Below are 50,703 nucleotides of genomic sequence, written 5' to 3'. Positions count from 1 at the left end.
TGAGCCAGGATCAAACTCTCCGTGAATGTTTTCCCGTAATCGGGACGACACCACGAGAGCGGAACCACCGAAGGAATAATCCAGTGGTTCACAGCATCCTCGCTGTGTTTTTCTTCAAAGGAACCTCGCCCCAGCCATGATGGCCGGAGACGGGGTATCAACATATCTGGCGTTGACTTTTGGCACGCTGTTGAGTTCTCAAGGAACGGTCGCTTCCTTTGTACTCACCCTCTCGGGCTTTCCTCCGGGCTTCCCTTCGGTGTTCCAAACTCTATCAGTGTTTTTCCGGCCCTCTGACCACCCTCCCGCAGACATGCGGAAGATGATCCCGAGTTAGGATCTGACAAATTTGGGTGCTGCTGAGCGAGGACGCCTTTTAGCGCCGCTCCGCCTCAAGCAGGAGTACGACTGTACACGGACCCTCGGAGCCCGTGCAAATCCATTAGGCTGGTGGTCTAGACCACTACCTGGTAGCTTCCATGCGGAACCGCCACTTCATATGACATACGCTGCTGCTCAGTGCCGTCCGGAACAGGTAGTGACGGCCCGTAAGCAGCTCCATCTCCGGGAGGCTTCCCATGACCACCGTGACGTCCCCTCTGGCAGGACGCGCTATTGGACTGGCCGCCGTGCCGGATCCGGTCTTCTCCGGGGCCATGGTCGGCCCGGGCACAGCGATCGACCCCGCGCGAGAGCCTTCCGAGGTCGTGGCGCCCGTGGACGGCGTCATCGTCTCCCTGCACCCGCACGCGTTCGTCGTCGTCGACGAGAGCGGCCACGGCGTGCTCACCCACCTCGGTATCGACACGGTGCAACTCAACGGCCAGGGCTTCGAGCTTCTCGTCAACAAGGGCGACACCGTGACCCGCGGCCAGGGCGTCATCCGCTGGAACCCGGCCGCGGTCGAGGCCGCCGGTAAGTCCCCGGTGTGCCCTGTCGTGGCCCTGGAGGCCACGGCCGACTCCCTCTCCGACGTCCGTGACGACGGTGACGTGAAGGCCGGCGACAGCCTCTTCGTCTGGAACTGACGACCCCGACGCCGTCCCGTCGTATGACGGAGAGGACGGCGACCACGACAACCACCGCGGCGGCGGGGCCCGCCGCACTATCGGAGACGGGTGAGATGGAGACAACGCTGCGAGGCGTCGGCGTGAGCCACGGGGTGGCGATCGGCGAGGTTCGGCACATGGGAACGGCGGTGCTGGAGCCGCCTGCCAAGCAGATCCCGGCGGAAGAGGCGGAGCGGGAGCCGGGGCGTGCCCGGCAGGCCGTGGAGGCCGTCGCCGCCGACCTGATGGCGCGGGGCAACCTGGCCGGCGGTGAGGCCCAGGCGGTGCTCGAGGCGCAGGCCATGATGGCCCAGGACCCGGAGCTGATGGCCGACGTGGAGCGCCGGATCGCCGTCGGCAGCACCGCCGAACGTGCCGTGTACGACGCGTTCGCCGCGTACCGCGAACTGCTGGCCGGAGCCGGTGAGTACCTGGCCGGCCGCGTGGCCGACCTGGACGATGTGCGGAATCGTATCGTCGCCCGGCTGCTGGGGGTTCCGATGCCGGGTGTCCCGGACAGCGACGAGCCGTACGTGTTGGTCGCGCGGGATCTGGCGCCCGCGGACACCGCTCTTCTTGACCCGACTCTGGTGCTCGGTTTCGTGACCGAGGAAGGTGGGCCGACGAGCCACAGCGCGATCCTGGCGCGGGCGCTCGGGGTGCCGGCCGTTGTTGCGCTGCCGGGCGCCGGTGAGCTTGTCGAGGGCACGGTCATCGCCGTCGACGGCAGTACCGGCGACATCTTCGTGAACCCGAGTGCGGAGAAGAAGGCCGAGCTGGAGGCCGCGGCCGCCGAACGCAAGGCCGCGCTGACCGCCTCGACCGGTCCGGGTGTCACCGCGGACGGGCACAAGGTGCCGCTGCTGGCCAACGTGGGCGGACCGGCGGATGTGCCGGCGGCCCTGGCGGCCGGTGCCGAGGGTGTGGGCCTGTTCCGTACCGAGTTCCTGTTCCTCGACGACAGCAAGAACGCGCCGTCCGAGGAGAAGCAGGTCGAGGCCTACCGTCAGGTGCTGGAGGCGTTCCCGGAGGGCCGGGTCGTCGTGCGGGTGCTGGACGCGGGTGCGGACAAGCCTCTGGACTTCCTGACCCCGGCGGACGAGCCGAACCCGGCGCTGGGCGTGCGCGGCCTGCGGACGCTCCTGGACCACCCCGACGTGCTGCGCACTCAGCTGACCGCGTTGGCGAAGGCGGCCGAGGGACTGCCCGTCTACCTTGAGGTCATGGCGCCCATGGTGGCCGACCGTACCGACGCCAAGGCGTTCGCGGACGCCTGCCGTGCGGCGGGGCTGCGGGCCAAGTTCGGCGCCATGGTGGAGATTCCGTCGGCCGCGCTGCGGGCGCGTTCGATCCTCCAGGAGGTCGAGTTCCTGTCCCTGGGCACGAACGACCTGGCGCAGTACACGTTCGCCGCGGACCGTCAGGTCGGTGCGGTGTCCCGGCTGCAGGACCCGTGGCAGCCCGCGCTGCTCGACCTGGTCGCGCTGTCCGCCGAGGCGGCGAAGGCCGAGGGCAAGAGCTGTGGTGTGTGTGGCGAGGCCGCGTCCGATCCGCTGCTGGCGTGTGTGCTGACGGGTCTGGGTGTCACCTCCCTCTCCATGGGTGCGGCGTCGATTCCCTACGTCCGGGCGACGCTGGCCAAGTACACGCTGGCCCAGTGCGAGCGAGCCGCCTTGGCCGCGCGTGCCGCCGACAGCGCGGACGAGGCCCGCGCGGCGGCTCAGGCGGTGCTGTCCGGCGAGTAGCCGGGCGCGAACCTGATCGGCTGTCCTTCCGGGGGGCGCTCCACCTGCGGGTGGGGCGCCCCCGCTGCGTCTCAGTGGTGGTGGCCCGGCGGCGTCTCCTGGTCGCCGAGGTCAGGTGGTGCGCAGTAGTCGACGTCGGATTCCGGGGAGATGAGGTCGCCGGATTCGACGTCGGTGCAGTAGGCGTCGAAGACCTCGGCCGCGGTGAGGGGTGCGAGGCGGCCTCCGCGCAGGCGCCAGCCGTAGACGCGGTCGGAGGTGCCGGGGGCGCTGGTGCGCATGACGAGTCCGCCGGCGCTGCGGGTGGCGAGGCCGAGGGCCAGGACGCTGGTGAATTCGAGGACTTCGGCTTCGTCGAGGCGGGTGGTGCCCTCGCTGTCCCGGTCGGCGTGGAGGACGGTGACCAGCGTTTCGGGTGGTCCGGAGACGCTGCACACGAGGTGCCGGTCGCCCGGTGGGGCCGCGTCGAGGATGCGGGTGAGGAGGTGGGAGGCGCGGGCGAAGGCGGCGCGCCCGATGTCCTCGCCGCAGGTGGGGCAGGGGCCCAGGCGGGCCAGGAGGGTGCTGGCGTACTCCCAGGTGGCCTGGCGTACCGCTTCGTCGACGAGGTCGGCGACGAGGTCGGTCAGGGGGCGGCCGTCGTAGGGGATGGTGGCGCCGGTGGCCGCGAGTTCCGCGGTGAAGCGGGTGCGGGTCGCGGGGTTGTCCGGGTCGAGTCCGGTGGCCGTGCAGAACTCGGCGTAGTCCTCGGGGTCGAAGAGGGCGAGTGTGGTGTGGGTGCCTTCCGCGGCGCGGGTCCTGAGGAGGGCTTCGATCTGTCCCAGGTAGGTGGGGTGGTCGTGGAAGGTGAAGGTGCGGTAGCGCCGCATGGCGCGGAAGTCGTGTTCGTCGGTCAGCAGGCCGATGGTGCCGGCGATTTCGCGACGCAGGACGCGTCGCATGGCCCGGTGGTCGGTGTGCGCCATGTTTCCCCCTGTGAGCAGTCGATCAATGCTCACTCACCGTAACCGGCGCCTCTGACAATGCTGGTTGCGGAAGCCGATCGCGGACAAGGCGATTCTGAATTCCGCAGGTCAAAGCGATGGTGGCGCCGAATGCTGTCCAGCCGAGCGGGCCGGTGGCGATGGCGGCGGTGACGGCGAGTGGGCCGATGCTGCGCTGGGCGGCCTGGGCGAGTCCGTGGAATCCGAGGTAGGTGTCGGGGGCCAGGGCGACCGAGAGTTCCCGGGAGAAGGCGGCGTGGAGCATCTCGGCGGCGGTGAACCCGACGTCCTGGTGATCGAGAACGATCACGCGTCCTCGGTGACCGACGCCCGCTGCACTCGCTGGCCGCCGCGGGACCCGAGCGGTGGGTGCATGTGCGGACGGTGAGCAAGTTCCTGGGCGCCGACCTGAGGTGGGCGGCGGCCGCCTGTGATCCGGTCTCGCTCGCCCGGCACGACGGGCTGCTGCTCCTGACGTTGTCGCAGGAGACGGTGCTCGGGTTGATGACGGACGCCGGCACGCACGCGTTGGTGGCACGCACGCGTTGGTGGCACGCGCGCGTGAGACGTACGCGCTGCGTCGCGAGACGCCGGCCGGGGAGCCGGCCGAGCGCGGGATCGCCTCGCACGGGGTGAGCGCTCCTGCCGGGAGGATCAGGCGCGCTTGCGGGCCAGGTCCTCGTAGAAGCTCAGCAGGTCGAGGTTGTCGATGGAGCCGGGGTTGACGGCCTTCTCCAGGGGCGCGCCCTGGAGGAGGCGCTTGACCGGGACCTCGATGCGCTTGCCGGTGAGGGTGTGCGGGACGCCGGGGACCTCGATGATCTCGTCGGGGACATGGCGCGGCGAGAGCTGTTCGCGGATGGCCTGCTTGACGCGGTTCAGCAGGGCTTCGTCGAGGACGGCGCCCGGGGCCAGGTGGACGAACAGGGGCATCCAGTAGCCGCCGTCGGGCTGTTCGACGCCGATGACGAGGGATTCCCTGATCTCGGGCAGGCGCTCGACGACCTCGTAGATGTCGGCCGAGCCCATCCGTACGCCCTGGCGGTTGAGCGTGGAGTCGGAGCGGCCGTGGATGATCACCGAGCCGCGGGAGGTGACGGTGATCCAGTCGCCGTGCCGCCAGACGCCGGGATACGTGTCGAAGTAACTGTCGTGGTATCGGCTGCCGTCGGGGTCGTTCCAGAAGTGGATCGGCATCGAGGGCATCGGGTTGGTGACGACGAGCTCGCCGACCTCGTCGATGACGGGGCTGCCGCTGGGGTCCCAGGCCTGGAGATCGGTTCCGAGGCCGGGTGCCTGGAGTTCGCCGGTGTAGACCGGGAGGGTGGGGACGGCGCCGGCGAAGCAGGAGCACACGTCGGTGCCGCCGCTGACGGAGGCGATCCAGAGGTCGTCGCGGACCTCGTCGTGCAGCCAGCGGAAGCCGTCGGGGGGCAGTGGCGAGCCGGTGGTGGCGACACATCCCACCTTGGAGAGGTCGAAGTCGCGGGAGGGGTGCACACCGGCCTTGCGGCAGGCCATCACATAAGCGGCGGAGGTGCCGTAGAGGGTGGCTCCGGTGCGTTCGGCGACCCGCCACTGGGCGCCGGTGTCGGGGTAGCCGGGGCTTCCGTCGTACAGGACGATCGTGGTGCCCGTGAGGAGGCCGGAGACGAGGAAGTTCCACATCATCCAGCCGGTCGAGGTGTACCAGAAGAAGCGGTCCTCGGGGCCCAGGTCGCAGTGCAGGCCGAGCTGTTTGAGGTGTTCGACCAGGATGCCGCCCTGGGACTGGACGATGGCCTTGGGCAGGCCTGTGGTGCCGGAGGAGTAGAGCACCCAGAGGGGGTGGTCGAACGGGACCTGTTCGAATGCGGGCTCGGTGTCGGCGGCGGTCAGGGCCGACCACTCCAGGGCGCCTTCGGGGGCGGCCGTGCCGAGCAGTGGGATATGGACGACGGCGCGCAGGCTGGGCAGTTCGCGGCGGAGTTCGGCGACGGTCTCCCGGCGGTCGTGTTCCTTGCCGCCGTAGCGGTAGCCGTCGACGGTGAACAGGACGACGGGTTCGACCTGCTGGAAGCGGTCCAGGACGCTGCGGGCGCCGAAGTCCGGGGCGCAGGAGGTCCAGACGGCGCCCACGGCGGCGGTGGCGAGAAGGGCGACCACGGCCTGTGGGATGTTCGGGAGGTAGCCGCTGACGCGGTCTCCGGGACGGACGCCGAGGGTGCGGAGTTCGGCGGCCAGGGAGCCCACCTGGCGGCGCAGCTCGGACCAGGTGACCGGAAGCGGTTCGTGGGTCTCGTCGACATACAGGAGCGCGGGTTCGTCCGCGCGGGTGGCGGCGGCGCGCAGGGCGTGCTCGGCGTAGTTCAGCGTCGCGCCGGGGAACCATTCGGCGCCGGGCATCGCGCGGTCGCCGAGCACGCGCGCGTAGGGCGTCGCGAACCGGACGTCGAACCACTCCGTGACGGCCTTCCAGAACGTGTCCAGATGGTCGACGGACCAGCGGTGCAGGGCCGGGTACCCGCCCTCGGCCGGGGCTCCGTGGTGTTCCGCGGCCCAGGACTGGAACCTGGTGATGTGTGCCTGGGCGATCCGTTGCGGATCGGGTTGCCAGAGCGGCTGGGGGTTCGCGGTCGACATGGGGCGGCTCCCGGGCTTCTGCGCTGGTGTGCGTCGGACGCGCACGGGCTGGGGTGTGCGCGTACGCGGCTGACAGGGACGATGCCATGTGATCGACTTCTACACCAGGGTGCGCTCCACATAGTCCGTGTCGTGAAGATGTGGTCCCGGCACGGGTGAACGGCAGTTGAACGGCACGCATGTGGGGAGCGCTGAGTGGCAGGGTGAGCAGTATGGACGGTCGTGACCTGGTGCGTTCGGTGAGAGTGGTCGGTTCGAGGAAGGCGGCTCAGGGGTTGCGTACCGTACGGGCGGCATGGCGCAGGAGGCGGATCGACGCCGCCGGGCTGCCCGCGCGGGGGGCCGAGCGTGCCCGGGTGCCGGGGCCGGTGCAGGAGGCGGTGCCGGGGCCGGGCGGCGGTGTGATCCGCTTCAGCCGGTCCGAGCTGCGGATCACGGTCGCCGTGAACGGGGCGGTCTTCTGGGGCTGGGACGGGGCCGGTCCCGAGCCGTCGTACGCGCTCGCGGGGCGCTGTCCCGAGCCCGACCCGCGGGCGGTCCTCGAACCGGACACGGACGGCGGCTGGCGGGTCGTGGCGGAGCGGGTGAAGGTCAGCGTCTCGCGGCACGGCGCGGTGGAGGTGTGCACGCCCGGTGGCGTGATGCTGCGGCGGGATCTGCCGCCCCGCTGGTGGGAACCGGTGGACGGCGGCCCGGCACGCTGGGTGCAGCGGTCGGAGGTCGCCGCGGACGCGCGGTTCTTCGGCCTCGGCGGGCGTGCCTCGGGGCCGCGGCTGCGCGACGGTACGTACCGGCTGTGGAACACCGACCCCGGCCGCGCCTTCGGGCCCGGTGACGATCCGCTGTACGTCACCATGCCGGTGCAGCTGGTGGTGGCGGACGCGGCCGCGCACCTCGTGTTCCACGACACCTCCTGGGACGGCACGGTGACCCTCCGGGAGGGCGAGGAGGGTGCCGGATCCGGCCATGACCGGACCGGGCGGTGCGAGCTGCGGATGGACGGCGGTCCGCTGCGCTGCTGGGTGATGGCGGGCACGCCCGCGCGCGTGCTGCACACCTGGGCCTCGCTCACGGGCGCGCCCGCGCTGCCGCCTGCCTGGGCGCTGGGCCATCACCACGCGCGCTGGGGTTTCGGCAGCGAGCAGGAGGTCCGGCGGATCGTCGGCGGTTACCAGGAGCGGGGTCTGCCGCTGGACGCCGTCCATCTGGACATCGACCACTACGACGCCCATCAGGTGTTCACCGTCGACCACGAGCACTTCCCGAAGCTTCCGACACTGGCGGAGGAGCTGCGGCGGGACGGGATCCGGCTGGTGTCGATCGTCGACCCGGCGGTGAAGGCCGCGTCGGGCAACGCGGTCTATGACAGCGGGATGGGTGTCGACGCTTTTGTGCGGGATCCGTCGGGGCGGTTGGTGGAGGGCGTGGTGTGGCCCGGCGAGGCGGTCTATCCCGACTTCACGCACGCGCGCGTGCGCAAGTGGTGGGGCGGGCTGTACGAGGAGCGGCTCGCGCAGGGCTTCGCCGGGTTCTGGCACGACATGAACGAGCCGACGTCCTTCAACGCCTTCGGGGAGTCCACGCTGCCTCGCGCGTCACGCCACGCGTTGGAGGGGCGCGGCGGCGACCACCGGGAGGCGCACAACGTCTATGCGCTCTGCATGGCGCGGGCCGCCTACGAGGGGTTGCGCGAACTGGCGCCCAAGGAGAGGCCGTTCCTGTTCTCGCGGGCCGGCTGGGCGGGCATGCAGCGTTACGGGGGCACCTGGTCCGGTGACGTCGCCACCGGCTGGCCGGGGCTGCGCGCGTCCCTGTCGCTGGTCCTGGGGCTCGGGCTGTGCGGGGTGCCGTACTCCGGGCCGGACGTGGGCGGTTTCGACGGGAGCCCGTCGCCGGAGCTGTTTCTGCGCTGGTTCCAGCTGGGCGCCTACCTGCCGCTGTTCCGCACGCACGCGAGCATGCGGGCGGGGCGCAGGGAGCCGTGGGAGTTCGGGGCCGAGGTGCTGGAGCACGCGCGCGTGGCGCTCCTGGAACGGCGGCGCCTGCTGCCGTACTTCGTGACGCTGGCCCACCTGGCCCGGCGGACGGGCGCGCCCTACGTACGGCCGCTGTGGTGGGGTGCGCCGGAGGACCGGGCGCTGCGCGACTGCGAGGACGCGTTTCTGCTGGGCGACAGTCTGCTGGTGGCTCCGGTGCTGGGTCCGGGCGCCGACCGGCGTGCGGTGCAGCTGCCCCGGGGACGCTGGTACGACACGCTGACGGAGCGGGTGTACGAGGGGCCCGGGCAGGTGCTCGTGGACGCCCCGCTGTCGCGGATCCCGGTGCTCGCGCGCGCGGGTGCCGTCCTTCCCGTGCGGGACGAGGACGGCGGTGTGCGGCTGGAGGTGTGGGCGCCCGCCCGGGGACGGACCGGGGGCGGGCTGTTCGTGCCGGACGCGGGCGACGGCTGGGACGAGCCGGAGATCGAACGTTACGTCGCCCGCTGGCAGGGCCGGCGGGTGGTGGTGAGACGGGAGGGGGACAACGGCGTGGGCGAACCGCCGTATCCGGTGCGCATCCGGGGGCTGGGGTGAGCCGGAGGGCTCAGTAGCGGCCCTCGAACCACGCGCGTACGGCCACGCTGTGCAGCGGGAAGGCGAGTTCCTCGGGTCTGCGCAGCAGGTGCCACCCCTCCGTCTCGTCCGTCGCGCCGGACGGCGGGAGCCCTTCGGCCGGGCGTTCCGGGAGGAGTCCGAACAGCAGCAGGTGCCCGTCGGGTGAGCTCATGGCGTCGACGAGCCGAACGTCCCGCGCGGCCGCGTCGATGCCGGTCTCCTCCTTGAGCTCACGCACGACGGCGAGCCGCCAGTCCTCGCGGTCGTCGACGTAGCCGCCGGGCAGCGCCGTGCCTCCGCGCGCGGGGGCGATGGTCCGGGTGATGACGACCAGGGCGGTGCCCTTGGTGTCGTACACGGGCTGGAGGGCGATCGCCACCGGCAGGGGGTTGCGGTAGGCGATGTGGCCGCAGGCCGGGCAGGTGCGCGGCCAGCCGGAGACTCCCGCTCCGTAGGGCGCTCCGCAACTCGAACAGTGCGAGTCCGGAGCGGAGTTGGCAATTGGGTGCTGATTTTCGGACACGCGCGGACTTTATCCGATCACGGGAGCGACGTCTTACGGTCATGGGAACGCCTCGTTCCGGAAGTGAACCGACACCGACGGCCGGGACCGGCCGGAGGGATACGGCCCGGGGCACGGCCTGCCCAATTGCGGCGACCCGTGACACACTTCTGACGTTCCGTCAGATCTCGTGCCCTGGAGGAGCTTTGTCGCGTACACGCACGCCTGCGGTGGAGGGCTGGTTCGAGGGCGAGGGAGACGGGTTCCGGCTCCTGGGCACCCGTTGCGCGGCCTGCGCCTCGGTCTTCTTTCCGCGCGAGGACGCCCACTGCCGTAATCCCGGATGCGCGGGCGGCGACCTGGCGGAGGTCCCGCTCTCCCGCCGCGGGCGGATCTGGTCGTACACCGACAGCCGGTACCGACCGCCGTCACCCTACGTGAGCGATCCGGAACTTCCGTGGGAGCCGTACGCGTTGATCGCTGTGGAGCTGGAGTCCGAGCGGATCGTGGTGCTGGGACAGGCGGTTCCCGGGATCACCGTCGCCGATCTGGCGGTGGGCATGGAGGTCGAGGTCGTCCCCGGAGTACTGAGCGCGGACGCGGCGACGGCATGGACGACCTGGCACTGGAGGCCGACAGGGATGACGGCATGACGGCGGACGTGGCGGTGCTCGGCGTGGGCATGCACCCCTGGGGCAAGTGGGGGCGCGGCTTCGTCGAGTACGGGACGGCGGCGGCCCGCGCGGCCCTCGCGGACGCGGGACTCCGGTGGCGGGACATCGGCTCGGTCGTAGGCGCGGACACGGTGCGTGGCGGGTATCCCGGCTATGTCGCGGGCGCGACCTTCGCCAAGGCGCTGGGCTGGCAGGGCGCGCGCGTCGCGAGCGTGTACGCGGCGTGCGCGTCCGGGGCACAGGCGGTCGCCGCGGCGCGGGCGCAGATCCTGGCGGGGCTCGCGGACGTGGTGCTCGTGGTGGGCGCGGACGCGGCGCCCAAGGGCTTCTTCCGGCCTGCCGGAGGGGACCGCCCCGACGATCCCGACTGGCTGCGCTTCCGGCTGCTGGGCGCGACCAATCCCACGTACTTCGGGCTGTACGCGCGCCGTCGGATGGCGCTGTTCGGAGACACCCCGGAGGACTTCGCACTGGTCAAGGTGAAGAACGCGGCCCTGGGCGCGCTCAATCCGTATGCCCGCTACCGCGAGCGGGTCACCCCCGAGCAGGTCGCCGCCTCCCAGGTGGTCGCCGATCCGCTGCGGCTGCTGGACATCTGCGCGACCTCCGACGGCGGGGCCGCGCTGGTGCTGTCCAGCCTGGAGTTCGCGCACCGGCACGGTGCGGCCCGGCCGGTGCGGATCCGCGCGGTGTCCACGGTCACACCGCGCTATCCGAGCACGGTGCTGGACCTTCCGGACATCGCCACGGACTCCGCGGCCGCGGTCGAGCCCCCCGTGGAGCCCTTCCGTACGTCGATCGCACGGGCCGCCTACGAGGAGGCGGGCATCGGCCCCGAGGAGCTCTCCCTGGCGGAGGTGTACGACCTGTCCACCGCACTGGAGTTGCAGTGGTACGAGGATCTGGGCCTGTGCGCCGAGGGCGAGGCGGCCAAGCTGCTGCGCGAGGGGGCGACGGCCCCGGGCGGCCGGATACCCGTCAACGCCAGTGGCGGGCTCGCCTCTTTCGGGGAGGCGGTACCGGCCCAGGCGATCGCCCAGGTCTGTGAGCTGACCTGGCAGTTGAGGGGCGCTGCGGGCGACCGGCAGGTGGCGCACGCGCGCGTGGGGATCACGGCCAATCAGGGGCTGTTCGGACACGGCTCGTCCGTGATAGCGGTGCGCTGACGGGGGCAGGTGTGACAGCAGGGGTTGCGCACCGTGTGTGACCAGCTCGAAATGGTGCGTGAACGTCTTATGAACTGCCCCTGGGCGTACGTCGATGGCGTCATCATGCTCCCGTGCGCTCCTGGACGGATGCTCTCCGTTTCGCCTTCCAGCCGGTGGTCAATCTGACGACCGGCGGGATCACCGCACTGGAGATCCTCGCCCGCCCCGAGACCGGTGACATCCTCGCCGAAGCCCGCCGCAACCCCGAACTCGACGGCAGACTGACCGTGTTGGCCCTCCGCGCGGCGGCCCGTCAGGAGGCGCTGCTGCCGCTGCACATCAACGTGTTCGCGGGCACGCTCGCCGACCTGGGCGGCATCGGCCCGCTGCCCGGGGCCATCCGCGAAGCCGGCCGGATGCCCTGGGAGGTGACCCTGGACATCGTGCCGCCGTACACGCACGTACCGCACCGGGCCCTGCTGGAGGCCGTGGCGACGCTGCGCGGCGAGGGCTTCCGGATCAGCGCCGACGGCATCGGCGACGGGGACGTACCCCTGCGGCTGCTCACCGACCTCTCCCCCGACCTGATCAAGCTGGACGCCTCGCTGCTCGGCCGGCCGGCCGCGGTGCGGGCGATGCGCACCCTGTGCGAGGAACTGGGCGCCCTGCTGGCCATCGAGGGCGTGGAGACCGAGCTCCAGTACGCGGCCGCGCTCTCGGCCGGGGCCCAGCTGGCCCAGGGCGAGCTGTTCGCGCCGCCGACCCGGATCCCGGTGGCGGACGTGTACGTTCCGCCGCGTTCGGCCGCCGCCGTGCCCTCGCCGCGCTCCGGGCCGTCGGTGCGGGAGTTCATCCGGCCCGCCGCCCTGCTGCCGGTCACCGCGTCCGCGTTGCAGGTGCGGGCCCTGCTGACCGGCTCCCCGGACGTCTCCGGCGTCCTCCTGGTGGACCAGACGGGCGCCCCGGTCCGCTCGGTGCACCGCTCCCGCTTCCTGCTGTCCATGTCCGGCCGCTACGGACACGCCCTGTACGCCGACCGCCCGGCCTTCAAACTCGGCGACGCACCGCGCACGGTCGGCGTCGACGCGACCGCCTGGGAGGTCCTGGACGTGGTCGCCGTCGGCGACCGGGACCGCACGTCGGACGACGTGGCGGTGGTCGACCGACTCGGGCGCTGCGTGGGCGTCGTACGCCTCGCCGACCTGGTACGCGCCCTCGCCGAGAACCGCGTCGAGGAGGCGGCCGGGCTCAATCCGCTGACCCGGCTGCCCGGTTCGGACGCGATCACGGGCGAGGCGGACCGGTGGATCGCGGAGGGCCGGGTCTTCGCCCTGAGCTGGCTGGACATCGACCACTTCAAGCAGGTCAACGACGGCGCCGGGTTCGCCGCGGGCGACGAGCTGATCCGTGCGGTGGGACAGACACTGCAGCAGGCCGTGGCCGGGCACGCGCGCGTGGGGCACATCGGCGGGGACGACTTCCTGGTGCTCGCCGACGAGGAGGTGCTGGACCGGCTGGTGACCGGCGTGCTCGACGCGCCCTGGTCCGCCGGCGGCCGTCCCGTCACGCTGTCCCTGGCCACCGTCGTGTGCGGGCCCGGCAGCGTGGCCGACCACCGGGAGGCGGCCGCGTGTCTCACGCCGCTCAAGAAGGCCGCCAAGGCGCTGCACGGGGCGAGTTGGGTGCTGGGGCGGGCGGGACTGCCCGGGCACGAGATCCGGCGCGGCTCGGGCGCGTATCCGGCCCAGGCCGGCTATGCGGCGGCGGAGCCGTGAAAACCGGTTCCGGGCGAGTTGCCTGTCATCGTTGCCGTCGGCGACCTTGACGCTCCCTGAGTGCCGGTGAAAACTTCCGGTGTCGGTCGACATCGCCGTACATTCTCGGCGTAATCAGGCACCGCGCCATGGGCCGCTCCTGTCCTGAGGCCCGCTCCCCCATGGGCGATTCGGCTGTTACGGCACGCTCGTCACTGACGCCGGGCGGGGCGCGGGACCTTCCCTGCCTTCGGCTGACGTCGCCAAGGGAACCGTTCCTGCTCAATGCGCCGGGGTCGATCCCCCGGCCAGCGCCCTAGGAGCCGCCATGAGCAACGGAGACATATTCGTAGGCGAAGTCATCGGCACCGCCATCCTGATCCTGTTCGGCGCGGGCGTCTGCGCCGCCGTCACCCTCAGACACTCCAAGGCGAGAGCGGCGGGGTGGGTGGTGATCGCGTTCGGCTGGGGATTCGGCGTCCTGGCCGGCGCCTACACCGCCGCTCCCCTCTCCGGCGGCCAGCTCAACCCCGCCGTCACCATCGGCATCGCCGTCGACACCGGCGAGTGGGGCAAGGTCTGGGTCTATCTCCTCGGTCAGCTCGTCGGCGCGATCCTCGGCGCCGTTCTGACGTACCTCGTCTACCTGGCCCAGTTCCAGGCCAACGTGGCCGACGAGGACACCGGGGAGGAGCCGACACCGACGCTCGGCATCTTCTCCACCATCCCGGAGATCCGGAACCCGGTCGCCAACCTCATCACCGAGATCATCGCGACGATCGCGCTGGTCCTGCCGATCCTCGCGTTCGGGCTGACCAAGGGGCTCGGCGAGTCCGGCACCACCGTGCTGATCGTCTCGCTGCTGGTCGTCGGCATCGGGCTGTCCCTGGGCGGGCCCACGGGCTATGCCATCAACCCGACGCGCGACCTCGGCCCCCGGATCGTGCACACCTTCCTGCCGATTCCCAACAAGGGCACCTCCGACTGGGGTTACGCCTGGATCCCGGTCGTCGGCCCCCTGGTGGGCGGGGCGCTCGCGGGCCTCATCTACCACGCGGCCTTCTGAAACGCGGCCTTCCGATCCCACGCAGCCTTCCGACCCAGCGACCAAGGGGTAGCCATGACGGACACCGCCGAGAGGTACGTCGCCGCAATCGACCAGGGCACCACGTCGAGCCGCTGCATCATCTTCGACCACGGCGGCGCGATCGTCGCCGTCGACCAGCGCGAGCACCGCCAGATCTTCCCCAAGCCGGGCTGGGTGGAGCACGACGCCACCGAGATCTGGTCCAAGGTGCAGGCCGTGGTCGCCGGGGCGCTCGCCAACGCGGGGCTGCGCGCCGACCAGCTGAGCGCGCTCGGCATCACCAACCAGCGGGAGACGACGGTCCTGTGGGACCGCGCCACCGGCAAGCCCGTGCACAACGCGATCGTCTGGCAGGACACCCGCACCGCCGCCCTGTGCGGCGAACTCGGCGGCAGCGACGGCCAGGACCGGTTCCGCGACCAGACCGGACTGCCCCTGGCCAGCTACTTCTCCGGGCCCAAGGCGGCCTGGCTGCTGGACAACGTGCCCGGGCTCCGCGACCGGGCCGAGCGCGGTGAGATCGCCTTCGGGACCATCGACTCCTGGCTGATCTGGAACCTCACCGGCGGCGTCGACGGCGGCCGGCACGTCACCGACGTCACCAACGCCGGGCGGACCATGCTGATGAACCTGGAGACCCTCCAGTGGGACGCCTCCATCCTGTCCGCGATGAACGTCCCCGAGGCGGTCCTGCCCGAGATCAGGTCCTCCGCCGAGGTGTACGGCACCGCCGTCGGCCAGCTCGCCGGGGTGCCGGTGGCGTCCGCGCTGGGCGACCAGCAGGCGGCCGTCTTCGGGCAGGCCTGCTACGACGTCGGCACCGCGAAGAACACCTACGGGACGGGCAGCTTCCTGCTGCTCAACACCGGTGACCGGCCGGTGCCGTCCAAGAACGGGCTGCTGACGACCATGGGCTACAAGATCGGCGGCGAGGCGCCCGTGTACTGCCTCGAGGGGTCGATCGCCATCACGGGAGCGCTCGTCCAGTGGTTCCGGGACCAGCTCGGCATCATCCGCACCGCCGACGAGATCGAGACCCTGGCCGCGAGCGTCGACGACAACGGCGGCGCCTACATCGTGCCCGCCTTCTCCGGCCTGTTCGCGCCCTATTGGCGCGCGGACGCGCGCGGGGTCGTCACCGGCCTCACCCGGTACGTCACGAAGGCACATCTCGCGCGCGCGGTCCTGGAGGCGACCAGCTGGCAGACGCGGGAGGTCGTGGACGCCATGTACCAGGACTCCGGGGTGCAGATCACGACCCTGAAGGTGGACGGCGGCATGACGAAGAACAACCTCCTGATGCAGCACCAGGCCGACGTCCTCGGGGTGCCGGTGATCCGGCCCCGGGTGTCCGAGACGACCTGCCTGGGCGCCGCCTACGCGGCCGGCCTCGCGACCGGCGTGTGGAACGACCTCGACGAGCTCAAGTCGCACTGGCAGAAGGACGTCGAGTGGAGGCCGGCCATGGAGGCGTCGGTGCGCGACAGGGAATACGCGAACTGGCGCAAGGCCGTGGAGAAGAGCTTCGGCTGGCTGGAGGACGGCGAGTAGCCGCCCGCCCCGGGACCACGGCCCGTACCCCGGTCGGCGGGGGTACGGGCCGTGCCGGCGCGTCAGGTGGTGACGGTCTGGCGTTTGCTCGCCGCGTACGCCATCGCGTGCTGGACTACGCCGATGAGCACCTGCTTGACCGACTCGCGGTCCCGGGCGTCGCACAGCAGGACCGGTACGTCCGCGTCGAGGTCGAGGGCCTTGCGGATGTCCTCGGCCGGGTAACGGTCCGAACCCTCGAAGCAGTTGACGCCGACCAGGAACGGTATGGAGCGCCGCTCGAAGTAGTCGACGGCGGCGAAGCAGTCCTCCAGGCGGCGCGTGTCGGCGAGCACGACAGCGCCCAGCGCGCCCTCGGACAGCTCGTCCCACATGAACCAGAACCGCTCCTGCCCGGGCGTGCCGAACAGGTACAGCACCAGGTCCTCGCGCAGGGTGATGCGGCCGAAGTCCATGGCGACAGTGGTGGTGTGCTTGCCCTCGACGCCGTTGGTGTCGTCGACCGGCCGGCCGGCCTCGGTGAGCACCTCCTCGGTGCGCAGCGGCCTGATCTCGCTCACCGCGCCGACCAGGGTCGTCTTGCCCACGCCGAAGCCGCCGGCCACGAGGATCTTGAGCGTGACGGGCTCGACCGGGGGCTTGCCGCGCTCAGATCGCCCGAAGATCATCGATCTCTTCTCCTGCTTGATGAGGGTCGTTGTTGATGGGGTCGGGTGACGGGCTTCCGTATCCGCCGCCACCTGGGGTTTCGATGACCAGTACGTCGTCGGCGCCGACGTCCGCGCTGTCGCTGCCGCCGAGCTTGGTGACCGTCCCGTCGGCCCGCTCCACCCGGTTGGCGCCGAGCGCGCCTGGTGCGCCGCCCGCCATGCCGTACGGCGGGACGCGCCGGTGCTGGGACAGGGTCGAGACGGTCATGGGTTCGAGGAAGCGGATGCGGCGCACCGCGCCGTCCCCGCCGCGCCAGCGGCCCGCGCCGCCGCTGCCCCGCCGTACGGCGAACTCGTCGAGGCGGACCGGCAGTCGCCACTCCAGGACTTCCGGGTCGGTGAGCCGGGAGTTGGTCATGTGGGTCTGTACGACGCTCGCGCCGGGGAAGCCGTCGCCGGCTCCGGATCCGGAGGCGACGGTCTCGTAGTACTGGTGGCGCTCGTTGCCGAAGGTGACGTTGTTCATGGTGCCGGAACCCTCGGCCTGGACGCCGAGCGCCGCGTAGAGGGCGCCGGTGATGGCCTGGGAGGTCTCGACGTTGCCCGCGACCACGGCGGCCGGCGGCTCCGGGGCGAGCATCGATCCGGGCGGTACGACGATGTCCAGCGGGCGCAGGCAGCCGTCGTTGAGCGGGATGTCGTCGGCGACCAGGGTGCGGAAGACGTACAGCACGGCCGCGTTGACGACGGCGAACGGGGCATTGAAGTTGGTGTCCAGCTGCGCCGAGGTGCCGGTGAAGTCGACGGTCGCGCGCCGCTTGTCGCGGTCCACGCGCACGCGTACCCGGATCACGGCGCCGGAGTCGGTCTCGTAGGCGTACGCGCCGTCGTCCAGGGCGTCGATGACGCGGCGGACGGCTTCCTCCGCGTTGTCCTGGACGTGCCGCATATAGGCCTGGACGACGTCGAGGCCGAACTCCTCGATCATGCGGCCGACTTCGTCGACGCCCTTGCGGTTGGCGGCGATCTGGGCGCGCAGGTCGGCGAGGTTGGTACGGATGTTGCGGGAGGGGTAGCGGGCCTCGGCGAGCAGCCGGCGGGTCTCGGTCTCGCGGAACCGGCCGTTCTCGGCGAGCAGCCAGTTGTCGAAGAGGACGCCCTCTTCGTCGATGGTGCGGCTGTCGGCGGGCATCGAGCCGGGGGCGATGCCGCCGATCTCGGCGTGGTGGCCGCGGGAGGCGACGTAGAAGAGGATCTCCGGGGCACTGCCGGGGTCACCCTCCGTGCCCGCCGTGCCGACGGCGCCGCGGGTGCCCTCGGCGCCGCCGGTGCCCTCGGCGCCGAAGACCGGGGTGATCACGGTGACGTCGGGGAGATGCGTGCCGCCGTGGTACGGGTCGTTGACGGCGTAGGTGTCGCCAGGGCGCATCGAGGTGCCGCGCCGGCGGATGACCTCTTTCACGCTGGTCCCCATGGAGCCCAGGTGGACGGGGATGTGCGGGGCGTTCGCCACCAGGTTCCCGTCCGGGTCGAACAGGGCGCAGGAGAAGTCCAGGCGCTCCTTGATGTTGACGGACTGGGCCGTCGACTCCAGCCGGGCGCCCATCTGTTCGGCGATCGACATGAAGAGGTTGTTGAAGACCTCAAGCAGAACCGGATCCGCTTGTGTGTCGATATCGGAACTCTGTGTAACCGCCGCGCGTTCCATGACCAGATGCCCGTCGTCGGTCGCCGCGGCCCGCCAGCCGTCGTCGACGACGGTCGTGGCGCCGGCTTCGGTGATGATCGCCGGGCCGGTGACGGATTCGCCGGGAGGCAGGGCCTCGCGGCGGTGGAGGGGTACGTCGCGCCAGGCGCCGCCGGTGTGGAGGCGGACGGCTTCCGGGGCGGCGGGACGGCCTTCGTACGGGGCGAGGACGGAGAGATCGGGGGGTCGGGTGATGCCGGTGGCTTCCACGGAGAGGGCTTCGACGACGACCGGGCGGTCGAGCGTGAAGGAGTACGTGGCGCGATGACGTTCTTCGAAGGCGTGTTTCATCGTGTCGGGCTCGGTGAGCTCGACGGTGAGGGTCGTGTCGGTGCCGTCGTAGCGGAGCTGGGCGCGGCGGGTGACTTCGATGCGGTCCTCCGGGACGTCCTCGGCGAGGAGTTCGGAGCGGGCCGTGGCCTCCAGGTCGTCGGCGGTCTTGAGGACGCCGGGCATGGCGGCGGGCTCGAGGGGAGCCTCGACGGACTGTTCGCGCATGGCGGTGGTGTCGGCGAGGCCGATGCCGAGCGCGGACAGGAGACCCGCCATGGGCGGCACCAGAACGGTGCGGATGCCGAGCGAGTCGGCGACCATGCACGCGTGCTGGCCGCCGGCCCCGCCGAAGGTGGTGAGGGCGTAGCGGGTGACGTCGTGGCCCTTCTGGACGGAGATCCGCTTCACGGCGTTGGCGATGTTGGCCACGGCAATGCTCAGGTAGCCCTCGGCGACCTGTTCCGGGGTCCGGTCGTCGCCGGTCTGTTCGCGGATCTCCCGCGCGAGGCCGGTGAAGCGGTCGCGGACGAGGCCGGCGTCGAGGGGCTGGTCGCCGTCGGGTCCGAACACGAGGGGGAAGTGGGCGGGCTGGATCCGGCCGAGCATGACGTTGGCGTCGGTCACCGTGAGCGGGCCGCCGCCCCGGTAGCAGGCCGGACCGGGGTCGGCGCCGGCCGAGTCGGGGCCGACGCGGTAGCGGGAGCCGTCGAAGTGCAGCACCGAGCCGCCGCCCGCGGCGACGGTGTGGATGTCCAGCATGGGGGCGCGCAGCCGCACGCCCGCGATCTGGGTGGTGAAGACCCGTTCGTACTCGCCGGCGAAGTGGGAGACGTCGGTGGAGGTTCCCCCCATGTCGAAGCCGATGACCCGGTCGAAGCCGGCGAGCTGCGACATCCGGGCCATGCCGACGATCCCTCCGGCCGGCCCGGAGAGGATGGCGTCCTTGCCGCGGAACTGCCCGGCCTCGGCGAGCCCGCCGTTGGACTGCATGAACATCAGCCGGACGCCTTCGAGCTCGTCGGCGACCCGCCGGACGTAGCGGCGCAGTACGGGCGACAGGTAGGCGTCGACGACGGCGGTGTCGCCGCGCGGAACGAGCTTCATCAGCGGGCTTACCTCGCTGGACAGCGAGATCTGCGGGAAGCCGGTGCGGGCGGCCAGCTCGCCGATCGCCTGCTCGTGGGCGGGGTGGAGATGGCTGTGCATACAGACGACGGCGACGGCGCGGATCCCCTCGTCGTACGCCTCCTGGAGCGGGCCCGCCAGGGCGTCCAGGTCGGGGGCGCGCAGGACGGTGCCGTCGGCCTCGATGCGCTCGTCGGCCTCGACGACCCGTTCGTACAGCAGCTCGGGCAGGTCGATGCGGCGGGCGAAGATGCGGGGGCGGTTCTGGTAGGCGATGCGCAGGGCGTCGCGGAAGCCGCGCGTGATGACGAGCAGGGTGCGCTCACCCTTGCGTTCCAGCAGCGCGTTGGTGGCGACCGTGGTGCCCATACGGACGGCGTCGACCGGGTCGCCGGAGCCTTCGAGCAGCTCACGCACGCCTGCCACCGCGGCGTCGGCGTACCGCGCGGGGTTGTCGGAGAGCAGTTTGTGGGTGAGCAGCCGGCCGTCCGGGCGCCGCGCGACCACGTCGGTGAACGTACCGCCGCGGTCGACCCAGAACTGCCAGCCTGTCACGTCACTACTCCGCATCCGCGCCGGTCACAGCGCCCGGAGGCCGTTGATCACGTCGCGCAGAATACTCTCGTCCACCAGCTCGGCCGGTGGGACCGGGCGGTTGACATGGACGAGTTCACCGTCGACGAGGTCACCGACGAGGACCCGGACCACTCCGACGGGCAGATCGAGTCCGGAGGCCAGCTCGGCGACCGACTGCGGAGTGTCACGGCACAGCTCGACGATGTCCACGTGCTCCGGGGACAGCATCCGGTCGTCCTCCGGGTCGTCCGCGTGGGCCTCAGCGACGACCACCGCGATCAGATCGAGGCGGTGCTGGGCCGCACTGGTGGTGCGGCCCCGCGTCATGGCGTACGGACGGACGACCGGTCCGGCCTCGTCGTCGAACCAGTGGCTTCTTCCCTGACCGTCTCCGCTCATGTCATCCCACTACCCGCCCGAGGGCAGATCGGTGCGCGGAGCGGCCACCAGATGTGCGCCGACCCGCTTGACCAGGAGTGTCATCTCGTACGCGACCTGGCCGACGTCGGAGTCGGCGTCGGACAGGACGGCCAGGCAGCTGCCGTCGCCTGCCGCCGTGACGAACAGGAAGGCGTCGTCGAGCTCGACGACGGTCTGCCGGACGCTGCCCGCCTCGAAGTGGCGCCCCACGCCCTTGGCGAGGCTGTGGAAGCCGGAGGCCACGGCCGCCAGGTGCTCGCCGTCCTCTCTGGTGAGGTCCTTGGAGACACCGGTGGCCAGGCCGTCGCCGGAGAGCACGACGGCCTTGCGGATGCTGGCGACCCGGTCGACCAGGTCGTCAAGGAGCCAGTTCAGCTCGCCCCTGTTCGTCGCCGTGTGGCCGGTCGCCTTCGGATCGGTCATCGACCGTCCCCCTTAGTCGTTCCTTGTGCTGTGCCGTCCCCGGACCCGTCGCCCGCGGTGTTCTCCGCCCGGCCCCGCTGCCAGCCGCGCTGGAGCGAGGCCATGCGGCTGCGGACCTCGTCGGCGTCGCGCTCGACGGGTTCCGGCTCGTGCCCGGCGGGTCGGGCGGGGTCCTGTCGCAGCTGTGGGGCCAGGTTGGCCTGCCGTACCCGCCGGGGCAGCGGCCGGGTGCCGGGTGCGGCCTCCGGGGGTGTGCTGCCGAGGGGCGGGACGGAGTCGTCGGTGCCGCTGCCGGAGGTGATCGCGGAGCGGCGGGTGCGCCGGGGCAGCGCGGGGGGCCCGGCGGGTTCCGCCGGGCCGGCCGCCTCGGGCGCCGTGCGTGGCTCGTCGCGGTCGGCCGGGCCGCCGGTGCGCTGCGGGGACGGCTCGGTGCGGCGGCGGGAGGGCAGCGGGGCGAGTCCGCCCGGTTCGGGCCGGCCCGCGTCCGCCGGGTCCCGGTCGTCCGGTCCGGCGCGACGGGAGCGCTGCTCGGTGACGGGCCTGCCGTGCGAGCTGACCAGCTTGGGCGTACTCCGTCGGGGCAGCGGCACCGGGCCGCCGGACCGCTCGTCGCGGAAGCCGTCCGCGGCGTCCGGGGCGGGCTGATGCAGCTCACTCACGACGGGCGCGGTGTCGTCGTCGGCGCGGGCGAGGGATCGGCGGGGGCGGAACAGACCGCCGCGCTCGCTGTCCTCCTCGGTGAGGGCGCCCGGGAAGTCGTCCAGGGCGTCCAGGTCGACGGGTGCCTCCAGCTCGACCGGTCCGCCCAGGAGCGCGGTCGGCAGGCCGGGGCGCTGCGCCGACACCTGGGCGAGGGTGGCGGCGCGGCTCGCCTCGGGTCCGGTCTCCGAGGCGGTCCGGGGGCGGTCGAGGCGGAAGCCGACCCCGTTGGTGTCGGGGATGTCGTCGGTCAGCAGTACGTCGGGGATGAAGACGACGGCGGTAGTGCCTCCGTAGGGGGACGGCTGGAGGGAGACGCGGACGTTCTGGCGCTGGGCGAGGCGGCTGACCACGAACAGGCCGAGCCGGTCGGTGTCGGAGAGCTCGAACTCGGGGGTCTCGGCGAGCCGCAGGTTGGCGTCGAGGAGCGCCTCGGCCGCCATGCCGAGCCCCCGGTCGTGGATCTCCAGGGTGAAGCCGTTGGCGACACGCTCGCCGAGGACCTGGACGGCGGTGTGCGGCGGCGAGAACACCGTGGAGTTCTCGAGGAGTTCGGCCACGAGGTGGGTGAGGTCGGCGACGGCGGGGCCGGTGACGGCGACCCGGGGCAGCCGGCGGACCTCGATGCGCTCGTAGTCCTCCACCTCGGCCACGGCGGCACGCACCACGTCCATCAGCTGGACGGGGCGGCGCCACTGCCGCGAGGGGGCAGCGCCGGAGAGGATCACCAGGCCCTCGGCGTGCCGGCGCATGCGGGTGGTGAGGTGGTCGAGGCGGAAGAGGTCGGCGAGTTCGTCGGTGTCCTCGGTCCTGCGCTCCATGGTATCGAGCAGGGTGAGCTGCTTGTGCAGCAGTACCTGGCTGCGGCGGGCGAGGTTGACGAAGACCTCGGAGACACCGGAGCGCAGTTCGGCCTGCTTCACGGCGGCTTCCACGGCGGCGCGCTGCAGGGTGTTGAGGGCCTGACCCACCTCGCCGATCTCGTTCTTGTCGTACTCCAGGCGCGGGACCTCGGTCTCCACGTCGACCTGTTCGCCCGCGGACAGCCGGCGCATCACGCTCGGCAGCCGGACCCCGGAGGCCTCGTGCGCCTCCTGGCGCAGCAGCCGCAGATCGCGGATGAGGCTTCGGCCGACCCGGACCGACACGATCAGCGAGAAGAGCACGGCGACCAGGCCGAGGACACCGACTACGGCCGCCTGGACGATCACGCTGACGGCGACCGGCCGGATGCGGTTCTGGTAACGGTCACCGACTTGGTCGTCGAGGGTGCGCAGTTCGTCGAGCACATTGTCGGCGGCGGTGTCCCAGCTCTTGGCGCCGACGTCGTTCGGCACACCGGATCCGGCGTCGATCACGGACTGTTCCGCGGTCCGCAGCGGGGCGGTCGTGGCGTTCTTCCAGAAGCGGTCGAAGCGGTCGCGTTCCGACGACGGCAAGAGCGGCAGGCTGATGTCGTACAGAAGGGTGCGCTGGGCGACGAGGTCGGAGATCTCCCGGGTCTCGGCGCGGGAGATCTTCCCGACCACGAGGGCGGAGCCGAGCAGGGCGTCCTCGCGGGAGAGGAGTTCGCGGGCGCGGGTGATGTTGATGAGCGCGCGGGCCTGCTTGTCCATCTCGACGTCGTCGATCCCGCCGAGGGAGGCGAGCAGCGTGTAGCAGGGGTCGACCACGCGGTTGTAGAGGTCGAGGGCCTGGGCGCGGCTGACGGTGCCCTGTTCGACGCTGTGGCGCAGGGCGTCGATGCCCTCGAACGCGTCGAGCACGGCGGTGAGGCGTTCGGCGTCGTCCGCGCTCATACCGTCGCGGGCGCTCTGCTTCCCGGCGTTCTTCCGCAGTTCGGCGACGGCGCTGTCGGTGGCGGCGCGGGTGCGGTGCAGGGCGGCGAGCGCGTCGGCGGCACGCGGGTCGGCGAGATAGACGAGGGTCTGCCGGCGTTCCTGCTGGAGGACCCGGGCGGTGTCCTCGGTGGGGTAGCCGATGTCCTCGACGATGTTCGACACCTGGAACAGCTGGGTGACCTCGCGCCCCGTGAGCACGGCCGCGAAGCCCCAGACAGCCGTCAGGGACACCAGCGGCACGAGAAGCAGCGCCACGATCTTCCGGCGGATCGTCTTCCCGCGAAAGCGCATGGCCTCCCCCAGCTCGACCCCCGCCGGCCGGGGGTACACATGTACGTCAACAAACGGCGCGAGCCTACTACCGCCACATGGATAACTCGAAGACGCGTCCGGACGATGAACTTCCGTCTCGGTGCCGAGACATGGGGAACGGACAGGGAGAGATGTCCGGGCATTGCGGGAGATTGCCACCGCGATCGCGCCGACTTCGCGTGTGTCGGGGCGGGAACGACACGAAGGATCAGTTGGCCGGAAATTTTCACTGGTTGGGAATCATCAGGCGAGTTTGTTCGTCCTTGTTGATGGGCGATGGGTGCGAAATCGGCCACAGGAGCCGTATCTCGCATCCGGGCGGCGTAAAACATCGCAAGCCGGGCAGCCACTGGGGAGCCGGGGTCGTCGGACACCGGTGCGAGGGGGTCTGTCGGCGGTGGGGAGTGACACCTTGATGGGGACGGCTCAGCGGCGCTTGGCGCCCAAGGACGGCACGGCGGCACGCTCGGCGGTGCGTCCGGTGCCCGAGGCGCCGGACGGTGGCCTTTCGCCACGCAGCGGCGACGAGGAGCTCTCCGCGGCGCGGTCGCGCCCACAACAGCAGGCACAGTACCGGCCGTTGTGGGTCGAGGAGCCCGCCAAGCGGTACCGGATGCCGGATCCGGTGCGTACGTCGGCCGTGCGGGCGCTGATCATCATCGCCGTCACGCTGATCCAGGCCATGGTGGCGTTCTTCTGCACGATGGCGGAGTCGTGGCTGGCGTTCCCGATGGTGATCAGCAGCGTGGCAAGCACGGTGGTGGCCACCTGGGGCGCGGTGGACGTCCTGGTGACCCGTCAGGTGTGGAACCAGCGCAACGGCGTGGTCTCGGAGCCGAGCAGCACGGCACGCTCGCTCCGCCGCGAGCGACGCGCGGCCCGGCGGCGACAGCGGGCCGCCGAGCGCGAACAGGAGCGGATACGGCGGCGCGGCGGCAACACCGGGCAGCTGTCCCACCCCTGAGACCGGCACCACCGTTGGGGGACGGCGCTTCAGGTTGACGGCCTCTCGAACACTTCAGGCCGACGGCCTCTTGAACATGCGGGTCGCCGTGATCTCGCTGTGCCCGGCCTCCCCCGCCTGCGGCTGCTGCGGCAACCCGGGGCGCAGGTGCTCCTCCACACTGATGTACTTCAGCCCGGCCCTGAGGTCGGCGTCGTTCCGCAACCGGATGACCAGCGGGAACTCGGCCAGCGCGGTGGTGTCGAACAGCCCGGTCGTGTAGAGCAGCTGCACGCCCAACGCGTCCGACACGGCTCGCTGCAGCTCCAGCAGATAGGTCGCGTTGGCCCGCCCGATGGGATTGTCGAGGAACAGCGTCCCGGCGTGCCGGTGCTTGTCGCGCCCGCGGTCGTTGGACCTGAGCGCGGCCATGGTGCAGTACAGGGCGATGGCCGCGGTGAGCAGCTGCCCACCGGAGAACACGTCCCCCATCTGCCCCACCGGCACCCGCTCCGCGCGCAGCACGGCGTCCGGCTTGAGGATCTCGACGGCGACCCCCTTAGGCAGCAGGGCCGCCCCGACCCCCCTCAGCAACAGGGACATCCCGTCCCGCCGCAGGTCGGAGTTCTTCTTCACGGCGGCCCGGGTCGCCTCGTCGACGACCTCGCCGAGCCGCTCGGTGAGCGTGGCCTGGTCGGGCTCCTCGAAGCGGATCCGGAGGAACTCCTGCCCGGACCACTCACCGAGCCCCTCGGGCAGCCGGGACAGCCGCTGGGCGGACCGCAGGGTCGCGAGGGCCGACTCGACGAGCCCGCGCAGCCGGTCCACGATCGAATCGCGGTTGCGCTCCAGCTGGGCCAACTCATCGGTCAGCACCCGCAGTCGGGGCGCGAATGCGTCCGCCCACTTCTGGGCGTGCTCGGGCAGCGCGGAGGCGGGCAGTTCACGGATCTGCTGCCGTGCGGGTGTCCGGACCGCTTCGTACCGCGTGGAGTTGGCGTGTCGTACGAGCACATCGCTCGCCTCGCGCACGGCGGACTCGGCGGCGGAGAGATCACCGGCGCAGCCGCGCAGCGACCGGCGGGCCTCGGCGGCGGACTGCCGGGCCTCCTCCAGGGTGCCGGGGTAGGGCTCGGGCTCCTCCTGCTCCTCCTCGGTGACGTGTTCGCGCAGCAGGTCGCGGAGCATGGCGGCGATCTCGTCGAAGCCGCCGGCCGCGTCCTCGGCCGCGCGGTGGGCGTCCAGCAGTTCGGCGTGTGCCTCGCGGGCCTGGGTCAGGGCCTCGGTGCGGGTGGCGAGTTCGGCGGTCGCGGTACGCAGCAGGGCCTGCGCGTGCTCGGCGTCGCGCGGCTGGAGCTCCTGGGGCAGCTCGGTGTGCGCCTCGCCGTCCTCGGGGGCGTTCCGTTCGGCCTCGCCGCGCAGCCGTCCGAGCTGCTCGCTCGCGGTGGACATCCGGGTCTCCAGGAGCTGCACCAGCTCCTCCGCGCGGGCGGCGGCGGCCTGCCTGGACGGCCCGTCGGAGCCGTCGGGCGACTGCAGCAGCTGCTCCGCGCGGGTGCGGACCTTGTTGGTCAGCCGTTCCAGCTCCGCGAGCGCGGCGCTCTCGTCGCTCTCCGAACGGGCCTGCTCGGCACGGAGGTCGGCGCCGACGCCGACCTTCTCGTACACCTGTGAGGCGGCCCGGTAGGCCTCCCGGAGGGCGGGCAGCGAGGACTTGGGCAGGTCCTCGTCGGCTTCCGGTACGTCGTCGGGGGCGCCGGCGATCTCGGCACGCTCGGCGCGCAGCGCGCGGGCGGTGCGGCGGGCGTCGTCGGCGGCGCGCTGGGCGCCGCGCCGGTCCTCGTCGGCGACACGGGCGCGCTCCAGGCAGGACTGGGCGCGGGCCTCCGACTCGGTGGCCTCGTCGGCGAGTTCCCGCAGCTTGACCTGCCAGCCGGCCCGCTCGCGCAGCCGGAACGCGAGGCCGGCGAGGGCGTCGGCGGCGCGCCGGGCCTTCTGCGCGGCCTCCTGCCGTTCGTCGCGCACCTGGGCGGTCTCGGCGGCCGTCTCCTCGGTCTCGGCCCGCACCGTCCGTGCCTCGGCCAGTTCGGCCTCTGACTCCTCGGCGAACGCGCGGGCCTCCCGCGCGGCCTGGGCCAGTTCCACGAGCCGCCCGGCCGGGCAGCCGGTGCGCCAGGAGGCGAGCCGCGCGGCCAGCTCGCGGTCCTTGCCGAGCCTGGCGGCGAGGCCGCGGATCTCCTCGTCCCGCTCGGTGGCCCTGGCGCGCAGCGCCTGCCGCTCCTCGTCGGCGGCGTGCTCGTCGTGCATGGCCGGGTTCGGCGGTACGAGGAACACGTCGGCCGGGGTGGCGTCGGCGGCCGGGGTCGGCGCGAGCAGGGCGGCGGCCGTGCCGACGGCGACGGCGGAGCGCGGCAGCAGGGCGGCCTCGCCGAGCGCCTCGCGGGCCCGCGCGTGGGTGTCCGGGTCGGTGATGATGACGCCGTCGACGAGTTCGGGGCGGGCGGCGAGCACGCGCGCGTGGTCCGTCGGGTCGACCGCCTGGGCGAGATAGCGCCAGCCGGGCAGCGCCGGGATGCCGTGCTCGCCGAGGTACTCGACGGTGGCCAGCACGTCGGGACCGGGCGGGAGCAGCCCGCCGTCGCCGAGGGCGCCGAGGATCCGGGAGTCGTCGGCGGCCGCGGTACGCAGTTCGAACAGATGCCGTTCGGCGGAGCCGACAGCGTCGTCGAGCAACTCGCGCAACTCGTCGGCGAACCGGTCGAGTTCCTCGGCGCCGAGAGCCTCGTCGGCGCCCTCGCCCCGCGGCCGGGGAATGGTCGTACGGGAACCGGTGAGACCCAGCAGTTCGGTGAGCCGTTCCTCCGCCGCCAGGGCCTCTGCCAGGCGCTTCTCGGCGTCGTAGGTCCGCTCGGCGGCCGTCGCGGCGTCTGCCGCGCGGGCGGCCGTCAGTTCGGCGCGGGACTCGGCGGAGGCCGCCTCGCGCGCGTGCTCGGATGCCTTGCGGGAGGCCTCGCGTGCGGTGTCCCAGGCGGCCACGGCCGTCTTCTCGGCGTCGCTGGCCGCGAGGGCGGCGCGGGCCGGGTCGGCGTCCGGGGCGCTGTCGTCGAGCCAGCCCGCGCGGACGGCTTCGGCGGTCTCCTGCTCGACCTCGCTGAGGCGCTGGCGCAGATGCCCGACCTCGCTGCGGGCCCGCTGTGCCTCGGTGGCGGCGGAGGTTGAGTCCCGGTGGGCACAGTCGCTGACCTCCTGGAGGGCGGCGGACCGCTCCTCCTCCTCGTTGGCGAGGTGCTCCGCGCTCCCGGCGGCCGTGTGGAGGGCCCGTACGAGTTCGACGGCGGCCTTGGCGCGGGCGGCGAGCGCGGGGGCCGCGTCCCGCTCGGCCTCCTGGATGACGGCGGCCACGCGCGCGACGCGGTCGGCGGCGGCGCGGTGGCGCAGCACGGCCTCGGCGGCCTGCCAGGCCGAGTGCAGGGTGCGGGCCTCGGCCAGCTCGCGCTTCTGCGCGGCGGCGGACTTCTCACCGGCGGCCAGTGCCAGCGAGGCGTGCCGGTAGGCGAGTTCGGCGGCGATCAGCGCGCTGCGCTCGCGGGCGCCCTCGGAGTGCGTGACGGCGTACGCCGCGGCCGTGACGCGCTGGGCGAGGTCCGCGGCGCGCATCTGCTCCTGCGCGCCCCGTGCGGACAACCGGCGCGCGAGCGTGCGGGTACGGCGTTCCGCGCCGGCGTGGATGTCACGCGCGCGTGCCCGCGCCTCGGCCGCCTCGACGATCCGCCCCAGCAGATCCACCGACCCCGCGGTGAAGTCCCGTTCGGCGATCAGCTCGGCGCGGCGACCCAGCTTGTTGCCGAAGCCGCCGACCAGGTCGGCGAGCCCGTCGGTGTCCCGGGTGTCGGTCACGGCCCGCAGCAGCAGGTCGGTGAAGTCGGAGTCCTTCTTGACCGCGAAGAGGCCGGCGGCCTCGCCCTCGTCGGCGTTCATCTCCCTCTGGTAGCGGAAGAGTTCGGGGTCGAGGCCGAGGTCGCCGAGGTGCTCGATCCAGCGGTCGTGGATCTCCTCCCAGTGCACCTCCAGATGCGGGTACGCCTTGCCCGCCTCGGTGATGGCGTCCCGGAAGCCCTTCATGGTGCGCCGCCGCCCCTGCGCCCCGGAGGTGCCCTCCACGGGCGGTCGTACGGCGGTGGACTCGGCGACCGGCAGGTTGTCCAGGGAGAGCCCGGGCCCGGGCCGGAACGAGTACCAGGCCTCGGCGAACTTCCGCGGGTCGTTGGAGACCTGCCGTCCCCGCCACTCGCTCACCTTGCCCACGACCACGCACTCACCGGTGAGCGTGTGCTGCCACTCCAGGGCGACGTGCCCGCAGTCGTCGGCGAGCAGGAACTTGCGCAGCACGCCCGAGCTGGCGCCGCCGAGGGTGTTGCGGTGGCCCGGCAGCATCACCGAGAAGATCAGCTTGAGCAGCACCGACTTGCCGCCGCCGTTCTCCAGGAAGAGGACGCCGGCGGGCGCGGGGCGGCGCGGCGGGCCGACCGGCTCCTCCTCGAAGAACTCCGCCTGGGTGGGGGCCGGGTCGGGCACGGGCCGGCCGACGCCCCGCAGGTCCAGCACGGTGTCGGCGTAGCGCGCACCGGCGGGCCCGATGGAGTAGAGGCGGACCCGGGACAGCTCGTACATGGCGGACTCTCGTAAGTCTGGGGAAAGGTGCGGTGGTTCTGGACGGTCAGGAGTGGAACGGCAGCCCGGCGTCGGCGACCAGGTCGTCGCTGTCGTCGGCGGGCAGCAGGCTGGCCGTGCCGTCGGTGACCGGGACGACGCCGAGTTCCAGCAGTTCGGCCATGGCGGCGCTGCCGGCCATGTCCCGTACCTGGAGCTGGTAGCGGGCCGTCGTGCGGTAGGTGCCGCCCTGGTCGTCGCCGGTGCGCTGGAGGAACCCCGAGTCGGTGAGGAAGACGACCGCCTTGCCGATGATGCCCGTGGTGGATCCGGCCAGCCGACGGGCGTCCTTGGTGGCGCCGGTCGCGCTGCGTCTGGCCCAGATCCGCCAGGCGGCCTCCAGGCCCGGCGCGTCGGTGGCCGGGTCGGTGTTCTCCCCCAGCTCGTCGGCCCGCTCCTCCAGTCGGCGGCAGGCCTGCCGGACGAAGGCGTCGACGCCGTTGACCGTGATCCGCCCGATGTAGCCGTCGTCGGCCAGGTCCTCGGGGCGCGGGAACGCCAGCGCGGCGACGGCGAGGTGCGCGAGCCCGTGCAGGAACCGGTCGCTTCCGTCCGCGGACGTACGACGCGCGTAGTCGCCCATGCGAACGGCGAACACCGAGTCCTCGGCGGCGGTCACGGCCATCCCGGCGCGGGGCGACACCTCCAGCACCACCAGCCCGAGCCCGGCTGCCACGGCGTCCGCGAGCCGCGCGAACGCCGGGTCCTCCCGGTAGCGCCGCAGCAGCTCGGTGTACTCCTGGTCACGCGCGGGCTGCAGCTTGGGCTGCAGCCCGAAGGCGACGAGCCGAGCCGCGTCGGCGGCGTCGGCCGGGGTGACGGCAGCGTGCGCCGACCCGGCAGACACCTCGGCCTCGACGTACTCGTTCACGACGAAAACTCCTTGGTGCTGAGAACAGAGGGATGGGCAACCCCCTCAGGGGCGCGGGGAACTGCGCGATCGGCCCCCACCGACCCGCACCCGGCACACGACATCACGCGGCCTCTGTCCGGTCCGCGGCCATCCCCACCGCGTCCAGCAAAGCGGTCCCCACGATCAGATCCGCCCCGCCGAACTCCGGATCGTCCAGCTCCGTGCCGTCGTCCACCGCGAACAGCAGCTTCTCCTCACCCTGCCGGTAGGCCGTACCGACAGCCGGACTGGCCGCGTGCACCGCCAGCAGGGCGACCAGGTAGGGCAGCTCGGGGTCCCGCTTGCGTGCCTCCGCCAGCAACCCCGACAACCGCCGAGGCGCGTCCGCCGGAAGGTCCAGCAATCGCATGGCGTCCGCCAGCTGCTCCTCGCTGAACCGGCTGTCGTCCGGCGTGGCGATCAGGTCCGGCTCCGGCATCTCCGCGCCCAGATGCTCCCGCTCCACGGGCGGCGTCAGCAGTATCTCGACGAGATCGCCCACCCGCACCGACACCGGCGTCCGCAGCCCGGTCCCGCGCGCGAAGAACGCCCCGGTGACCCGGCTCGCCTGCTCCAGCGGCAACGGCAGCAGCGGCGCGACGAGATGCCCGTAGAGGTCCGTACCGGAGGTCGTCATCGGCGTCGCGAACGCCTGCCGGTCCTGCTCCGCGCGGAACAGCGGGCCAGCCTCCAGCAGACGGGACTGCAACTGCGTGTGGCGTCGGATGCAGTCCTTGACGATGTCGACGAGCTCCGCGGCGCGCCGCTTGTTCTCCGGGTCCTCGGTCTCGTCGCGGGCCTTGCGGATGTTGGTGAGGATCGCGTTCTCGTGCCGGTAGCGGTCGGCGACGTGGTCCAGGGCCTCGGCGATCATGTCGGGGACGGCGTTGAGCCAGTCCACCGCGCGGACATTGCGCCGGGTGGCGTCCAGGGCGCGGCGCAGGGTCTCCGAGTACTGCACGGTCCGGTAGCGGGCCTGCTCGGCGGCGAGCTGGGCGTCGGCGAGGCGGCCGCGGTTGATCAGCACCTCCAGCTTGACCTCGGCGGCGATCTGGGCGCTGGTGACGTCCGTGTCGAGGGCTCCGACCAGGACGTTGACCGCCTCGTCGGTCGTGCGGAGGTACACCGTGCCGCCGGGGCCCGGCACTTCCTCGATCAGCTTGAAGTCGTAGTCCCGGCGGACATACGACCCGTCGGGCGCGAAGGTGCCGTACACCGCGCGGAAGCCGCGGTCGACGCTGCCGACGTTGATCAGGTTCTCCAGGACCCAGCGGGCCACTCGCTCGTGCTCGGCGACGGGGCGGTGCGGCGTCTGGGCGGAGATGCGCGGGATCAGCCGGGCGACGATCTGCTCGTGGTCGGCACCGGTGTCGAAGTCCATGTTCAGGGTGACCAGGTCGATGGCGGAGAGCGCCACCTCCGCCATGCCGTACACGGAGTACTCGCCCGCGAGGTTCGCCTTGCGCGTGTCCAGGTCGTGCAGCGGCGCGGTGCAGGCGAGCGCGCGCAGCCGCCGCGCCAGCCCCTCGTCGGCGGCCGGGCCCGGTGCGGGGCGCGGCCCCGCGCTGAGCTGGGGCGGAACGCTGTCCGTCGTCGCAGGCGAAGTCACGGTGCACAGACTAGGTCCTTGGTCTGACAACGACCCAAACGACGCGGGTGGCTCCGCCGGTGGGGCCGGGTGACTGCAGGTGGTTCGTCAGCGTGCGGGCCGGTGGGGGCTTGTCGCGCAGTTCCCCGCGCCCCTACGGGGCGATCAGCCTTACGGAGTCAGGTCCTCACCGACTCTGCGTCGGTATACCTCCACCACTCGCTCCAGTGAATCAGTGAGGTACGTCTCCAGCAGCCGCTCCGCACCGCGCCTGTCGCCTGCCTCCAGGGACTGCAGGATCTCCCGGTTCCGGGCCAGGTACGGCTCGTGCAGGGCGTGCGGGTCGTCGACGATGTGGAACGCGAGGCGGAGTTCGGCGAAGACGCTGCGCATCAGTTCGTCGGTGCGTTCACTGCCGGCCAGGGCGACCAGTTCCCGGTGGAAGTGGATATTGGCCGTACCCACTGCTTTCCAGTCATTTCCGGCCGCCGCCTGCCGGCCCTCCGTGACCGCCGCCGAGAGTCCGTCCAGGGCGTACGGGGGCTCGCCGAGGCCGCGTACGACGGCGCATTCGACCAAGGACCGGGTGCGGTAGATGTCCTCGACGTCCTCGACGGTCAGGACCCGGACGAAGACGCCCCGGTTGAGTTCGTGGACCAGCAGGCGTTCGTGGGTGAGCAGCCGGAACGCCTCGCGCAGGGTGTTGCGGGAGACACCCAGCGCACCGCCGATGCCGTCCTCCGACAGGCGGGTGCCTGGCGAAAAATAACCGTCCGCGATACGGCTCCTGAGGATGTCGGAGACCCGTTCGGCGGTGCTGGTGCGCCCGAGGAGGGCACGGTCGTCGGCCAGTCCCGTCAGCTGCTCTGCCATGCCCGGAATTCAACCGCAGACACAGGAACGAAACAACACGGGTATTGAAGGATCGTTGAACGATCCTCTACGGTGCTCAGCACGCTCACCTTGGCACGGCACCGCACGGCTCAGTCCCCGCACCCTTCGTCCCCTCTTCTGCGAGGTGCCCATGAGCACGACTCCTCCACCGCAGGCCCTGACCTCCGACGCGTACCCGGGCAAGGGCGAACGCACCGCCGAGGACGGCGCGTTCGGCTGGCTGCGCGCCCTCGGTCCGCGAGGCCGGCAGGCGTTCGCCGGCGCTTTCGGCGGATACGCCCTGGATTCGTACGACTACTTCACCCTGCCGCTGAGCATGGTCGCGCTCGCGGCGTACTTCGGCCTGGACAGCGGCCAGACCGGCCTGTTCACCACCGTCACCCTGGTGGTCTCCGCGGTCGGCGGCGCCGCGGCGGGCGTGGTCGCGGACCGGGTCGGCCGGGTCCGCGCCCTGATGATCACGGTCATCACCTACGCCGTCTTCACGGTGGCCTGCGGCTTCGCACCCAACTACGAGACGCTGCTGGTGTTCCGGGCCCTCCAGGGCCTCGGCTTCGGCGGCGAGTGGGCGGTCGGCGCGATCCTGGTCGCCGAGTACGCGACCGCCCGGCACCGCGGCCGCACGCTCGGCGCGATCCAGAGCTCGTGGGCCGTCGGCTGGGCGCTCGCCGTGATCGTCTACACGCTGGTCTTCTCGTTCGTCGGCGACGACATGGCCTGGCGAGTCATGTTCTGGACCGGCGCGCTGCCCGCGCTGCTCGTGGTGTGGCTGCGCCGCCGCGTGCACGACGCCCCGCAGGCGGTCGCGGTCCGCGAACAGAGCCCTGGGCGCGGCTCGTTCGCCGCGATCTTCCGTCCGGGTACCGCCGAGTCGCCGGGTCTGCTGCGCACCACGGTCTACGCGGGCCTGCTCTCCACGGGTGTCCAGGGCGGGTACTACACGCTGGCGACCTGGGTCCCGACGTATCTCAAGACCGAGCGCGGTCTGTCGGTCGTCGGTACCGGCGGGTATCTGACCTTCCTGATCTCGGGAGCCTTCCTCGGCTATCTGACCGGCGGTTACCTCACCGACCGGCTGGGCCGGCGCCGCAACATCTGGCTGTTCGCGCTGCTGTCGGCGGTCTGTGTGCTGGCGTACGCGAACATCCCGGACAGCGCCAACACCACGCTCCTGGTGCTCGGTTTCCCGCTCGGCTTCTGCATGTCGGCGATCTTCAGCGGCTTCGGTTCCTACCTGAGCGAGCTGTACCCGACGGCGGTGCGCGGCACCGGGCAGGGCTTCACGTACAACGCGGGCCGCGCGGTGGGCGCCGTCTTCCCGACCCTGGTGGGCTTCCTGGCCGACAGCTGGGGCGTGGGCGGCGCGCTGGTCTTCGGCGCGGCCGGGTACGGGCTCGCCGCACTGGCCCTGTTCGGACTGCCGGAGACGCGCGGGAAGGAACTGACGTGAACCGTACGGAAGACCGTCCTGTCATCCTCGTCGACGAGCACGCGCACGCGTGGAGCCCGAGAACCGCCCGGGCCCGCTTCCGGGAGGGCCTCACGGGCGCCACGGCCGGGGTCGCGGCCGGCCACACCCAGGCCAACCTGATCTCGGTGCCCGCCGACTGGGCGTACGAGATGCTGCTGTTCTGCCAGCGCAACCCCAAGCCCTGTCCGGTGCTCGACGTCACCGACGCCGGCGCCACGGCCACCGTGCTCGCGGACGACGCGGACCTGCGCACCGACCTGCCGCGCTACCGGGTGTGGCGGGACGGCGAGTTGGTGGACGAGCCGACGGACGCGAAAGCCTACTGGCGGGACGATCTGGTGTCGTTCCTGATCGGGTGCAGTTTCACGTTCGAGTGGGCGCTGGCCGAGGCGGGCGTGCCGATCCGCCATGTCGAGCAGGGCCGGAACGTGCCGATGTACGTGACCAGCCGCCCGTGCCGTCCGGCGGGGCGGCTGAGCGGGCCGATGGTGGTGTCGATGCGCCCGGTCCCGCCGGAGCGTCTGTCGGCGGCGATCCGGGAGAGCAGTCGGCTGCCGGCGGTGCACGGCGGCCCCGTGCACTGCGGCGATCCCTCGGCTCTCGGCATCCACGATCTCGGCCGGCCCGACTTCGGCGACCCGGTGGACGCCGGCCCCGACGACATCCCGGTGTTCTGGGCGTGCGGGGTGACCCCGCAGGCGGCGGTGATGGCCTCCAGGCCGCCGTTCGCCATCACGCACGCACCGGGCCAGATGTTCATCAGCGACGCCCGAGACGAGCAGTACCGCGTCGCCTGACACGAGAGACGGCTGATCCATGACCTCGATCGACCTGAACGCCGACCTCGGCGAGGGCTTCGGCCGCTGGCGGCTCACCGACGACGAGCAGTTGCTGTCCGTCGTCACCAGTGCCAACGTGGCCTGCGGCTTCCACGCGGGGGACGCGGCCACCATGCGGCGGGTGTGCGAGCTGGCGGCCGGACGCGGGGTGACGATCGGCGCCCAGGTGTCCTACCGGGACCTGGCGGGGTTCGGGCGGCGCGCGATGGACGTGCCGCCCGCCGAGCTGGCGGCCGAGGTGGCCTACCAGATCGGTGCGCTCGAGGTCTTCGCACGCGCGGCCGGCGCGCGGGTGGCGTACGTGAAGCCGCACGGCGCGCTCTACAACCGGGTCGTGCACGACGGGGAGCAGGCCGCCGCGGTGGTCGACGGCGTGCTCCTCGCGAGCGCTTCACTGCCCGTCCTCGGGCTGCCCGGTTCACGGCTGCTGGAGCTGGCCGGGAAGGCGGGACTGCCCGCCGTCACCGAGGCGTTCGCGGACCGCGCGTACACCGACGAAGGGACGCTCGTCCCGCGCGGGACCGAGGGTGCGGTGGTGAGCGACCCGGAGGCGGTCGTGCAGCGCTCGGTGGAGCTGGCACGCTCCGGAGCGGTCACCGCGCACTCCGGCGCGCGCATCGCCGTGCGCGCCCGCTCGCTCTGCCTGCATGGCGACACCCCGGGCGCCGTGGAGCTGGCACGCAGGGTGCGCACGCGGCTCACGGAGGCGGGCGTGACCGTAACGGCCTTCGCATGAGCAGGAACGCCGACAGGAACGCCGGCATGAACGGGGCCATGAACCCCGGCAGGAACACGGGCCCGGGCCTCGTCCCGAGCCCGAAGCCCGAGACTGCCACGCGCATGACAACCCACCTGGTCGGTGACGACGCCCTCCTGATCGAAGTCGGCTCCGGCGCGGAGGCCCAAGCCCTGCACGCCGAGCTCTCGCGCCGGCGTGCGGAGGGCTCGCTGAGGGTCCGCGAGATCGTGCCGGCCGCCCGCACGGTCCTGCTCGACGGCCTCGACGACCCGGCGCGCTGGGCGGCCGAACTGGCCGCCGCCGAGATCCCGTCCGCTCCCTCAAGCGCGCGTGCGGCCGTCGAACTGCCCGTGCGCTACGACGGCCCGGACCTGGCCGAGGTCGCCGCCCACTGGCGGGTGCCCGAGCGGGAGGTGGCCCGCATCCACGCGGGAACCGAGTTCACGGTCGCCTTCTGCGGCTTCGCGCCCGGCTTCGGCTACCTCACCGGACTCCCCGTCCGCTACGACGTGCCGCGCCGTGCCACCCCGCGCACGGCGGTGCCCGCCGGCGCGGTGGCGCTGGCCGGGCCGTACACGGGCGTGTATCCGCGCGCCTCGCCTGGCGGCTGGCAGTTGATCGGGACGACGGAGGCGGTGCTGTGGGACCACGCGCGCGTGCCGGCCGCGCTGCTGACTCCGGGGACGCGGGTGCGGTTCGTGCCGGTGGGGGGCGTATGACCGACCGTGCGCTCGTCGTCGTACGGGCCGGGGCGCTGACCACTGTGCAGGACCGCGGACGCCCCGGGTACGCACATCTCGGGGTGCCCCGCTCGGGGGCGCTGGACGCGCCCGCCGCGGCGCTCGTCAACCGGCTGGTCGGCAACTCCCCCGATGCGGCCGTTCTGGAGACGACCCTCAACGGGTGTGCCGTGCGACCGCGTTCGGCGGTGGTGGTCGCGGTCGGGGGTGCTCCGGGTCCGGTCTCGGTGGGCGGGCGCCCGGCCGCGTGGGGCGCGCCCGTGGTGGTTCCGGCCGGGGAACTGCTGGAGGTGGGAGCGGCCCGGTCCGGCGTACGGAGTTATGTGGCCGTCTCGGGTGGGATCGCGGTCGAGCCGGTGCTGGGCAGCCGGGCCACGGATCTGCTCTCCGGGCTCGGGCCGGCCCCGCTGGCGGACGGCACGGTGCTCCCGTTGGGCACTCCGGCGGCTCCGCACGCGCGCGTGGACGTCGTACCGCAGCCGTCCCCGCCCACGGAGCTCGTGCTGCGGGTGACGCTCGGTCCGCGCGCCGACTGGTTCACGCCCACGGCCGTCCGGGCGTTCACCTCGCGCGCGTACCGCGTGTCGTCGGCGAGCAACCGCATCGGGCTGCGCACGGAAGGGCCCGCCCTGGAGCGGGCCCGTCCCGGTGAACTCCCCAGCGAGGGCATGGTCCTCGGCGCCGTCCAGGTGCCGCCGGACGGCTGTCCGGTGGTGTTCCTGGCCGACCATCCGACCACCGGCGGCTATCCGGTGATCGCGGTGGTCCGCGCCGCCGACCTCCCGGCCGCGGCCCAGGCGGTCCCCGGCATCCCGGTCCGCTTCGTGGCGGTACGCCGTCGCTGAGCCTCCGTGGCGGCCTCGTCCGGCACCGCGGCGCCACCTCCGGCACCGTCCGCCATGCGCCACCTCCGGCACCGTCGCCCGCGCGCCACCTCCGGCACCGTCGCCCGCGCGCCGCGTCCGGCACCGCCCTTCACGCGCCGCATCCGGCGCCCTCGACCGCGTGTGACGTCGTCGTCCTCACGCGGCGTCGGCGGGCCGCTCCGGCGACTGGAGGGCGGCCAGTGCGGCGGACACGGCGGCGGACGCGCTCAGGTCCAGGCGTGCGCTGGTGCCCTTCCGGCGGTGCCGCATCTCGTCGAGGGCCAGCCGCAGCAGCTGGGGCAGCAGGTCGCGGCAGCGCCTGATCACCCAGGCGGTGCCGGCCGTGGCCAGCCAGAACAGACTCGCCTTCTTGGTCGGCGCCGGGAACTCGGGCTCGGGGGACGGCGCCGTCCCCGTCGCCTTGCCCATCGGGGCGAGCAGGGCGTGGAAGCGGACGGCGAGCTGCCGGTGCCCGCGCTCGCACGGGTGCAGCCGGTCCGCGCTCCACATCGCGCGGTCGGTCAGCCAGGCGCCCTCCGCCGCGTGCAGATGGACGGCCCCGTACCGCTCGGACAACGCGTGCACCACCGTGTTGACCGCACGCTGCCGGCGGGCCAGCGGGCGGGCCAGGGCGCCCGGGAGTCCGAGCATCGAGCCGGGGTCGGGCAGACATGCGGTGAGCAGCGTCGCGCCCGATGCGGTGAAGGCCGCGTAGACCTTGTCGAGCCGGGCGGCCACCGCGTGGATGTCGAAGGTGCAGCGCAGGGTGTCGTTGACGCCGATGACGACGGCGACGATGTCGGGGCGCAGGTCCAGTGCGGCCGGGGTCTGGCGTTCCAGCACGTCCCGGGTCTGCGCCCCGCTGACCGCGAGGTTGGTGAAGTCCACGTCCTTCGCGGCGAGTCCGCCGGACAGCAGCGCGGCCCAGCCGCGCCACCCGTCGCCGGCGGGGTCGCCCACGCCCTCGGTCAGCGAGTCCCCCAGCGCCACGAACCGAACCGTTCTCATGCCACGCCCTCCGGCACGACACGACGGATCGGTTCCGTCGTTCCGCTCTCGTCGCGACGGCACAGCACCGGCGCGTCGTGCGCGGCGAGGAAGGCCTCCACGGCCGTTCCCCAGCCGAAGCACTCCGCTCGCGCGCGTGCCACTTCCCGGCGCTCGGTGCCGGGCCGCTCCAGGAGCATCTCCACCGCGTCGGCGAAGGCGTCGCCACGGTCGGCCGCGGTGGCCCCCGCGGACCCGATCACCTCGGGCAGCGCGGAGGAGGCGCTGGCGACCACGGGCGTCCCGCAGGCCATGGCCTCCAGGGCGGCGAGGCCGAAGGTTTCGGCGGGGCCGGGCGCCATGGCCACGTCGGCGGACGCCTGCAGCGCGCCCAGGGTGTCCCGGTCCGAGACGTGCCCGAGGAAGGTCACCGGCAGCCTGCGCTCCCGCGCGCGCTGTTCCAGACGCGCCCGCAGCGGCCCGTCCCCGGCGACGACCAGGACGACCCGGCGGCCGCGCCGGACCAGCGCCTCCACGGCGTCGAGGGCGGTGCCGGGCCGCTTCTCCACGGACAGCCGCGAGCACATGACGAGCAGTGCCTCGTCCTGGCTCGCGTACCGCGCCCGCAGGTCGAGGTCGCGCATCGAGGGGTGGCGGCCCGTCAGGTCGACACCCAGAGGGGCGCGTACGACGTTGCGCGCGCCGATGCGGATGAACTCGCGCTCGGCGAACTCGGTGGTGCACACCACGCGTGCGTACGTGTGCGCCGTGCGGATGTTGAGGGCGTCCGCGGTGCGCCGGGACATGTTCTCGGACATGCCCCAGGTGCGCAGGACGCCGTCGGCGGTCTCGTGGGACACCATCACGGCGGGGATCCGGGCGCGCCGGGCCCAGCGGCCGGTCCAGCGCAGGGTGGTGCGGTCGGACACCTCCAGGCGGTCCGGGGCGAGGTGCTCCAGGAGGGTCTGCACGCGTGTCTTGTCGACGAGGACGCGGTAGCCGCCGGTGCCGGGCAGCACCGGGCCGGGCAGGGTGATGACCCGGCCCTGCTCCTCGACCCGGTCCGAGTAGCGCTCGCCGGGCACGATCAGGACCGATTCGTGACCGGCGGCCACGAAGCCCTTCCCGAGTTCGCGCAGGGCGGTGCGCAGGCCGCCGGAGGACGGGGCGACGAAGTTGGCCAGCCGGACGATGCGCAGGGGTGCTGACGACGAGACGCTCATGCCGCCACCACCGGTCGGCGCGCCGCGAGGACGTCCTCGTAGTGCTGGATCAGCTGATCGCCGACCGCGGCCCAGGTGCGGCCCTCGACGGTCGCCCGGGCGGCGGCGCCGAAGCCGGCCCGCATCGCGGGGTCGGCCACCAGGGAGGCCACGGCCTCGCGGACGGCGCCCGCGTCGCGCGGCGGGACCAGGAACCCGGTGCGGCCGTGGTCGACCAGGTCGATCGGGCCGCCGGCGGCGGGCGCGACCACCGGGACACCGCTGGCCATGGCCTCCTGGACGGTCTGGCAGAACGTCTCGAAGGGGCCGGTGTGCGCGAAGACGTCGAACGAGGCGAAGATCCGCGCGAGGTCGTGCCCGGTGCGGCGGCCGAGGAAGACCGCGCCGGGCAGCGCCTCGGTGAGGTGGGCCTGACTGGGCCCGTCGCCCACGATCACGACCTTGACGCCTTCCAGGCCGCAGACCCCGGCGAGGAGTTCGACCTGCTTCTCGGGGGCGAGGCGGCCGACGTAGCCGACGATGACCTCGCCGTTCGGGGCGATCTCACGGCGCAGCGCCTCGTCGCGGAACTCGGGGCGGAAGCGGACGGTGTCCACGCCGCGCTGCCACAGCTGGACCCGGGGAACCCCGTGCGACTCCAGGTCGCCGATCGAGGCGGTGGACGGAGCGAGGGTGCGGTCGGCGGCGCCATGGACGGACCGTATCCGCCGCCAGGCGGCCGCCTCGCCGGCGCCCACATAGGTCCGGGCATATCCGGCCAGGTCGGTCTGGTAGACGGCGACGGCGGGGATGCCGAGCCGGGCGGCGGCGGCCATGCCGCGGACGCCGAGGATGAAGGGGCTGGCCAGGTGGACGACGTCCGTGCGGTGCTCGATCAGCGCCGCGGCGAGCTTGCGGCTGGGGAGAGCCACGCGGACCTGGGGATAGCCCGGGAGCGGAAGGGAGGGGACGTGGAGGACAGGGCACGGCGCGGCGGCCGGGGCGAGCCTGTTTCCGGGGGCGGGAGCCGGAGCGACGACCAGGGGAGCGTGACCGCGATCGACGAGGTGTCGGGCGGTCTGAAGCGCGCAGTGGGCCACGCCGTTCACATCGGGGGGAAAGGATTCGGTCACGATGACGACACGCATACCGGTGTTGTCGCCGGGCTGGACGTGGCCGCGTCAAAGTGGATCTTTCCGATGGTTAAACGTCCCATGAGCGTTGCCCTGCACACCGGAGCGGGCCAGACCGCGTCCATATCCGACTGGTCCGCCGGTCACCGGTCGTTCACTTGGCGGGCAGTCCTGCGCGAATGGAACGTATGCGGGACCCCCCGTGGTTCCCGAGTTGAAGCCGTGGTCCCCCGTGGCGATGTCTCACACGGCGGGTGTGTCCGGTCCGATACGGCTGCGGACGGCCGTCTGGACCTCGTCCTCCTCGGCGGGGTCGGCGGCGAGCCTGCGGAGCTGTTCGACGACCCGGGCGTCACCGGTCTCGGCGTGCCGGGCGGCGATCTCGCGGGTGGTCTCCTCGCAGTCCCAGAGGCATTCGACGGCGAAGCCGGCGGCGAAGGAGGGATCGGTGGCGGCCAGGGCACGGGCGGCGCGGCCGCGGAGATGGGACGAGGCGGTCTCGCGGTAGACGTGGCGCAGGACGGGCGCGGCGCAGGCGATGCCGAGGCGTCCGGTGCCGTCGACGAGGGTCCACAGGGTCGGCGCGTCCGGGCCTTCGCCGCGGACGGCTTCCCGCAGGGCCGCGAGGACCAGTTCGCTGTCCTGGGCGCCGCCCCGGCAGGCGAGCATCCGTCCGGCGGCGGCGCCGAGGGCGTCGGGCCTGCGGGCCCAGCCGCGGGCGCGGTCGACGGCGGCGATACTGCGCATGCGTTCGAAGGCGTCGACGGCGGCCTCCACGACGGCGGCGGTGCCGTCGATCACCGCGGCCTCGATCAGGCTCAGGGCGTCGGAGTCGTTGCTGTCGGCCAGGTAGCGCAACGCGGTGCAGCGGGCCCCGTCGGTGCCGTCCTTGGCCGCCTGGATGATCTCCGGCCGGTCCTCGGGACCGGCCACGGCGACCAGGCAGCGGGCAGCCGGCACATGGAGGGCCGCACCCCGTTCGACGCCCTGCTGGGCCCATTCGAAGACCGCTCGCACGCTCCACCCCGGACGGGGCCCGGTAGGTCGCATCTGGCGCTGCCAGCGGTCGAAACAGCCGGTTTCCTGTGCGGCACGCACGCGCGTGGCGATCGATTCGCGGGGATCATCGGCCCACAGCCGCCAGGGCCGTGGCTCGAAGGCGTCCCGCACGGCGGCGGCCAGCTCGGCCTCGCCCTCGGTGTCCGTGGTGAAGCGCGCGAGCACCGGCGCGGCCAGGGCGCACAGGCCCGCGTCGTCGTCGCGCAGCGCCAGCTCGTCCAGGGCCCAGGCCCAGTTGGTGCCGGTGGCGGCGTACCTGCGCAGCAGTGCGAGCGCGTCCCGCCTGCCGTAGGAGGCGAGGTGCCCGAGCACGGCCAGCGCGAGGCCGGTGCGGGACTCCTCGGTGTCGAGGACGTCGTCGGGGTCGAAGAGATGCGCCTCGATGGCGTCCAGCTCGCCGTTCAGGTCGAGATAGAGGCGGGCGTAGTACAGGGAGCGGTTCTCCACCTGCCAGTCGTGGCGGGGGTCGCGGAGCACGCAGTGGTTCAGGGCCGCGAGCGCTTCGGCGCGCGGGGCGGTGAGCGCGTGCAGCGTGCCGTCGCCACGGCCCCGCTGGAGCAGGCCGAGCAGCGTACCGCTGGGCGCTATGACCGGATCGAACATGGGAAACAGCCTCACATCAAGCGTCGACGCAACCGGAGAACACGCACTACCTGGCCGCGTGACACAACGTCGGAGCGCCCGCCGTTTCTTGCTTGCTGTAGACCATCTCTCTCTGCCTCTCGTCAGTGGCCCATGCGGGCCGCATCACGGCCCGCGCGGTGCGGCAACACCTGCCCAGCCATCGCGTCCGTGAATCACGACGTCATGATGACTCGGCACTTCGACCTGCCGCGACCGAAATTTCGGCGGCCCTGTACCGCCTCCCCCGTTTTGTGTGTTTTCGCTGGTCGGAAGGGTGGTTCAGTGGATGCCGAACAATTCGAGAAGTTCTGTCTTGCCGAACATCCGCGCGGTGTCGACGGCTGACGGAGTGCCCGCCGCGGGGTCCGCGCCGGCCTCCATGAGCGCCTTGATGACCTCTGTCTCGCCCTTGAAGACCGCTCCGGCGAGTGGGGTCTGGCCTCTGTCGTTGATCCGGTCCGCCTCGGCACCCCGGGCGAGCAGCTCGCGCACCGCGTCGGCGTGCCCGTGATAGGCGGCGAGCATCACGAGGGAGTCGCCACGGTCGTTGGTGAGGTTGGCCGGAACGCCCGCGTCGAGGTACGCCACGAGCGCCTCGGTCCGCCCCTGCCGGGCCAGATCGAAGATCTTGGTCGCCAGCTCCACGACCTCGGGGTCGGGGGCTTCGCTCATCGAACGGACCGCCTCTCCTGTGTTCTGCGGGGACTTCCGTGGACGGGGGGAGCGTACGGCAACGGGCGGGCCGCGCGGCCGTACGAGTGAATCGTCAGCGTACTGGCTTCAGGGCGCACATGACCGAAACCGCCCGAGGTAAAGATCACCGCAGTTCCGCCGGACGATCACCCGGACCCGACCCGGACATCGTCCGACCTGGTCGGCTCGGGTCAGGAATGATCCGCCGACCGAGTGAAATCTGACGAAATTCACTCATTTGCACCTTTAATAGTATGGATACCTGCTGTGATCCTGGAAGAACTCATGGTGACTGTCCCCCTTCGACACCAGGAGATCTCAAATGATCCTCTCCATCTCAGGCGTCATCGTGCTCGGCATCGTCGTCTTCCTCTTCTTCCGCAAGGACGGACTGAAGCCGTCGCACGCCACGGCCTCGGCACTCTTCGGGTTCTACCTCGCCAGCACGGCCATCGCACCGAGCATCAAGGCAGGCGGCGAGAGCCTTGCGAGCCTGCTCGGCGGCATCAAGTTCTGACGACGCCCCTCCCGTCCCTACGCACCTTCAGGAGACAGCAGTGGCCCGGCGCCCTCTCCCCCGCATTCTGAGCAACGGCACCGCGCAGCTCGCCCGGAGCAGGGAGCTGGCCCGGACGGCCGCCGACAACGCCACCGACGTCCTCCATCCGCTCATCACCGTCACGCGCGGACTGGGCCGACTGGCCTCGGCCGGACGGCACAGATGGGCGGAGACACCCAAGGACAAGCGTGGCCCGCTGCTGTTCCTGGTGGCCTCGGTCGTCCTGGTCGTGGCCCTGGTGCCGTACGGACCCCTGCTCGCCGTCATCACCCTGATGGCGGCGAGCGCCTGGCACGGCCGCGACCGCACCCCACCCCCGCCGGAGGGCCCCGACGAGTCGCAGACCCAGCGGCTCCAGTCCCTGTACGAGGCCCTGGTGCCGTACTTCTCGGCCGCCGAGGACCCGGCGCCGTTGTACGCGCACGGCGGGGAGTGGGAGAAGGCCTTCCTCTCCCACGAGTTCGACGACGCCGGCCGGATCGGCCAGCTGTTGATCCGCTACCCCGCGTACTTCCCGGACGGCGAACCCGACGCCCGCGCCCGGATCGAGTACCTGCTCACCGCGAAGTCCGGTCGCGGCCGCGAGTACCACTTCGCGTGGGACGAGGAGGGCAACCGGCTCACGGTGACCGTCCTGGCCCCGCTGCCCACCGACATCGCAGCCCAGCGGTTCGTCACCGCCCCGGGCGAGACGGTCCTCGGCTTCACCGACCCCAGCGAGGTCCAGCGCACCCTCCCGCTCGCGTACGGCGAGGAGCAGCGGGACGTCCCGCCGGTGGTCTGGCGCACCGGCGCCCGCTCCACCGAACCCCATCTGCTGGTCATGGGCCGCCCCGGCAGCGGCACCTCGACCCTGCTGCGCTCCGTCGCCCTGCAGGCCCTCCAGTACGGCGACGTGCTGATCGTCGAGGGTGGCGGCACCGGCGAGTACGCGTGCCTCTCCGGCCGGGACGGGGTCCTCGCCGTGGAGTGCGGTCTCGCCGGGTCGCTGGCCAGCCTCGAATGGGCCGCGCACGAGACGGAACGGCGGCTCATCGCCCTCAACCGCGCACGCCAGGCCGGCCATCCGCCGCCGGACGACTGCCGGCGCCCGCTGTGGATCCTGCTGGACCGCCCCGGCTCCTTCGTCCACCTGGCCTCGGCGAACGGCCACCAGGACCCGCAGGCCCTGCTCCAGACCCCCCTCCGGCACGGCCGCGCGGCGAACGTCACCGTGGTGGTCGCCGAGCACCTCGACAGCACGGACGCGGTGAGCGAGGCGCTACGACAGCACACGCGCGCGCGTGTCGTGCTCGGGCCGGCGCTGCCGGACGAGCTGGAGGCGGCGCTGGGGGCACCGCCGCACACGACGCCATTGGCCCACATGCCGCCGGGCCGGGGCTATGCCCGGCTGGGCCACGGTCCGGTACTGCGGCTCCAGGTGCCGGCCACGCCGGACCCGTACGACGACGCGACGAGCGACGCGGACCGGCAGGCGGTACTGGACCTGTTGCCGCCGCGGAGTGAGCCGACGGAGCAGCCGGTCCCGATGGAGGCGGCGGTCGCCGAGGGCTGAGGCGGGGGTGGGGTCGCTCACCGGCGGTCGCCGAGGGCTGAGGCGGGGGCCGGGTCGCTCACCGGCGCTCGCAGGGTGCCGCCGCGCCCACCCGTGCCGCCTGGGGGGCACCTCTCAGGCCCTTCAGGCACGGGGGGAGGCACGACCGCCCGCAGCTGCACGTGCCCCGTAAGGGGCGCGGGGCTGTATCGGATTCACGGCTACCGCCGCGTGGGCGCGACCAGCCCCCACCCACCCGCAGCCGAACAACCGCCTACGCCTACCCCTACGCCACAAACGTCCTCGGCGCCTCACCCCCGCCGGAGGCGCCGGCCTCCACCAACCGCGCCGCCGCGGCCAGTCGAGCCGCCGCCTCCTCCGCCACCGCTCCCCCCACGGTGAACGGAAGCCGCACATAGCCCTCGAAGGCACCGTCGACCCCGAACCGCGGCCCGGACGGCACCCGCACCCCCACCCGCTCCCCCGCCTCCGCCAGCCGCGAGCCGGACAGTCCGCCCGCCCGGACCCACAACGTCAGCCCGCCCCGCGGGACCTCGAACTCCCAGTTCGGCAGCTCCCGCCGTACCGCGGCCAGCAGATCGTCCCGGTTCTGGCGGGCCTGGATCCGGCGCAGCTCGACCGCATGCTCCCAGCCCCCCGTGCCGAACAGCCAGTTCACCGCCAGCTGCTCCAGCACCGGCGTCCCCAGGTCGGCGTAGGCCCGCGCGGCGACCAGGCTGCGGATGACGTCCGGAGCCGCCCGCACCCACCCGATGCGCATGCCCGCCCAGAACGCCTTGCTGGCGGATCCGACGGTGACCACGGTCGAACCCGCCGGGTCGAAGCCGCAGACCGGGCGGGGCATCTCCACCCCCTCGTCCAGCCAGAGTTCGCTCATCGTCTCGTCGGCGACCAGCACCGTGCCCGCCGAGCGGGCCGCGTCGACCAGCCGGCGACGCTGGTCCTCGTCGGCGAGCGCCCCCGTGGGGTTGTGGAAGTCGGCGACGACATACGCGATCCGGGGCGCCGCCTCCCGCAGGACCTGGCGCCAGCGGTCCATGTCCCAGCCCGTGAGGCCCTCCGCCATCGCCACGGGGACCAGCCGGGCGCCGGCCTCCCGCATCAGCTGGAGGATGTTGGCGTACGAGGGCGACTCGACGGCGATGCGCTCCCCGCGTCCGCCGAAGAGATGGCAGATCGCGTCGATCGCGCCCATCGCACCGGTGGTGACCATGATCTGCTCGGGCATCGTGGGGATCCCGCGCGCGGTGTAGCGCTCCGCGATCATCGCGCGCAGGACCGGAAGCCCGGCCGGGTAGTCGCCGTGCGTGTGGGCGTACGGCGGCAGTTCCTCCAGGGCGCCCTGGACCGCGCGGGTCAGCCAGGGTTCGGGCGCCGGCAGGGCGGCGCAGCCCAGGTCGATCAGCGAGCCGAGGGCCTCGGGCGGCAGTGGTTCGAGGCCGCGGGCGGGCAGCGGGTTGCCTGCCGGGACGGCGGTCCAGCTGCCGGCGCCCCGCCGGGACTCCAGAAACCCCTCCGCGCGCAGCGCCTCGTACGCCGCCGCAACGGTCGTACGGCTGACGGACAGGGCGAGGGCCAGTTCGCGCTCGGCGGGCAGCCGGGCGGCGACCGGGACGCGCCCTTCGAGGACCAGCAGGCGGATACCGTCGGCGAGCGCGCGGTAGGCGGGCGGGCGCCGGGTGCCGGGGCCGGCCGGGCGGTCCTGCTGCGAGTTGAGCAGCCGGCCGAGCTGTGCGGCACCCACCGCCGAGGTCCACTGCGCCATGAGAATCAGTCCACCTTCCCCGAATTGGCCATGGATGGCATTTCCTCCCAAGCCACAGAGTGACATGAACCAGTCCACCATCACCAGCAGGGGGTACCTCTTGTCCACGCGAGGCCGGCTCGGGCGACGGCTGATCCAGCTCTATGCGGGGCTCACCCTGTACGGCGTGAGTTCCGGGCTTCTCGTCGAGGCGGGCCTCGGCCTGGAGCCCTGGGGCGTGCTCCACCAGGGGCTCGCCGAGCACCTCGGGCTGAGCATCGGCACCGTGTCGATATTCGTGGGCGCGGCCGTGCTGCTCCTGTGGATCCCGCTGCGGCAGCGCCCGGGCCTCGGCACGGTCTCCAACGTGTTCGTCATCGGCCTCGCCATGAACGCCACGCTCGCCGTGGTCCCCGGCGCGCACGCGTTCGCCGTGCGGGTTCCGCTGATGGCGGCGGGGATCGTACTCAATGGCGCGGCGACCGGGCTGTACATCGCGGCGAGCTTCGGGCCGGGTCCCCGGGACGGCCTGATGACGGGGCTGCACCGCCGTACCGGACGTTCGATCCGGCTGATCCGGACGGCGATCGAGGTCGCGGTGGTCGCCACGGGATTCGTACTCGGCGGGACCATCGGCGTCGGGACCCTGCTCTACGCCGTCTCCATCGGGCCCCTCGCCCAGCTGTTCCTGAAGGTGTTCGCCGTTCCGGTGGCATCCGCAGGCAGCACGGTCGTTGCCAAGAGGTCATCGGAGCAGGCCATACTTCGCCCGTGAGCACGTTGATACGCCACCCGTACCTGGACCACCCCGGCCCCATCGCCTTCGCCCACCGTGGCGGGGCCGCGGACGGCCTGGAGAACACCGTGGCGCAGTTCCGGCGCGCCGTGGAACTCGGCTACCGGTACATCGAGACCGATGTGCACGCCACGGCGGACGGCAGGCTCGTCGCCTTCCACGACGACACCCTGGACCGGGTCACCGACGGGGCGGGCCGGATCGGCGACCTGCCGTGGCAGGACGTACGGCACGCGCGCGTGGCGGGCCGCGAACCGCTCCCCCTCTTCGAGGAACTCCTCGAAGAATTTCCCGACGTCCGCTGGAACGTGGACGCCAAGGCGGAGCCGGCGCTGCGGCCGCTGCTGGACCTGATCGACCGGACGGACTCCTACGACCGGGTGTGCGTCGGCTCGTTCTCGGAGGCCCGGGTGCTGCGGGCGCAGCGCATCGCCGGACCGCGGTTGGCCACCTCGTTCGGCACCCGCGGCGTGGTCGGGCTGCGGCTGCGCTCCTGGGGGCTGCCCGCCTCGGTGCGCCGGTCGGCGGTCGCCGCGCAGGTACCCGAGTCACAGTCAGGCGTGCCGGTCGTCGACCGCCGCTTCGTCCGCGCCGCCCACGCGCGCGGGTTGCACGTCCACGTGTGGACCATCAACGAACCCGCGCGGATGCACCGGCTCCTGGATCTGGGAGTCGATGGCATCATGACCGATCACATCGACACGTTGCGTGAGGTCATGCAGGACCGCGGCGTCTGGTTCTGAGACGCGCGGCGGCACTGCTGGGGAAAGGCGAGGGCACGGGTGGGCACCGAAACCGTGCGGACGGGGGCCTCGGACGAGGTCACCGAGCTGCGGCGCGAACAGCGCGGCTGGTACTTCTACGACTGGGCGTGCTCGGTCTACTCCACGAGCGTGCTCACCGTGTTCCTCGGCCCGTACCTCACGTCGGTCGCCGGCCACGCGGCCGACGCGGACGGCTATGTGCACCCACTCGGCATCCCGGTCCGCTCGGGCTCCTTCTTCGCCTACTCGGTCTCCCTGTCGGTGATCCTGGCGGTCGTGCTGATGCCCCTGGTGGGCAGCGTGGCCGACCGCACGGGCCGCAAGAAGCAGCTGCTCGGCGCGGCCGCGTACACCGGGGCCGTGGCGACCACGGGCATGTTCTTCCTCGACGGCGACCGCTACCTGCTCGGCGGGCTGCTGCTGATCGTGGCGAACGCGGCCCAGTCCGTCGCCCTGATGCTCTACAACTCCTATCTCCCCCAGATCGCCCCGCCCGAGGAACGCGACACGATCTCCTCCCGGGGCTGGGCCTTCGGCTACGCGGCCGGTTCCCTGGTGCTGATAGCCAACCTGGTCCTGTACTCCGCGCACGACTCCTTCGGCCTCTCCGAGACGGAGGCGGTCCGCATCTGTCTGGCCGCGGCGGGTCTGTGGTGGGGTGTCTTCACCCTCGTACCGCTACGGCGGCTGCGCGACCGGGGCGGCAGGGCGGCCGAGGCGACGGCGCCCGGGCTGCGTCAACTCGCGGCGACCGTCAGGAACATGCGCCGCCATCCGCTCACGCTGTCCTTCCTGCTGGCGTACCTCGTCTACAACGACGGCATCCAGACCGTGATCTCCCAGGCGTCCGTCTACGGCTCCGAGGAGCTCGGGCTCGGCCAGTCGACGCTCATCGGGGCCGTCCTGCTGGTCCAGGTGCTGGCGGTGGCCGGCGCCCTGACGATGGGGCGGCTCGCGAGGAGGTACGGGGCCAAGCGTACGATCCTCGGGTCGCTGGTGGCGTGGACGGTGACACTGGCGGCCGGGTACTTCCTGCCGGCCGAGGCGCCGGTGTGGTTCTTCGTCCTAGCGGCCGGTATCGGTCTCGTCCTCGGCGGCAGCCAGGCCCTGTCCCGCTCCCTGTTCTCGCATCTCGTGCCGCCCGGCAAAGAAGCCGAGTACTTCGCGGCGTACGAGATGAGCGATCGGGGGATGAGCTGGCTGGGACCTCTGCTCTTCGGAATCACCTTCCAGGTCACCGGAAGCTACCGCTCGGCGATCATCTCGCTGGTGGTCTTCTTCGTCATCGGGTTCGCGCTGCTCGCGCGGGTTCCGGTGCGGCAGGCGATCGGTGAGGCCGGCAACCCGGTTCCGCAGAAGGTCTAGCGGAAGATCCAGCAGGAAGATTTAGCGTTCAACGCGGAAGAGCGGTAGTGTACGCGTTTGGCCTGCCAGGCGTACCGTTACTGCGCGTCAAAGATGCAGAAACGCTGGGTGACATCTGTTAGCAGATGTGACAAACCGGGCGCTGGTGGGTACAACAAGGGGCGGCTACGACGGCGACGCATGACCCGGAACGGGAATCTTTACCGCCGACCGGACGTTGACCGGATGACGACGACAGCGACACCTGTCCTGTGGGCGACAAGCCCGGGAGGCACGATTCATGAGTGAGCGAGCTCTTCGCGGTACGCGCCTCGTAGTGACCAGCTACGAGACGGACCGCGGTATCGACCTGGCCCCGCGCCAGGCCGTGGAGTACGCATGCGAGAAGGGGCACCGGTTCGAGATGCCCTTCTCGGTCGAGGCGGAGATCCCGCCGGAGTGGGAGTGCAAGGTCTGCGGGGCCCAGGCACTCCTCGTGGACGGCGACGGCCCTGAAGAGAAGAAGGCCAAGCCCGCGCGTACCCACTGGGACATGCTGATGGAGCGACGCACCCGTGAGGAACTCGAAGAGGTCCTCGAGGAGCGTCTGGCGGTTCTGCGCTCCGGCGCGATGAACATCGCGATTCATCCGAGGGACAGCCGCAAGTCTGCATAGCGACATAACAAAACCGAGGGCGGGGCGCCCGGAGAGTGAGAGCGGGGGCCCGAGGGGTTTGTGTCTGGGGCGGCGCCGGCGGGCCCCGGGAGAGGGCGCCCCCCACGCCG

General features: G+C 72.2%; 39 protein-coding genes. 20 read left to right on the top strand and 19 right to left on the bottom strand.

Annotated elements, in window-relative coordinates; genetic code table 11:
- Positions 1-578: 578 nt before the first annotated feature.
- Together ACWGJB_RS05985 and ptsP are read left to right on the top strand one after the other, a co-directional pair.
- Positions 579-1,028 carry a PTS sugar transporter subunit IIA gene (locus tag ACWGJB_RS05985; protein ID WP_453379014.1) on the top strand — a complete coding sequence of 150 codons (450 nt, stop codon included), beginning with the start codon at positions 579-581 and terminating at the stop codon, positions 1,026-1,028.
- A 95-nt stretch (positions 1,029-1,123) separates the two neighbouring features.
- Positions 1,124-2,794 (top strand): phosphoenolpyruvate--protein phosphotransferase, encoded by a 1,671-nt coding sequence (gene ptsP, locus ACWGJB_RS05980; RefSeq protein WP_453379013.1) that lies wholly within the window; start codon positions 1,124-1,126, stop codon positions 2,792-2,794.
- 71 nt (positions 2,795-2,865) lie between these two features.
- On the opposite strand, the gene ACWGJB_RS05975 is transcribed toward ptsP, so the two are convergent.
- The 3 genes from ACWGJB_RS05975 to ACWGJB_RS05965 all read right to left on the bottom strand — a co-directional run bounded on the left by ACWGJB_RS05975 (position 2,866) and on the right by ACWGJB_RS05965 (position 6,399).
- Positions 2,866-3,759: a hypothetical protein gene (locus ACWGJB_RS05975; protein ID WP_453379012.1), complete on the bottom strand. Its 894-nt coding sequence runs from the start codon at positions 3,757-3,759 to the stop codon at positions 2,866-2,868.
- Positions 3,760-3,781: 22 nt separating this feature from the next.
- On the bottom strand, positions 3,782-4,087 hold the full coding sequence (locus tag ACWGJB_RS05970) for a hypothetical protein (protein WP_453379011.1): 306 nt from the start codon (positions 4,085-4,087) through the stop codon (positions 3,782-3,784).
- A 344-nt stretch (positions 4,088-4,431) separates the two neighbouring features.
- The gene (locus ACWGJB_RS05965; protein WP_453379010.1) at positions 4,432-6,399 is read right to left on the bottom strand and encodes an acetoacetate--CoA ligase; all 1,968 of its coding nucleotides are present in this window, start codon (positions 6,397-6,399) and stop codon (positions 4,432-4,434) included.
- 212 nt (positions 6,400-6,611) lie between these two features.
- On the opposite strand from ACWGJB_RS05965, the gene ACWGJB_RS05960 reads away from it, so the two are divergent.
- A complete protein-coding gene (locus tag ACWGJB_RS05960) occupies positions 6,612-8,972 on the top strand; it encodes a glycoside hydrolase family 31 protein (RefSeq protein ID WP_453379009.1) in 2,361 nt (786 codons plus the stop codon).
- 10 nt (positions 8,973-8,982) lie between these two features.
- Here the strand turns inward: ACWGJB_RS05960 and ACWGJB_RS05955 are convergent, their stop codons facing one another.
- A complete protein-coding gene (locus ACWGJB_RS05955; RefSeq protein ID WP_453379008.1) occupies positions 8,983-9,516 on the bottom strand; it encodes an NUDIX domain-containing protein in 534 nt (177 codons plus the stop codon).
- Between the two features lie 185 nt (positions 9,517-9,701).
- Here ACWGJB_RS05955 and ACWGJB_RS05950 point away from each other — a divergent pair, with 185 nt between their 5' ends.
- The 5 genes from ACWGJB_RS05950 (at position 9,702) to glpK (ending at position 15,709) form a co-directional block, all read left to right on the top strand.
- Positions 9,702-10,148: a Zn-ribbon domain-containing OB-fold protein gene (locus ACWGJB_RS05950; protein WP_453379007.1), complete on the top strand. Its 447-nt coding sequence runs from the start codon at positions 9,702-9,704 to the stop codon at positions 10,146-10,148.
- Positions 10,145-11,335, top strand: coding sequence for a lipid-transfer protein (locus tag ACWGJB_RS05945; RefSeq protein WP_453379042.1), 1,191 nt, complete (start codon positions 10,145-10,147; stop codon positions 11,333-11,335). Before ACWGJB_RS05950 ends, ACWGJB_RS05945 begins: the two co-directional genes overlap by 4 nt.
- A 113-nt stretch (positions 11,336-11,448) precedes the next feature.
- Positions 11,449-13,092: an EAL domain-containing protein gene (locus ACWGJB_RS05940; protein WP_453379006.1), complete on the top strand. Its 1,644-nt coding sequence runs from the start codon at positions 11,449-11,451 to the stop codon at positions 13,090-13,092.
- Positions 13,093-13,399: 307 nt separating this feature from the next.
- Entirely contained in the window at positions 13,400-14,137 is a 738-nt protein-coding gene (locus ACWGJB_RS05935) for an MIP/aquaporin family protein (protein WP_453379005.1), read from the top strand.
- A 54-nt stretch (positions 14,138-14,191) separates the two neighbouring features.
- On the top strand, positions 14,192-15,709 hold the full coding sequence (glpK, locus tag ACWGJB_RS05930) for a glycerol kinase GlpK (RefSeq protein ID WP_453379004.1): 1,518 nt from the start codon (positions 14,192-14,194) through the stop codon (positions 15,707-15,709).
- Between the two features lie 62 nt (positions 15,710-15,771).
- On the opposite strand, the gene ACWGJB_RS05925 is transcribed toward glpK, so the two are convergent.
- Genes ACWGJB_RS05925 through ACWGJB_RS05905 form a run of 5 tightly spaced genes read right to left on the bottom strand, consistent with a single transcriptional unit; the run spans position 15,772 to position 23,754 of the window.
- Positions 15,772-16,377, bottom strand: a complete 606-nt coding sequence (locus tag ACWGJB_RS05925) for a GTP-binding protein (RefSeq protein WP_453379003.1) — start codon at positions 16,375-16,377, stop codon at positions 15,772-15,774.
- Complete coding sequence (locus tag ACWGJB_RS05920) at positions 16,358-20,059, bottom strand: hydantoinase B/oxoprolinase family protein (RefSeq protein ID WP_453379002.1); 3,702 nt, start codon at positions 20,057-20,059, stop codon at positions 16,358-16,360. Before ACWGJB_RS05920 ends, ACWGJB_RS05925 begins: the two co-directional genes overlap by 20 nt.
- A 24-nt stretch (positions 20,060-20,083) precedes the next feature.
- Entirely contained in the window at positions 20,084-20,479 is a 396-nt protein-coding gene (locus tag ACWGJB_RS05915) for a DUF742 domain-containing protein (protein WP_453379001.1), read from the bottom strand.
- A 9-nt stretch (positions 20,480-20,488) separates the two neighbouring features.
- Positions 20,489-20,923 carry a roadblock/LC7 domain-containing protein gene (locus tag ACWGJB_RS05910; protein ID WP_453379000.1) on the bottom strand — a complete coding sequence of 145 codons (435 nt, stop codon included), beginning with the start codon at positions 20,921-20,923 and terminating at the stop codon, positions 20,489-20,491.
- A complete protein-coding gene (locus ACWGJB_RS05905; protein ID WP_453378999.1) occupies positions 20,920-23,754 on the bottom strand; it encodes a nitrate- and nitrite sensing domain-containing protein in 2,835 nt (944 codons plus the stop codon). The genes ACWGJB_RS05910 and ACWGJB_RS05905 overlap by 4 nt, the downstream gene beginning before the upstream one ends.
- 436 nt (positions 23,755-24,190) lie before the next feature.
- Here ACWGJB_RS05905 and ACWGJB_RS05900 point away from each other — a divergent pair, with 436 nt between their 5' ends.
- Positions 24,191-24,739 (top strand): hypothetical protein, encoded by a 549-nt coding sequence (locus ACWGJB_RS05900; protein WP_453378998.1) that lies wholly within the window; start codon positions 24,191-24,193, stop codon positions 24,737-24,739.
- A 54-nt stretch (positions 24,740-24,793) separates the two neighbouring features.
- Here ACWGJB_RS05900 and ACWGJB_RS05895 read toward each other — a convergent pair whose 3' ends face one another.
- From ACWGJB_RS05895 to ACWGJB_RS05880, 4 genes are all read right to left on the bottom strand, one after another.
- The gene (locus ACWGJB_RS05895) at positions 24,794-29,389 is read right to left on the bottom strand and encodes a hypothetical protein (protein ID WP_453378997.1); all 4,596 of its coding nucleotides are present in this window, start codon (positions 29,387-29,389) and stop codon (positions 24,794-24,796) included.
- A 46-nt stretch (positions 29,390-29,435) separates the two neighbouring features.
- A complete protein-coding gene (locus ACWGJB_RS05890) occupies positions 29,436-30,299 on the bottom strand; it encodes a hypothetical protein (RefSeq protein WP_453378996.1) in 864 nt (287 codons plus the stop codon).
- A 103-nt stretch (positions 30,300-30,402) separates the two neighbouring features.
- On the bottom strand, positions 30,403-31,929 hold the full coding sequence (locus ACWGJB_RS05885) for a hypothetical protein (RefSeq protein ID WP_453378995.1): 1,527 nt from the start codon (positions 31,927-31,929) through the stop codon (positions 30,403-30,405).
- 150 nt (positions 31,930-32,079) lie between these two features.
- Positions 32,080-32,781 (bottom strand): GntR family transcriptional regulator, encoded by a 702-nt coding sequence (locus ACWGJB_RS05880; protein WP_453378994.1) that lies wholly within the window; start codon positions 32,779-32,781, stop codon positions 32,080-32,082.
- Between the two features lie 151 nt (positions 32,782-32,932).
- Between ACWGJB_RS05880 and ACWGJB_RS05875 the strand changes: the two genes are divergently transcribed.
- The 5 genes from ACWGJB_RS05875 to ACWGJB_RS05855 all read left to right on the top strand — a co-directional run bounded on the left by ACWGJB_RS05875 (position 32,933) and on the right by ACWGJB_RS05855 (position 37,436).
- Complete coding sequence (locus ACWGJB_RS05875; RefSeq protein ID WP_453378993.1) at positions 32,933-34,252, top strand: MFS transporter; 1,320 nt, start codon at positions 32,933-32,935, stop codon at positions 34,250-34,252.
- Positions 34,249-35,070 (top strand): putative hydro-lyase, encoded by an 822-nt coding sequence (locus ACWGJB_RS05870; protein WP_453378992.1) that lies wholly within the window; start codon positions 34,249-34,251, stop codon positions 35,068-35,070. The genes ACWGJB_RS05875 and ACWGJB_RS05870 overlap by 4 nt, the downstream gene beginning before the upstream one ends.
- Before the next feature lie 19 nt (positions 35,071-35,089).
- Positions 35,090-35,848, top strand: a complete 759-nt coding sequence (locus tag ACWGJB_RS05865) for a LamB/YcsF family protein (RefSeq protein ID WP_453378991.1) — start codon at positions 35,090-35,092, stop codon at positions 35,846-35,848.
- 104 nt (positions 35,849-35,952) lie between these two features.
- Positions 35,953-36,570 carry a 5-oxoprolinase subunit B family protein gene (locus tag ACWGJB_RS05860; protein WP_453378990.1) on the top strand — a complete coding sequence of 206 codons (618 nt, stop codon included), beginning with the start codon at positions 35,953-35,955 and terminating at the stop codon, positions 36,568-36,570.
- Positions 36,567-37,436 (top strand): 5-oxoprolinase subunit C family protein, encoded by an 870-nt coding sequence (locus tag ACWGJB_RS05855; RefSeq protein ID WP_453378989.1) that lies wholly within the window; start codon positions 36,567-36,569, stop codon positions 37,434-37,436. The genes ACWGJB_RS05860 and ACWGJB_RS05855 overlap by 4 nt, the downstream gene beginning before the upstream one ends.
- 177 nt (positions 37,437-37,613) lie before the next feature.
- Here the strand turns inward: ACWGJB_RS05855 and ACWGJB_RS05850 are convergent, their stop codons facing one another.
- The 5 genes from ACWGJB_RS05850 to ACWGJB_RS05830 all read right to left on the bottom strand — a co-directional run bounded on the left by ACWGJB_RS05850 (position 37,614) and on the right by ACWGJB_RS05830 (position 43,134).
- Positions 37,614-38,465, bottom strand: a complete 852-nt coding sequence (locus tag ACWGJB_RS05850) for an SGNH/GDSL hydrolase family protein (RefSeq protein ID WP_453378988.1) — start codon at positions 38,463-38,465, stop codon at positions 37,614-37,616.
- The gene (locus ACWGJB_RS05845) at positions 38,462-39,667 is read right to left on the bottom strand and encodes a glycosyltransferase (protein ID WP_453378987.1); all 1,206 of its coding nucleotides are present in this window, start codon (positions 39,665-39,667) and stop codon (positions 38,462-38,464) included. The genes ACWGJB_RS05850 and ACWGJB_RS05845 overlap by 4 nt, the downstream gene beginning before the upstream one ends.
- Entirely contained in the window at positions 39,664-40,794 is a 1,131-nt protein-coding gene (locus ACWGJB_RS05840) for a glycosyltransferase family 4 protein (protein WP_453378986.1), read from the bottom strand. Before ACWGJB_RS05840 ends, ACWGJB_RS05845 begins: the two co-directional genes overlap by 4 nt.
- A 228-nt stretch (positions 40,795-41,022) precedes the next feature.
- On the bottom strand, positions 41,023-42,441 hold the full coding sequence (locus tag ACWGJB_RS05835; RefSeq protein ID WP_453378985.1) for a HEAT repeat domain-containing protein: 1,419 nt from the start codon (positions 42,439-42,441) through the stop codon (positions 41,023-41,025).
- Positions 42,442-42,741: 300 nt separating this feature from the next.
- Positions 42,742-43,134: an ankyrin repeat domain-containing protein gene (locus tag ACWGJB_RS05830; protein WP_450759220.1), complete on the bottom strand. Its 393-nt coding sequence runs from the start codon at positions 43,132-43,134 to the stop codon at positions 42,742-42,744.
- 343 nt (positions 43,135-43,477) lie between these two features.
- Between ACWGJB_RS05830 and ACWGJB_RS05825 the strand changes: the two genes are divergently transcribed.
- Complete coding sequence (locus ACWGJB_RS05825) at positions 43,478-43,672, top strand: hypothetical protein (protein WP_089103318.1); 195 nt, start codon at positions 43,478-43,480, stop codon at positions 43,670-43,672.
- Between the two features lie 40 nt (positions 43,673-43,712).
- Positions 43,713-45,269: an ATP-binding protein gene (locus ACWGJB_RS05820; protein ID WP_453378984.1), complete on the top strand. Its 1,557-nt coding sequence runs from the start codon at positions 43,713-43,715 to the stop codon at positions 45,267-45,269.
- Positions 45,270-45,534: 265 nt separating this feature from the next.
- Here ACWGJB_RS05820 and ACWGJB_RS05815 read toward each other — a convergent pair whose 3' ends face one another.
- A complete protein-coding gene (locus ACWGJB_RS05815; protein ID WP_453378983.1) occupies positions 45,535-47,034 on the bottom strand; it encodes an SCO1417 family MocR-like transcription factor in 1,500 nt (499 codons plus the stop codon).
- 64 nt (positions 47,035-47,098) lie between these two features.
- Here ACWGJB_RS05815 and yczE point away from each other — a divergent pair, with 64 nt between their 5' ends.
- The 4 genes from yczE to ACWGJB_RS05795 all read left to right on the top strand — a co-directional run bounded on the left by yczE (position 47,099) and on the right by ACWGJB_RS05795 (position 50,593).
- Positions 47,099-47,788, top strand: coding sequence for a membrane protein YczE (yczE, locus tag ACWGJB_RS05810; protein WP_453378982.1), 690 nt, complete (start codon positions 47,099-47,101; stop codon positions 47,786-47,788).
- Positions 47,785-48,552, top strand: coding sequence for a glycerophosphodiester phosphodiesterase (locus ACWGJB_RS05805; RefSeq protein ID WP_453378981.1), 768 nt, complete (start codon positions 47,785-47,787; stop codon positions 48,550-48,552). Before yczE ends, ACWGJB_RS05805 begins: the two co-directional genes overlap by 4 nt.
- Positions 48,553-48,591: 39 nt before the next feature.
- The gene (locus ACWGJB_RS05800; protein ID WP_453378980.1) at positions 48,592-49,938 is read left to right on the top strand and encodes an MFS transporter; all 1,347 of its coding nucleotides are present in this window, start codon (positions 48,592-48,594) and stop codon (positions 49,936-49,938) included.
- 280 nt (positions 49,939-50,218) lie between these two features.
- Positions 50,219-50,593, top strand: a complete 375-nt coding sequence (locus ACWGJB_RS05795) for an RNA polymerase-binding protein RbpA (RefSeq protein WP_010046329.1) — start codon at positions 50,219-50,221, stop codon at positions 50,591-50,593.
- Positions 50,594-50,703: the final 110 nt, after the last annotated feature.

It is taken from the genome of Streptomyces sp. NPDC054813 (assembly GCF_053611365.1).
Note: the sequence above shows the minus strand (reverse complement) of the source record. Positions and strands in the feature narration are given on the sequence as shown.

Bases quoted from the DNA above. Each gene is read 5' to 3' on its own strand.
- ACWGJB_RS05985 (WP_453379014.1), top strand. From the start codon at position 579: ATGACCACCGTGACGTCCCCTCTGGCAGGACGCGCTATTGGACTGGCC.
- ptsP (WP_453379013.1), top strand. From the start codon at position 1,124: ATGGAGACAACGCTGCGAGGCGTCGGCGTGAGCCACGGGGTGGCGATC.
- ACWGJB_RS05975 (WP_453379012.1), bottom strand. From the start codon at position 3,759: ATGGCGCACACCGACCACCGGGCCATGCGACGCGTCCTGCGTCGCGAA.
- ACWGJB_RS05965 (WP_453379010.1), bottom strand. From the start codon at position 6,399: ATGTCGACCGCGAACCCCCAGCCGCTCTGGCAACCCGATCCGCAACGG.
- ACWGJB_RS05960 (WP_453379009.1), top strand. From the start codon at position 6,612: ATGGACGGTCGTGACCTGGTGCGTTCGGTGAGAGTGGTCGGTTCGAGG.
- ACWGJB_RS05945 (WP_453379042.1), top strand. From the start codon at position 10,145: ATGACGGCGGACGTGGCGGTGCTCGGCGTGGGCATGCACCCCTGGGGC.
- ACWGJB_RS05935 (WP_453379005.1), top strand. From the start codon at position 13,400: ATGAGCAACGGAGACATATTCGTAGGCGAAGTCATCGGCACCGCCATC.
- glpK (WP_453379004.1), top strand. From the start codon at position 14,192: ATGACGGACACCGCCGAGAGGTACGTCGCCGCAATCGACCAGGGCACC.
- ACWGJB_RS05925 (WP_453379003.1), bottom strand. From the start codon at position 16,377: ATGATCTTCGGGCGATCTGAGCGCGGCAAGCCCCCGGTCGAGCCCGTC.
- ACWGJB_RS05915 (WP_453379001.1), bottom strand. From the start codon at position 20,479: ATGAGCGGAGACGGTCAGGGAAGAAGCCACTGGTTCGACGACGAGGCC.
- ACWGJB_RS05910 (WP_453379000.1), bottom strand. From the start codon at position 20,923: ATGACCGATCCGAAGGCGACCGGCCACACGGCGACGAACAGGGGCGAG.
- ACWGJB_RS05905 (WP_453378999.1), bottom strand. From the start codon at position 23,754: ATGCGCTTTCGCGGGAAGACGATCCGCCGGAAGATCGTGGCGCTGCTT.
- ACWGJB_RS05900 (WP_453378998.1), top strand. From the start codon at position 24,191: ATGGGGACGGCTCAGCGGCGCTTGGCGCCCAAGGACGGCACGGCGGCA.
- ACWGJB_RS05895 (WP_453378997.1), bottom strand. From the start codon at position 29,389: ATGTACGAGCTGTCCCGGGTCCGCCTCTACTCCATCGGGCCCGCCGGT.
- ACWGJB_RS05880 (WP_453378994.1), bottom strand. From the start codon at position 32,781: ATGGCAGAGCAGCTGACGGGACTGGCCGACGACCGTGCCCTCCTCGGG.
- ACWGJB_RS05875 (WP_453378993.1), top strand. From the start codon at position 32,933: ATGAGCACGACTCCTCCACCGCAGGCCCTGACCTCCGACGCGTACCCG.
- ACWGJB_RS05865 (WP_453378991.1), top strand. From the start codon at position 35,090: ATGACCTCGATCGACCTGAACGCCGACCTCGGCGAGGGCTTCGGCCGC.
- ACWGJB_RS05860 (WP_453378990.1), top strand. From the start codon at position 35,953: ATGACAACCCACCTGGTCGGTGACGACGCCCTCCTGATCGAAGTCGGC.
- ACWGJB_RS05855 (WP_453378989.1), top strand. From the start codon at position 36,567: ATGACCGACCGTGCGCTCGTCGTCGTACGGGCCGGGGCGCTGACCACT.
- ACWGJB_RS05850 (WP_453378988.1), bottom strand. From the start codon at position 38,465: ATGAGAACGGTTCGGTTCGTGGCGCTGGGGGACTCGCTGACCGAGGGC.
- ACWGJB_RS05845 (WP_453378987.1), bottom strand. From the start codon at position 39,667: ATGAGCGTCTCGTCGTCAGCACCCCTGCGCATCGTCCGGCTGGCCAAC.
- ACWGJB_RS05840 (WP_453378986.1), bottom strand. From the start codon at position 40,794: ATGCGTGTCGTCATCGTGACCGAATCCTTTCCCCCCGATGTGAACGGC.
- ACWGJB_RS05835 (WP_453378985.1), bottom strand. From the start codon at position 42,441: ATGTTCGATCCGGTCATAGCGCCCAGCGGTACGCTGCTCGGCCTGCTC.
- ACWGJB_RS05830 (WP_450759220.1), bottom strand. From the start codon at position 43,134: ATGAGCGAAGCCCCCGACCCCGAGGTCGTGGAGCTGGCGACCAAGATC.
- ACWGJB_RS05825 (WP_089103318.1), top strand. From the start codon at position 43,478: ATGATCCTCTCCATCTCAGGCGTCATCGTGCTCGGCATCGTCGTCTTC.
- ACWGJB_RS05815 (WP_453378983.1), bottom strand. From the start codon at position 47,034: ATGGCGCAGTGGACCTCGGCGGTGGGTGCCGCACAGCTCGGCCGGCTG.
- yczE (WP_453378982.1), top strand. From the start codon at position 47,099: ATGAACCAGTCCACCATCACCAGCAGGGGGTACCTCTTGTCCACGCGA.
- ACWGJB_RS05795 (WP_010046329.1), top strand. From the start codon at position 50,219: ATGAGTGAGCGAGCTCTTCGCGGTACGCGCCTCGTAGTGACCAGCTAC.